Origin of the sequence: Pseudanabaena sp. FACHB-1998, from assembly GCF_014696355.1 — a bacterium.
GTDB lineage: Bacteria > Cyanobacteriota > Cyanobacteriia > Pseudanabaenales > Pseudanabaenaceae > Pseudanabaena.
Window position 1 is genome coordinate 1 of sequence record NZ_JACJQA010000002.1, and the last position, 57,671, is coordinate 57,671.

Genomic DNA, 57,671 nt, shown 5'->3' on the forward strand with positions numbered 1-57,671 from the left:
AAACTACTGATTAGGTAATCTGAGTATAGGTCTAAGAACTTTCTGTCCATACCTTTCAACCTCTGTCGGAGTCTATCTTTACTCTACTCTGTTTTCCTTCCACGTAACATCAGTTAGTAACAAAGACCAATATTAGAAAAATACGAGCTTCTCATATTAAACATGGAAAAATGGTAAGGATTTGTGCGTTCAAATGGAATATCTTTAAAGTAGTTTTTTGATAATTCGCCAGAAAGCTCATGGAATTTCATAGCTTCATGGATATTACCGAGTTGATTTTGTGCATATCCTAATATTCGGTATAGTCCCGCGCGAAAATAAATATTATTAATCATATTTTCGTGTTCTAATATTTTAGAGATTACTAGAATGATTTGTTGAGAAAACCCTAGTCTCCAACAAGCGAATCCAAAGTTAGCAAATTCATCTTCATCATTATCTTTTAGCTCGAAAATTACTGAAGCAGATAATTCATAATCGTTTACTTCAAAATAATGATGAATTACTTCAAATCCGAGTACAGCATCTTCTACGGTTGTAATTCGTGCAATTTTATGCATAAAGAACTGAGCAGCTTTTCGGTTAGTAGTTTCCCAATCTATTTTATTTTTTATCAAGCGTAATTTTGCACACTCTCGAACAGCAGGATGTAAATAATATTCACCTTTAACTTCAATTAGAGAACTTTTAATTAAATAATCTACAACACAAGCTCGTCGAGACTCAGGGACATCCCATAACAAACAAATCAACCCCTCAAAAGGAACAGTTTTTACATCCTGATAGCGATAGCAACCCATTCGACAGAGCAATTTATAAGCATCAGGTTGATTGTCTCGCAACCAATCCATTTCCACCGAAATCAAAGTTTCTAATTCCGAATCCGCCAACAAAGCATCCTTGTATCGACTCCAATAAGCTCCAATATTGCCATCAAAACGGTTCTTAATCGCACCATGCAGAATATCCATTACCTTCGCATTCCCATTATAGGCATCACGCATCTGCACTAGCGCATCAGAATCCGCCCCATTCTCGTAATCATGGAAATATTGCCGCCATGCCGTAATGTCTAGCCCCTCTAGTGAATACTCATGTACTTTCGCTCTTGTAGCAATCAGCGATCGCCGACTGGTGATCAGCGTAAACGAAAAGACATCGCGATCGCCCAACACTGCTAACAAAGCATCATAGCCGCGCAATTTCTCCCGAAAGCGATAATTCTCATCTAGCGCAGGTTCGAGATTATCGATTAGCACTCCGATAGGATTTGCCCGATCCGCTAACTTCTCTCCCAAAATACCCAAGTTAATCCCAAAGTCCCGACTAGGCTCCTCATCAAAATCCTTCCGCAAAATTTGCGATACCTTCTCTTCCGCAGGCGTAACGTTCCCTGACTCCAATCCCATCTCTATCCGAATCACTTTTTTAAAGTTCGTCTGCAAAAATTCCCGCGCTAATGTTGACTTACCAACGCCTGCGCCTGACTTTACTAAAACGAGCTTGTATTGCTTTCTCAGGTTTGTGAGATTAGTTAGATCGCGATCGCGTCCAATAAATTCAAGTGGTGTTAGTTCTTGGGTGCGATCGAGGATAGGGATATTTTGAGGATTAGGTGGGGTTGAGGGGCGATCGCTTACATGAACAGTACTTTTATTGTTGGATAGTAAATCCTCATAAAATTCATCATAAATGTGGGGCTGAGTTACTTCATCAGGGATATACGTCAGACAAAGTTTCAGTAACTTTTGACGATGAACTTTTTTCTCAGGACTATCTTTGCCATTATCGCTTTTTATTTTATTTCGTTTAATTCCAAAGACTGTAGCAATGTTAGTGATATTTCTGTTTATAGATGATCTATCAACATCCCGAAGGGCTGCAATTTCATCGTCATTTTTACTTTTTAGAAAATATTCAAAGTCAACTTTCTGGGTTGGAGTTAAGCCTTTTCGTTTGCTATCAAATTCTTGCTTGTCCATTATGCCCTGTCGCTAAACCTTTAAACCTGACACTACCTATGATACTATGAATAAATGGGAAAGTTAAGCAAACTAATCCAAAAATTTTAGCCAGTCCGCCAGAAGTCAGATTTGAGGAAGTCCGCACCCTGCTTGAAGGGCTAGGCTTTCACGAAGCGCGGTCAAAAGGCAGCCATCATGTTTTTCGAAACGAACTAGGGAGACAGTTAACTATCCCCAAAACAGGCGGTCAGAAAGTCAAGCGCCCATATATACAAAAAATTGTCGAAATGCTCAATTTAGAGGACTGGAAAGATGACAATAACTAAACCCAATAAATCAACTTCTCAACGTCAGTCTTTAGACTATTACCTCAAACTCACCTATCCGATCACTTTCTATCCCGATCCTGATGGTAGTTATGTAGCTGAAATCAAAGACTTAAATGGCTGTCTGACTCAAGGCGAAACTATCGAAGAAGCCGTTACCAATATCAATGAAGCCCGTGAGTTATGGATAGAAACCGCCTACGAATACGGTGATGCAATTCCCTTACCTAGTTCTGAATCTGAGTATAGCGGTAAACTCATGCTGCGGATGCCCAAAGGTCTACATCATCGACTAGCCACTCTAGCCAAAAGCGAAGGTGTAAGCCTCAATCAATACCTCCTCTTCCTACTTAGTTCTGCCACAGGTAAATCTGCATTGCACTAGACAAAATTTATGTGCGTTTTTGTCTGTGCATTTTTGCACAAGTACTTGGACAGTGCATTTTTGCATATTTGTCAAAAATATTGAGTGTTTCTTTTAACCTGAGTTCATCTCACAAAGAGACAAGTAAATCGATTGCAAGTATGTAACTCTGGTAATTCAAACATGAAAGACAAAATAAAAATTCTTCTCGCGTCTTGTTTAAGTGCGGTTTCAAGTATCCCAACCTTTATGGTTATGCCGCAAGAATCTTCAGCCGCACAAAGGCTTGGCGGTCTCAATATTACTCAAGATGTATGTAGATCTCAAACTTATGTTCTCTATGTAAAGCCTGTCGTGCTAAATAGTGGAGATGCCTATTCTTGGCGTTGTCGAGTCTATCCTTTACCTTTTCTTTCGGGACCATATTTGTATCAGACAGGGATTGATCTGACACGAGTTTGTCAACAGCAATATGGAGGACGGGGCGCTTACGCTTCACCTATGAATACCCGAGATGCTTACTCTTGGCAATGCTTTAGGTAGTAGCGTTAGGCAACATTAGGATCTCTTCTTGATTTTAGCGATCGCTATTTCTATCTTTTATTTAGAAAAAGCGATCGCTTTTCCCACGTTAAGGTTGTATCTCATGCGTATTAAATATTCACTAACTTTATCTGTAGGCACTAGTGTTACTTTGCTACTCTATCCAGCAAAAATTCAAGCACAGTTCGATCCAAATCTTATTAATCAACAAATCCCTCAAAGCCTAGTAGATAGTCCAAACAATTCTCCAAACATTAATATTCCTACATCAAATTTTCCTTTAGGAGATATCAATCAACAGGGAGGAATAATTAACAATAACGGATTATCAGGACAACAAATCAATTGTGGACGAGCTTGCCTGTATTTCTATTCTGATTTTTCTAAAAATGATGCTCGATTTGGTGCAGGAATTAATATTCCACTTTTCGCCCCCGAAAATGAATTAACTACCGCCCAATCAAAAAAGACTCTTTATGACGTAGAAAGTGGTTATATCAAATCTATTTCAGAAGCTTGTCAAACTAAAGATATTGTACGAGCAGAACTTAGCGCAAAAGGATTAGCACGAATTTGGCAGGTAGATTACAAGACCTTACTTCGCCCTAGCTGCGGCTAGTAAATCAATGTTTAAATTCACGATCGCACTTTTAAAATATTTTGCATTTTTCATCATTGGCATATTCCTCGCATTTCCCATATCAGCCATGTTTGGCGCGATCGCCATCCTCCTCTCCTATCTCCCCCTCATCTGGCAAATCCTTTGGCGGACAGGGCTAGGACTAATGATGCTGACAGCGATCGCCTTATTCTTTCAAGCATTGAAAAACTGAACAGGCGATCGCTTAAAACATTCAAACTATGGATTAGTTTTTGCCGACGATAAAATTGGACTGGAGGGATTGAGTATATTTTGCACCGCTTTTGGTGGTTTGGATAATGGATATTTGCAAAGCTGCGTCATTATCGGCTCGGAGCCAAGGTGAACAGTAGCGACCCACAGGCAAAGTGTAATTACTTCCATTGACGATCGCCCCATCACTAGGAGCTAGCTTTGGCGGAATCTTGAAGGTGATGCTACGACGCTTTACATAATCGCTCGCCACCACACCTGTTGCTGATTGCTTGCTCAAACATTGCACTTCAATTTGCGAATCCTTCAGCAATTCACGAACATTACCGCGATCGCTTAGGAAGAGTTGATTGTCAGTACCAACACCTGAAACTTTTTGCAATTGGAAAGCACTTACGCGATCAGGATTAAAGCCGCCCGTAATCTTGACTACTTGTAGATTCTCAGAATTAATAGGAAGTACTTGATATTCCAAGGTTCCCGCCAGTTGATATTGAATCTCAGCATTTTCATTACGGACTGCAACTGTGCCGCCAATTTCTACGCGATCGATTCCTAAAGCTGCGGGGGGTTCTGTAGCAGCCCATTCAAAGCGATAGAAGAGTCGAGCCGTATCTTTGAGATAGGTGTAAGTATCGGCGACATCAGAACTAGGACTGAGCAAACGTGCTAAGCCTCGACGTTCTACCCAGATATTTTTAATTAGAGGTACTTTTTTGCCGATCGCCGTAGTTAAGATGTCGCGATCGTTAATGATTTCCGCAGGAATATCGAGGCGTGGAACGAGTGTAACTCTACCGTAATTACCTGTTTCTCCATTTTTACCATTGCCACTAGATTCACCATCTATTCCATTTTGGCAAGAATAGTACTCAGTGCGAGAAATGCCTTTATTGGTGCGACGATAGAGCCAATCGCCTTGACGGTATTCGGAGGTTCGAGAAAAAGAACGATTGAAATCTAGATCAAATCCATCATTAGAACGACCACAAAGTTTAGTCTCATTGGAATGATATGTCCATGCTGCCTTCGCATCATTAAAAGGACGACGCTCAGTTTCGATGGTGCAGTACTTAATCCGCCAATCTCTTTCTTGACAATTACAGCCTTTGCCACCCACAGCACCACGTCCATTTCGTCCGCCCCTACCGCCAGAGTTGCGAATTTCTAACTGTTTTAGCGCGGCAATATCGGTATAAAAGACAGTAGCATTACCGCCATTACCGCCACGTCCTCCATTTCCTGCATTACCACCACGTCCTCCCGTTGCGCCAATGAGGGAATATTCAGGTCGATAGGGCTGTTCGCAACTACTAGCCGATCGCCCTGCGGTTCCGTCTTCTCCATCTTCGCCATTGGTTCCCGATAGGTCATAGGCAGCAGGTTTACCCTCAACGACAACTTTGATGTTTTGCCCATCTTTGCCTTCGCGTCCATCACGTCCATTGGTTCCATCCTGTCCAGATTGCCCAAAAATGTTCTGGGCGATCGCATTGCCACTGGATAAACTAAGTATCAAGAGGGTGATTGGGAATGATGAAGTTGATTTAGCAATTAATTGAGTAATTAATAATTGTGGCGATCGATTTTTTCGCATAGGTAAAAACCTTTGAGATCAATTGAAAGGGTTTAGAGTATCAGAATAAATTGAAATTTCCTATGTTCCCACATAAGTATAAGCGCATGATTTTTTAGCACGGGTTTAAAGAAGTTATATCGCATTTTGATTATTAAAAATCAAACCCATCCCTATCCAAAAATTAGTGGTGCAGCGCTTTGCACCGCACCACTAATTCTTAGTAAGACTGCTAGAATATGGCAACTTAGCTAGGCGAAAACACAACATCATGTTAACCCTCAGTTATCCGCACATCGAAAAAAATGACCACCAGTCTGCACACTTGCAACGCTTGCCACGCATTAGAATTGCCCAAATTGTTATGGACTATATTGCCTATGGCTGGTCAGTAGAGGAAATCTGTCGTCAACACCTATACTTAACCCTAGCCGAAGCTCACGCAGTAATGGGCTACTATTTTGACCATCAAGAAGAAATTGACCAAGAAATCAGGCAAGAATGGCAGCAAGTTCAAGAAAATATGACTCAATCCTCAAAGTCACCCTTCTACATTCGTATGAAAGCCAAAGGATTGCTGTAGATGGCTATTGTGTTGTACATGGATGTTCATGTTCCTCAAGCGATTACTGATCAGTTGCGTCGTCGAAGCATCGATGTATTAACGGCATTTGAGGACGCAACTATAGAACTTCCTGATGATCAGCTTTTATTAAGAGTGACAGAACTTAAGCGTGTTCTCTTTACTCAAGATATCCGCTTTAGAGTATTAGCCGAAACTTGGCAGATAGAAGGAAAACATTTTTCAGGATTAATCTTTGGTCATCAACTTGGTGGCACGATTGGTCAGTTTGTTAAAGATTTAGAATTGATTGCTAAGGCTTCGGAGCCTGATGAATGGATCAATGCAGTTGAATATATTCCCTTCAAGTGATATTGAGCGCCAATCTTATACCAAAACTAAAAATGGCTAAGTGATTTTTAGTTTAAAAAACTTTACTGAGTATGGTTTTCAATTCACAAAAGTGTATCTACACTTTTGTGAATCGGTATTATAGGGTGCGTTAATGAAATGCTTTGTCAGCCCTCAAAAGAAAAAAGCAGTGCTTTGCACTAGCTTTTTCTTTTGAGGGCTACAGCGATAAAATATGGTGTTGAGAATTTTGCCTACGGCAAAATTCTCAACCTGATTAACTTTTGGAAAATTAAAAATTTATGTCTCTTAATCAAAATCAAGGTCAAAAACTTGAAACCTATAGCAGTAAACATCCCCAAGAAGTTTTACTTGTGAAATTAGAAATTGATGGCGAATTTGATGAAGTGATGATTTTTAAAGGATTTTCTAGCTCCTTGATGCGTTCTACTGCTTTTGATCCTGATGTGCCTGTAATAAGCGATCGCGCCGAAATTATAACTATTGATCGCCTCCAAGCTCCCTATAAACCAAATCAACCTACTTATATCCAGCAAGGGATGACAGGGGCGCAGTTTCAAGCTATGTATGAGATGGGAGAAGCTTGACTTAACTTAATATGCTTGCGGGAATATGCTGGAAGAGACGCGCCAATCAATCTATGCCAAGCAGGTGAGGATCGCCTCATTACTGCTTTATCAGAATGTCCTCAATCAAGAAGCTTGGGGGGCTTATAACAGGCTATTGCAATGCCTCGCCAATTATGCGCTCGATGGTCATGAAAATAGTTCACGAAGGTTAAGTTATTTATTTGCCTATGGCAAGTGGTTTCGGGCGATCGCGGCAACGGGCTATAACTGGCGAGATTATGTAATTGCTCAGATTCTTAGTTCAAATAATCCTTTTAGTCAGCAAGCGCAAACTACGGATCTAGATAAATTACCAATGGCTCTCATAGCGGCCGTCAAGCAAGATCTGCTCGTTTTAGAGGAATTAAGTTTGTGGGGAGGCGACAAATTAGTTGATTTTATTGAAGCTTTTGGCGATCGCTCGGTATCTTGGCAATTAAATAATAGTGATTTGTCCCGTTTATCAGTCCCTAAGCGCGAAATGATGATTAAATTTCAGTCAACGGACAACTGGACACAACTTGTGCCAGATTTAATAGATTATTACAGGCATTCGGGTACAGGAATATTTACAGAATACGAAGCATTTCGCTGGCATAAGGGGCATTTGGAGGGGATTGCCTATCCTGACTTGGTGCAGTTGTCTGACTTAATTGGCTACGAGTCGCAACGTCAAGCTCTTTACAAAAATACAGAGGCATTTCTGGCGGGCTACCATTCTTTGCATGTGCTGCTCTATGGCAGTCGTGGCACAGGCAAATCATCAATGGTCAAATCTTTGATGTATGCCTATCGCGATCGCGGTTTGCGTTTAGTGGAAGTCGCCAAAAATGATTTGAAGGATTTGCCCTTGATCGCTGAGACTTTGCGAAGCATACCGCAGAAATTCATTATTTTTGTGGATGATCTCTCCTTTGAAGAAGAAGGCGAGGACTATAAGGCACTCAAGGTGATTTTAGAAGGTAATCTGTCCGCACAGCCCAATAATCTCTTGGTTTACGCCACTTCTAACCGTCGGCATTTATTGCGCGAATATTTTAGCGATCGCCCAACGTTGAAAGATCTTAGTGAAAGAAAGGAAGTTAATCCTTGGGACACAGTGCAGGAAAAGCTATCCCTCAGCGATCGCTTTGGCTTAACGCTGACCTTTCTCAAGGCTGACCAAGAGATTTATCTCAAAATTGTGTATCATCTCGCTAAGCGTGCGGGTGTGGAATTGGCGATCGAAGATCTTAATTTTCGGGCTTTGCAATGGGCGACGCGTAATAATGGTCAATCAGGACGCACTGCTCAGCAATTTATCGACTTTTTAAAAGCCGATTTAGAAATCAAGAGTTAAGTAAAGGCTAAAAGATTTGTGCTGCAACTCTTTTGGCTAATTCAAAAAATAATTTTGCTTATTTTGCGCTTTATGTTGTAACATAAATATTCGCAACGGGATGTAGCGCAGCTTGGTAGCGCGCCTGCTTTGGGAGCAGGATGCCGTAGGTTCGAATCCTATCATCCCGATAATAAAAAAAAGAACTCGGCAAAGCCGAGTTCTTTTTTTTGCATAATTTTAAGTGCTTTTGCAAAATAAATTACCAAAACCCATAAAGTTGCGCCCCGTAGGGGCGCAACTTTATGGGTTTTGGTTTGTAATTAATTATGCCTAGCTACTTAAAAGCGTTACTTGGTAACGCTTTTATTATTTGAGAAAAGTAATTTGCAAGTCTTGCGATCGCTGAACTTGCTTGCGCCATGCGGTAATGCCACCAGTTAAAGTTAAAACCTGATAGCCGCGATCGCTGAGAGTTGCTAAATATTTATTGGCTTTAATTGATCGCTGACCTGATGTGCAGTACAAAACGATTGTCGGTTTCGTGGGATTGGCAAGATTTTGCTTCTCGTAATTTTTAATGATTGCTTGCAACTGTGACAGCCCTAACCCCGCCTCAATATCCGTAAAAGGCACAAGGGGACTGTTGCCAATGTGATCCTCTTGGTATTCGTCGGGCGATCGCACATCAATTAAAATTACTGGCTTAAATTTACCGCTAGTCAGTTCCGCAACCGTAATTTGGGGCGTGCTGAAGCTTTGCAAGTATACGGGCAAGCTCATTTGCTGTTGATAAGCCATGATCGTCAAAGTGCCAGCCGTAGCGAATACCAATGCTCCCGCGATCGCGAGGGGCAACCAATATTTCCGTTGAGCAAAGCGTCTAATCAAACTATTACCCATTTACTTGTTAGTTTGGTAGTCCTAGATTAATTTTAAGAATGGGCGGCGCGAAGCGCCGCCCATTCTTAAAATTAATCTTCTTCGATACGGCTTGCGCCTCTCTCGTAGAGCTTACAGATGCCCCGACGGCTAGATTTGATGAAATTGCAGAAGAGTTGAATATCAGGATTATCAGCAAATTGTGGATCGGCTCCTAGAAACTCGATCGCCTGTGTACGGTTGCGATCGGATTTATAGAGAATTTCGTAGGCAGCTAAAATGGTGCGGCGGCGTTCATGGCTGAATCCATTGCGGCGCAAACCGAGCCGATTTAGTCCAAATACCATATTTGTATCTACTGCCATGCAGTAAGGCGGCACATCCATGCCAAGGCGAGTCTGTCCACGAATCATGGCAAAAGCACCAATGCGCGTAAATTGATGCACCACCGAATCACCGCCCATAAAGGCATTGTTATGGACTTCGACATGTCCCGCCAGTAGGACATTATTTACGATAATTACGCGATCGCTAATGGTGCAGTTATGCGCCACATGAGCGCCCGTAAACAACATATTGTCATTGCCGATTTTGGTAAACGAGCCTTCCTTTGTGCCGCGATTGACGGTGACATATTCCCGCAACACATTGCGATCGCCAATCTCCACAAAACTAATCGCCCCTTTATAGGAAGTATCCTGCGGCTCCGAGCCAATAATCGCTCCATAGCCAATTTGATTGTCATTACCAATTTTGGTATGCCCAGTGACGATCGCCCTCGCCCTAATCTCACAGCGATCGCCAATCTCCACAAATTCGTCCACAATGGCATCGGCTCCGATGGTTGTGCCTTCACCAATTTTAGCGTTGGGGTGAACGATCGCCCGAGGATGAATCGTAATATTACGATCTGGCGCAGGATTTTGCTGAGGATTTTGCTGCATGTTTGGCATGGAAATAGCGGTCTAGAGGCTGAGCTAGGAAATAAATCAAGTGATGGGAATAGTTTATCGCAATCGATAGTCTAAGTAGCTGGGCATAATTAAAAAACCAGAACCCCAACCTGTAGCGCAGCGTGCGCTACAGGTTGGGGATTTTATATTTAATTTCGCCTAGCTATTTAGAAATTCTATTTTCTAGCGGTCAAAACCCCAAACTTCTCAAGGCGAACCATAATCTCTTCCAATAACTGCCCATAACTAAAATTAGTTTTTTGCAAAATCTTCTGCACAGAACCACTCAAGCGATTGTAATCAGTATCGGTTAAATCCCTAGCAGTAATGATAATGATGGGGATTGAAGGTGTATTGTAGCGTAATCTTAGTAAATGGATAAATTCAAAGCCATCGATATTCGGCATCATTAAATCCAGCAAAATTAGTTGTGGCATACTTGTATTAATATGTTCCAAAGCTTCTTGTCCATCTTGAGCCTCAAAAACAATACAGTTCTCTTTTTCCAGCATTCGCTTAAGCATCGATCGCACAGGAATGTCATCTTCAATAATCAGTACCGATAGGGGTAAGTTATGAATATTGTATTCTTGGATTTTATCTATTAGATTGAAATAAATAGACCGATATTTCTCAATTGTCAGAATTAAGCGATCGCGATCAATCGGTTTAAATAAATAATCATTTGCACCAATCTCATAGCTTCCATATTGATGATCTTCATTAATAGTCAGCAAGATAATCGGAATACTGGAAGTCAAGAGTTGGGACTTTAGCTCTTTGAGAACTTCCCAACCACTCATAGAAGGCATTTGCACATCTAAAACAATCGCACTAGGTAAAACTTCATGGGCAAGGTTAATCCCGTCTTTTCCAGAAAAAGCCGAATGAATCACAATCCCATGATGCTGAAGATGAGCTTTAGTGTACTGATGCACCATCGGATCGTCATCAATCACTAAAATGGATGGAGCAGCTATTTTCTCATTGTCCCCATTGATTGGCGACTGAGGATCTATAGAAAGTTGCGATTTTAAGTTCGATGATTTTTTAGCCGCAATTTCACAATTAACTGGTAAGTAAATAGTAAATTGAGATCCTGTACCCAATTCACTCTGGACGATAATTTCACCGCCCATCATTTGACACAACCGTTGACTGATCGCCAGCCCTAAGCCAGTCCCCCCATATTGTCTAGTAGTTGAACTATCTACTTGGCTAAAGGGGTGAAACAGCTTTTGGAGATTTTCGGGGCTAATTCCAATCCCCGTATCACTGATCGTAAAGCAGAAATATTCTTCTTGCTCCAAGAATTGGCGACTGATTTTCATCGTAATCACCCCTGCTTTGGTAAATTTACAGGCGTTGCTGAGAATATTTAAGAGAATTTGGCGTACACGGGTTAGATCGGCACGAATTGCTCCTATTTGATCTTCACAATCGATGGTAAGGAGATTACTATTCTTGTTCAATAATGGCTGAATTGTGGTGGTAGCTTCCCAAATTACATTTTCCACTTCAAAATCATCGTAATAAATTTCTAACTTACTCGCTTCAATTTTGGTCATGTCCAAAATATCGTTGATGAGATCGAGTAAATGCTTACCAGATTGATAGATTTTCTTGAGATCTTCGACAAAATCATCTATTCCCAATAGAGCCGCATCTTCCTGTAGCATTTCGCTATAGCCAATAATTGCATTTAAGGGAGTTCGCAATTCATGGCTCATATTTGCCACAAAAGTACTTTTAGTGCGATTGGATTCTAAGGCGCGATCGCGGGCTAGGGCGAGTTCTTCATTCATAATCCTGAGAGCCTCTTCATCCCGTTTGCGGCGCATCAAAGCACCGAGCTGCATAGCGATCGCCCCTATCAATCCCACCAATTGCTGATCGCCATCATTGGGCGACATCGTAAAAAATGCCATAATCGCTACGACCTTCGTATCGGCACTCACAGGAATTGCTAAGCCTGAGCGCAGATTGCATTCCATAGCAGGATATTTCCGTAGAAAATGAGATTCAGTTTCCAAGGAAATATCCCAAATCCATTCTGGACGTTGATGCTCCCAGACTCGTCCCGGAAAACCAATGCCACAGGGGAAAGAAATCTTTTCGCTCAATTTCCGAAATTCCTCTAATCCTTCAACGCTGCTGTACCATGCGGGACTACATACCAAGGATTGATTGTCAGGCGCAGGAATCCATGCTTCTCCATAATCCCATCCTGTAAATTGACAGATCTTACTAAGAACCACTTTTAAGGCGGCATTAAAGTCTCTAGCTGCACCAATTTCCAAAGTTAGAATTTGGAGTAGTTGCGATTCCTCCTCGGCGCGTTTGCGTTGGGTAATATCCTGCACCGTCCCTTCAAATCCAATCAGATGGCGATCGCGATCGCGTACTGCTCTCACATTTTCCGAAATCCAGATTTTAGAACCATCCCGCCGATAAACTTGGGATTCAAAATTAGAAACAGTGTCATGAGTACGCAAAATATCAATAAATTCTTGCCGACGATTAGGGCTAACGTAAATCTGGTGAGCGATATTCGTGACGTTGTTAATTAGTTCTTCGGCAGAATTATAGCCATAGATTTTAGCTAGCATCGGATTAGCGATGATATAGCGTCCATCAATAGTTGTCTGAAAAATTCCCTCCACCGCATTTTCAAAAATACTCTGATACTTGGCTTCGGCATTCTCTAAGTCATCCCGAAGCTTAGATGTTCTGGATTTGAGGAGTTTATAGGTCTCAGTCGCTTGCTTGACAACCTGTCTTAATTCTTCGACTTGATAGGGTTTGGTAATGTATTTGAAAACTTTTGATTCGTTAATTGCATCTACCAATCCCCGAATATCCGTATGAGCCGTTAAGATAATCCGCAAAGTATCGGGATATTTCTCAGCAACTTGACTTAAAAACTCTGTACCAGACATCATTGGCATCCTTTGATCGGAAACAATTACGCCAATATCTGGCTCCTGTTCCAAAATTTCCAATCCCTCAAACCCATTTTTAGCTTTTAAAATCTGATATTCGCGATGAAAGATGCGATGGAGTAGATCTAAATTGTCTACTTCATCATCAACAATTAGTAACTTGTTCTTTTTAGCGCTATCCATGGGTTTGGTTGCGAACTGACTTTCGCCTTAAAATATGAGGAAATTGACTTTTCTAAAGTTAGCAAAGTTAATTACTAAGATATGGTTTACTGTGCGACATATCTGGCAATAATTCAACAGCAATTTAATTTAAAAATCAGCAAAAATATATTATGAAAATTGTCGTGACGGGTGCTACGGGATTTGTTGGTGTGAAATTAGTAGAACGTTTACATGCGCTAGGCGATCGCATTGTGGTTCTGGCTCGCAATTCACAAAAAGCAAACCGTCAATTTCCGCAGGAGTCTTTTCCTAATGTTGAAGTCATTGGCTATAACCCTTTGGAGTTAGGCGATTGGACAAAGGTGGTTTCGGGTTGTGAAGCCGTGATTAATCTCGCAGGCGAACCTTTAGCGGGTGTGCGTTGGACAGATAAACGTAAGCAGGAAATTCGCGATAGTCGGATTTTGACCACGAAGGTATTGGTGGAGGCGATCGCTAAGGCAGATGTGAAGCCGCAAGTGTTAATCAGTGGATCGGCGATCGGTTATTACGGCACAAGTCTCACTAAGGACTTTGATGAATATAGCTATGCAGGCAGTGACTTTTTGGCGAATGTCTGCAAGGACTGGGAAGCGGCGGCTGAAGGCGTAAGTAATTTGGGTGTGCGCTTAGTTAAGCTCAGAACGGGAATTGTTTTGGGTATGGGCGGCGCATTAGCCAAAATGCTCCCGATTTTTCAAGTAGGCGGCGGCGGCAAAATTGGCTCTGGGAAGCAATGGTTTTCATGGGTTCATCGGGATGATCTGGTGGAGCTAATCATTTTTGCAGTAAAAAATAACCAAATAATTGGCGCAGTCAATGCTACGGCTCCCCAACCTGTCACAAATGAAGATTTCACCGTTGCTTTTTCTAAAGCGATTAAACGTCCTGCCTTTCTCCCTGTCCCTGCGGCAGCTTTAATTTTGGTATTTGGTGAAGGTGCAACAGTTTTGCTGGATGGTCAAAAGGTATTACCTAAAAAAGCGGAGATCAATCAATTTGCCTTCAAGTATCCCCAGATTGAGGCAGCCCTAGGTCAAATATTTAGTTAAAAGAGCAATAAAAAAGAACCAATTAAGTTGGTTCTTTTTTATTGTTTTATTTAGATGGGCCGAGCTGGATTTGAACCAGCGTAGGCGTAGCCAGCGGATTTACAGTCCGCCCCCATTAACCACTCGGGCATCGACCCTTTGCTCAGTCACAGGTTATCTGTGTTCCAAGCGAATCTAATCATATACACTTATTGCACTCCTTGCAATAGCAATTTCCAAATTAATTCTAAGTTTAGGGACTAAGGCTTCGCCTTAGTCCCTAAACTTAGAATTTGCGAAACCCGATCGCGATCGCACTCAAGAAAATAATCCCCATCACTCCAGCGATCGGATTGCCACCAATACCCGTAATCCACTCAGGCACAACCCCAGTCGCTCTAATCAAATGCGTAGTATTCACAATGTAGTAGCACCAAATCAAGCCGCCATGTAAACCGATCGCTACTCCTAGTCTGCCACCACATCTGCGCCTTGCGATGACTAAAGCCACGCTCAGCATCACCAAACCTAAAAACTGGCTCCATGTTGCCAAAATTACGTTTAGGGGTTTGATAAAGTGCAGAATTGCAAATACCAAACTGGCAGCTAGGAGGGCAGTTTTCTTGGAATAATCCCGCTCTAGCTCCGATAGCAACCACCCCCGAAAGAGCATTTCTTCAGCAAAGGCAACACCTACGGATGTGAGTAATCCGGGGGCGATCGCCCCTTGCCAGTCTACAAAATATACCCCAATCATCGGTAATAGACGTGCGGGCAAAGGATTTTGCCAATCACTAGTTTGTAAGGTGAGCCAGCCAAGTCCCACTTGCAAAAATACAAATAGCAATAGAGCGAAACTGCCTAAACCTAAGCCAAATAGGAAATCACGTCCATTTTTGCCGTTAAAAAATAGTCCGTAATAACGAAAGGGGTGGGGATATTTAGCAATTTTGCGTCCCCAAAACCAGATTAAGCCTAAAAATTCGCTGTATAGCAAGATGGTTAAGCCTACTCCCACCGATTGCCCAAAAATGAGGTGCATTGGCGCAGCGATCGGCAGCCAGATCACTAGTAGGGTTAACAAAAAAAGAATGATGCGGATTGGTGCGGGATAGGTATTCAGGCGATCGAGATTCACAAAAAATCCACAAAAAACAAAAATAGGATGATTAGCACCAATCCTACCTTTAATACCAAAGCTAAAAATGGCGTTGCCATTTTTAGCTTTTATAGCTGTTGTCATTCTTGAACCCCAGAAGACGAGTGGCGGCGCAAAGCGCCGCCACTCGTCTTCTGATTTTGCAAGTACCCAAATTTGTACACTTGCCTAAAAGAAAGGCAGTGCGACGCACTGCCTTTCTTTTAAGATTCGGGTTCAATCGTGCTAGTTAAGCCTTTACTTTGGAGTCCATCACAATAAAATTCTGCATGTTCTTGAACGCAGGTAATTACTAACGCACAACCATTCGCATGGGCTGCCATCATAATATCTACCGCTTGAGGCTGGGTTAGTCCATTAACTACTTGCATTAAAGTCTGGACGACATATTCCATCGAGTTGTAATCATCGTTATGCAGCAAAACTCGATATCTAGGGGCAATTTTGCGTATGGTTGCGGGGCGAGTAATAGTTTCAGTAGACATAGATAGGATTGTCTCCAGTCAGATTAAGGTGGGTTTAAGTGGGATTGGTGTATGAATATGAATAATTGCGGTCTTTGTGGCTCGACCTAGCTCTTGACTTTCATGTTCTATTTGAAAGATGAACTAGTAATAATACTTAGTACGTCCAACTCCATTATAAATAGGATTTATAAAAATGTGAAGCTTGACTGTCCCAAAAACAAAATGAGGTAGCGCTTGACGCTACCTCATTTTGTTTTATACAAAACCCAATAAGATAATGGCGGCGCAAAAGCCGCCATTATCTTATTGGGTTTTGAGAGCTATAAAATCTGCTCTTAGTCCGCTTGAGGAGATTGATAATATACGCCACTGCCCTGATCAGGAACATATATGCAATCTTTTTGGGAAGTAAAAAATGATTTCCAAATCGGAACATTGGAAACTCGGTAATACTTACCTAGAACTGGCTTGATGGCTTCAGTTGCAGTTTTGAGATGATAGTGAGGAATACCAATAAAGATGTGATGGGCAACGTGAGTGCCAATATTGTGATGAATATTGTTAAAAATGCCATAGTCGCGATCGATAGTGGAAAGCGCTCCCTTCAGGAAGTACCAATCCTTGCCCCGATACCAAGGAATATCCGCTTCGGTGTGATGCAAATAGGTAACTAGATCGAGCCATACTACGAAAACAAGGTAAGGAACGATATAGAACTTAAATAGAAAGAGAAATCCATAGGTGAAACCAAGCCATCCTAAGAAGCCAACCATTGCTAACCAAAGACTGGTGCTGGTGATGATATCGGTAGTTTCTGATTCGCGGAACAAATCGTTATTAGGAACGAAGTGGGAAGCAGTAGGACGAGCAGGCGATCGCTTAAATAGATAGAGAGGATAGGCAAACAACAGGGCATTAAAGCGAATTAGCTTACCGAGCCAATCCATCTCTTTATATTGGGTTTCGGTGACAGGATACCAACTTTCATCGGTGTCAATATTGCCTGTATTTTGGTGGTGAGTGCGGTGACTGATCCGCCAACCATGATAGGGGACAAGAATGGGAATATGGGTCAGATGTCCAATGAGGTTATTTAGCCACTTGCTTCGAGAAAAGGAACCATGCCCACAGTCATGCCCAACTACAAAATAAGCCCAAAACATAGTGCCTGCGGCAAACCAAAAAATTGGATAAAACCACCATGCATCCAAGTATGCAGCAGTGGCGTACAGCCCCACAATAATTGCGGTATCGGCAAAATAATAGGCGAGCGATCGCCATGGATTAGGAGCAAAACATTCAGTAGGAATAGCGGATTTTACATCTTGGAAGGTAAACGGAAGTTCGGTTTGAGATGTCGAAGATGTATCGGTAAGCGGATTTTCGAGATTGATCCGATGAATAGTCGTAGACGACACGTATATTTCCCTGTTGTTAAGAAAAATTAAGTTAATTTCTTGATTCTAGCAGTAACTTGGCTTCTTCCTCAAATCCAAAGTTATTCAGTAAAAAAGCCCAACGATCGCCTTTTACTCGAATATAAGCTTGCATTTGCGCGATTGCTCTTTGATCCCCATTTTGTAGTTTTAGTTTTTGGGAGTCCTTTGGTGAATCCTTTAAATTGCAAATTTCATAATCAAAGGGTGTCCGCCAAACTAGATTTCCTGCACGATGCAGTAGTCCTAGGGCGATCGCTGCATCAGGGTACATCTTCGCCACATCAGCAAAATTTCCTTGGCGCGGTAACTTAGGTAATAGGGCTAGCGCTTGCTGCCGCAGCTTTTGCTGCTGTTGCAAGAAAAAATTTGCCCTTTGGCGATCGCCATCATCTAATAAACCCGTTGGCTCACTCACCAACATCAACGCCTCCGCAGGTTGATCATCCCGTCCCGCTCGTCCTATTTCTTGGATATATTCAGAGAGGGTTAAAGGCGGATGAAAATGTAGAACCCAACGGGTATCAGGCTTGTTAATGCCGAGTCCAAAGGCGGAAGTGCAGATCACGAAAGGGAATTGATTAGTTAGCCACATCTGCTCAATTTGGCGGCGCTCTTGGGGCGGCAGTCCCGCATGATAGGCAGCAGTTTTGAGAGACTTTTGCCGTAACCATGTGGCTAATTCTTCGGCATCACGACGGCTACGCACATAAATTAAGCCCGATTTGCCTTGGCGATCGCTAATAAATTTTAAGGTTTTGGCTTTGCGTCCTGCGGGAGTCCAAGCAATTTCCACATTCAGACTGAGGTGGGGACGGTAGGGGCTAGTGCGGACAAGTTTGGGATTTTGCAGATCTAAGCAACTTTGTAATTCGGCAGTCGCTTCGCGATCGGCGGTTGCGGTAAATGCAGCGATCGCAATGGGGGGATGATGATCGGGCTTATGCGATCGCAAAGCCTGACGGACTGCACCTAAGCGGCGATAGCTAGGACGAAAAGTATCGCCCCACTGCACTAAACAATGAGCCTCATCGAGCATTATTCCTGTGATTTTGAGTTGGCGATCGCATAGCTTTTCCCACACTGGCTGACTGAGCAAAGTTTCAGGAGAAATATAAAGCAACCGAGTATGCGCTAGATTTTTGAATACTTCCCGTCGTGCTATTTGCGATAAATTACTATGTAAGCAAGCGGCTGGCAAATTCCGAGACTGCAAGTCCCTCACTTGATCTTCCATTAATGCGAGTAATGGCGAAATAACCAGAGTCAAACCCTCCTTTAAGATGGCTGGTAGCTGAAAACAAATAGACTTTCCCCCACCTGTAGCCATAATTGCCAAACTATCTTGTCCCTGCAAAAGGCTAGTTACAATTTCCCGTTGAGTTGTCCTTAAATCTTCGTATCCCCATACCTTTTGGAATATCTGTTTAACGTTTTCCCATTCTGAAAATGTCTCGCCCATCTGAAATAACCATATTTTCTTTACATTAAGATATATCACTTGCTGGCAAAGTGATATATCTTAAAACACAAATTGGCTAAGCCATTTTGTGTTTTTAAAACCCTGACTGGGAAGGGAGTAGTAAAAGCAACTATAACTCTAATAGACAATGCTTGATGTATTATCTATTTCATGTATTTTCTAGTATTAAGAGTTTAGAGACTAGTAATCCGAATTAATCTGCAAGATTTATTAAGAGAGATTGGTACTAGTTAAAATGAGTTGGCTGACAAGGAAAGATCATCTTAAGCTATTTATATTTTATTGTTAGGCTTGCTAGGTAAAAGAGCGTAAGCCCTTTATCAAGACAATGTGCTAGCCTGAAGTGCTATCTACAACTAATTTAGTATAGCAATCCTAAAGGATTTAAGAGAGTGCGCTTCTTCTTCGCGCCCCCCTCAAATCCTTTAATTTCACAAACAAAATAGAATTGCTATATTGCTATATGTATTGTTAATTACCAATATTTATTTAGAGATTTTAAAATCAAGAAAAACAAGAAAAATCCTTATTTATCTTGATTCTGAAGCTAAATATTGCCACATTAGAGATAATTGGGATAAGGTAGTTAACGGAGTCAGAATTTAGACATATCAGAGCCACACTTACATAATAAATTTATATACAGCTTCGGACAACGCTTTTTTAACTGCGTCTGGCAAATTATCGCCACGCAAAAACAATCTCAATGGGGTTTTAGGCTTTCGCATTGTGGCAGTCAGCGTAAAAAGTGTGGTAATTATGTTATTTATCTTAAAAAGCAAACCCATTGGATTATCAAGATTAAGTGCTTAAATCTCGTTTTAAAGGAAATCTGTTCAGGTGAGATCAAAAGAGTCATCCACTCTTGCTATGAAAGAGATGCTTCATCACGTACTAACGGTTGAAGATCCTAAGGGATTTCGTAATTTTCTGCTTCATAACATGACCTATTCGATGGGGCGTAGTTTAAATAACTCGATTATTCTTCGCTCTAATCTTGTATCTCGACAACATGCAACTCTTCTGGCAGTCGCACATCCGAGCAATGGCTCATATTTCTTTCGTCTTATTGATGGAAATCTCAATGGCGATCGCAGTACCAATGGGATTCTTATTAATGGGAAAAAGCGGTTTTCTCATATCTTGTCCCACGGCGATGAAATCATCTTTAGTAAAGACACTAAGGTTGTTTATCAAGTTATTAGTACAATTTCTAGCGCCCGCAAAAATAAAAACCTCAAAAATAATGCTTTTGATAATAGTAATTACCTAACAAACAATCAACAATCTAACCAAGGTTTACCAGCAGAAAATTTAGTTAAGATATCAAGCTTACAAACTATTTTAGAAGCAGATTTACCTGCACATGTGCGGGAAACGATTAATCAATTTACAACTACTCCAGAGTTAAATCCTCAACCAATTCTGGAATTAAACCTTGTAGGAAGATTACTATATCTAAATCCTGCGGCTCTCAATAAGTTTCCTGATCTTGATGAAAAAGGAATTAATCATCCTCTATTACAGGAACTATTAATTCAATTAGTTCCCCTAGTTAATCCTGTATGCAATTTTTTTGTCAGGGAAATTGAGTTTGAAGATAAAGTATTTGAAGAAATTATTCACTTCATGCCCAATGAAGTAATTCGCCTACACATATCAGATATTACGAAACAAAAGAATGCTGAAGCTGTTATTTCCTATCAAATTCATCACGATTTATTGACAGGATTACCAAATCGCAAGTACTTGCATGACTATTTGATGGAAACCGTTAAAAGCTCAGAAGATCCGCAGCAAAGATTTGCAATTTTATTTCTTGATATTGATCGCTTTAAATTGATTAATGATTCTCTAGGTCATCATATTGGCGACTTGTTATTAAAAGCTGTAAGCGATCGCCTGAAAAATTTAATCCAAAGTAATGATTTATTAGTGCGTTGGGGAGCCGATGAATTTGCGATGGTCATCAAGTTAGTGCAATCCCTTGATGCCGTTACCCAAATAGCGGAAGCGATGATTCAATCATTGAATCTGCCCTTTGTCTGTGATGGAAATGAGTTGCATATTACCACCAGTATAGGCGCGAGTATTTATCCCGATCATAATACTGAGGTGGAAGGACTGATTCATAATGCGGATATGGCGATGTATCGCGCTAAGGAAGAGGGACGCAATAGTTTTCAGTTTTATATTCCCAATATGCAGGAGCAAAGTTTCCAACGATTGGTAATGGAAAACCATTTGCGACGAGCTTTAGAAAATGAAGAGTTGATCGCCTATTACCAACCTCAAGTGGATCTCGCTTCAGGCAAGATTGTGGGATTAGAAGTATTGCTACGGTGGAAACACGTTACTTTAGGTTCGGTATCTCCTAGTAAATTTATTCCTTTAGCCGAAGAAACGGGATTAATAATTGCCATTGGTAATTGGGTATTACGGCATACTTGTTTACAGGCGATCGCTTGGCAAAATATGGGCTTAGCACCCATTCAAATTGGGGTAAATTTATCGATTAAACAACTCCAACAAAAAAACTTTTTAGAATCCTTGCAGCAAATTATCGAAGAAACAAATTTTGATCCTCATTATTTGGAATTAGAAATTACTGAAGGAATAATGATGGACAATATGCAGGAGAAGATTCAAATGCTGAATCAATTCCGCAAGATGGGAATTCAGCTATCGGTCGATGATTTTGGGACTGGCTTTTGTAACCTTAGTTATCTCAAAAATCTACCCCTTGATACGCTCAAAATAGATCGCTCATTTATTGAATACATTACTCATAAAGAACGCGATCGCGCCATTGTCTCCTATCTCATTAGTTTGTCCCATAGTCTTAATTTGAAAGTCATCGCGGAAGGTGTGGAAACCAGAGAGCAAGCGGATTTGTTAAAGTCCCTAGGATGCGATCGCATTCAAGGCTATTTTTTCCATAAAGCCTTGCCAGCCGATGAGATTGAGGCTTTATTAAGAGCGCAGGCTGTTACTCAACCTAATGAATAATTCAGCGCTTCGCGCTTGCTGGAAATCTCATAAATAAAAAAAGATTGCGAAGCAATCTTTTTTTATGAATAGTTGCAGCGCTTTGTGCTGCAACTATTCATTAGGTTAACCATAGTCTCAGGTTTAGCTCTTGACTGGGGGAAGCATTGGGTATTTGAGCAATCTCAAAATGACTCACCATCGGTTCTTGTAAAGTCACTTTCACAGTGCGTAAGAGATCTTGTTGAAAAATAGTTACCTCGATCGCCTCGCCTATGGCAAAATCTCGCAACCTTTCGTTAAGCCCCTCGGCGGTAACCCGAATACCTGCGATCGCTAATAAAATATCCCCTGCACTAATACCTGCTTTTTGAGCAGGGGAACCGAACTCGACCTTCTCAACTTCCGTAACTCCACTTTTAGACTTAGGAGTAATTCCCATAAAGGGAATATCATGACGAGAGGCGCGTAGCTCTAGCCCAAAGGGTTCCAGATAATAGTTATAGTCAAGATCCTTAGTGCCATAAAGATAATCCTTCCAGAAGCCCGAAAGATCTACTCCTGCTACATTTTCGATAACTTCATGGAGTTCATCTTCGCTAAAACCAATTTCTGGCTTACCAAAGCGTTCCCACATAATTTGCATCACCCGATCTAGCGATCGCAAATTGTTAGACTTATCGCGAATAATCAAATCTAACAGCATTGACACTAGCTCACCCTTAAGATAATAGGAAATCTGGCTGTTGTGGGTATTTGCATCAGGACGATAGAGCTTAATCCATGTATCAAAGCTAGATTCATAAAGAGGTTGCACATTGCGTCCAAAGGTAGTTTGGAGTCTCGTAATACTCTTGCTAACAAGTTTGAGATAATGCTTAGCATCATAAAGCTTTGCCCGAAGCGGAAAAATTTGATCGTAATAGCTAGTCGTTCCTTCGCTAAACCAAAGGGAACTTGTATAGTTCTCATGGTCATAATCAAAGGTTTCTAGAGCCTTAGGTCGAATCCTTTTTACATTCCAAGTATGGAAAAACTCATGAGCCACGAGATTAATAAATTGTAGATAGCTTTCTTCTTTACGGAATCCGAGACGATTGTATAAAAGTACGGTGCAGTCTTTATGCTCTAAGCCACCAAAGCCATTGCTCGCATGGAGAATAAAGTCATAGTGGTCATAGGGCAGTCCTCCAAATATTTCTGCTTCTACCGCCACGATTGCCGCCGTATCTCGGATAACCCGTTGCATATCCGCATTATGTTGCCCCCAAACCACAAAGCTATGGGGTTTATCGAGAACTTGAAACTCATGGCGATCGTGAATTCCCATCTCAAAGGGACTATCTACGAGGGTATCAAAATCCTTAGCATAGAAGCAATGTGGATTAGGCGTAGCTGGTAAAGCTGTTGCGATTTTCCATTGGGCGTTAGGTAAGGTAACTTCCACTTGATATCCCTGATGCAGATATTCAGGAACATACATAAACACAGCCGCACCTGTAAAAAAGGCATGGGTACGATCAATGTGATTAGTCCGCACCGTGAGTTCATTACAAAAAATGCGATAGCGAATTTTGATCGGCGAATTAATGGTTGAACTAGTTGAATTATTTGGGCGATCGCCACACTTCACCCGCCAATGATTTTTACTAATTTTTTGCCATGGTAGAGATTCCCCTTGATCAGCGATCGCTGTAAAGTCTTGCAAATTTTTGGCATATTCCCTTACTAAATAAGACCCAGGAGTCCAAACGGGCAGTTTCAGATCAAGAGAATCCGCGCACCAATCAGCGATCGTTAGTTCGACTTGTAACAAATGATTTTCTGGCTCAGGAATTGATAGGCGATAGGTAAATTGGTTTTGAGAAATATTACCTACTTTTTGTGAATCCATCATTTTTTGCTTAACCCTGCTCAGCAATGCTTATATAGTGGTTTTCAAATAAATGTATATTCATCTGAAAATCGCTATAGCTAATATATCAGCAGATCCCTACGATCTCCATCATTCACACGCCCAGTCAAATAAATAACCGATTTTGTAGAGCCTGACAAAGTCAGGCTCTACAAAATCGGTTATTTACTCCCTTCCCAGTATAAAAAACCCAAGAAGTGAGTGGCGGCGCGAAGCGCCGCCACTCACTTCTTGGGTTTTGTTTTTTCTTAATGCAAGTGACAACAGTTATAAGAGCGTGTTTGAGAAGTCTCCTATCTAGCATAAATTTCTGCTTTTACCCCCCTTAATCCCCCCTTTGAAAGGGGGGAAACTTGAATCCTCCCCCTTTCAAGGGGGAGTTAGAGGGGGTAAAAAACTTCTCAAACACGCTCTAACTTTAAATCTTCAGCAAGCATTGCTTTTAAAAGATTGAAAGCAAACAAGGGGCTTAAGCCCCTTGCCTCGCGATTATTAATGAGTTCCTGCCTTCTGGGCTGTGTCTTTGAGATTGGCATTAAAGAACATGGGAATGAACTTCTCCACAAAAGAAGAAGGATCTTTGTCCCATGCTTTCTTGAATATATCGATCCGAGTCTTTTGTAACTCAGAAGAGAATAAAGTCTCAGGGAGTTGATTGAGCAAATATTGAGGACGTTCCCATAGAGGAAGGGTTTCAGAAATCTTCAATAAATTCTCAAGGCGGCGCACTTCTGCACCAGCGAGAACATCCATTCCTGACTCAAACGCAGCATGTTCGATCGCTACATATTTACGCTTCGCAGCATCAACCTTGGCATAATGCGCTTCACTCTTTTTCGCAATCTCTCCAAGCTTGCGATTACCCCAACGCACATGAGCCGCTTCTTCAGGAAGAATCTTCTCAATGGTTTCGCGAATCTTGACGTTTTCGGGAGTTTGCTCAACTTTCTTGAGAGAGCGAATATGGGCGGCGAAATATTCACAACCACGCTTTTCGGCGACATTGATTCCCGCCAAGGCATCAATCACAAAATCCTCAGGATTGGAAGAGACTTCGTACTTGCTCAAGCGGTTAAATTCATCAATATATAAATTGCCATCGGGTGTACCGATCTCTTCGCCAAGCTCATACAGCAAATCAGTTAACCAAGCTGCATGACGGGCTTCATCCGAAACATGATGTGATAGATCTTGAATTAGCTCACGAGGCTTGCCATTGAGAAATTCCATCAGTCCAGTCAAATCTTTGCAACTACGCTGTTCGCTAAAGCGATAGCGATTTAAGGTGGTCATGTGGACTTCGCGCTGACGCACTACATTATCGAGAATGTCTTCAGCACTGAGTTGACCGCGAAATTTACGGGGATATGCAACAGTCATTTTATAAACCTAGATAATAAATACCTAAGCCAATTTTAGTCCTAATTTGTAAAGAAGTGTGAAGCCTGAACCCGTTACGCCTTTATCTACTCCCTATGACTGGCTCGATCGCTCCTTAGACTCGATCCACAAAGCCAATTGGTATCGCTCTACGCAAACCGTTACCAGCAAAGCAGGGGCGATCGCCATGATCGATGGACGCGAGATGTTGATGTTTGCTAGCAATAATTATTTGGGACTGGCAGGCGATCGCCGTTTGATTGATGCTGCCATTAACGCGACAGAACTTTATGGCACTGGCTCCACAGGATCGCGTCTGGTGACAGGGCATCTGGCTCTGCATGAAGAACTAGAAACGGCGATCGCTGATCTTAAAAATACCGATGCAGCCCTAGTGTTTAGCTCTGGCTATTTAGCAAATTTGGGGACAATTGCCGCGATCGTGGGAGCGCGAGATTTGATTTTAGGTGATGAATATAATCACTCTTGTTTAAAAAAGGGGGGCTTGCTCAGTGGTGCAACGGCGATCGATTATCAGCATTTGGACTTAGGGGATCTCACTGCCAAATTGCAAGAGCATCGGGCGAAATATCGGCGCTGCCTGATTACGACTGACAGCGTATTTAGTATGGATGGCGACCTTGCACCATTGCGGGAAATTATGGAATTAGCCAACCAATATGGCTGCATGGTGTTAGTGGATGAGGCGCATGGCACAGGCGTATTTGGCGATCGCGGCGGTGGTTTGACTCAGGCTTTAGGAATTCAGGAAAACTTAATCCAAGTAGGAACCCTCAGCAAAGCTTTGGGCAGTTTGGGCGGCTATGTGACAGGATCTGCGAAATTAATCGACTATTTACGCAATCGCGCCGCAACTTGGATTTATACAACAGGGCTATCGCCTGCGGATACGGGCGCAGCGATCGCCGCCATTAGGATCGTCAAAACTGAGAATGCTCTGCGTGAGCAGCTTTGGCAAAATGTGGCGCTATTTAAACAGGGTTTACAAAATTTGGGCATTCAGGCGATCGCCTTGGACTCGCCAATTATGGCGATCGTGGTGGGCGATATTCCGCAAACGCTCCAAATAGCACAATCTTTAAAAGAAAATGGCATTTTTGCCCCCGCCATTCGTCCGCCTACAGTGCGATCGGCGAGGCTTCGCATCACCTTAATGGCTACGCATACCCCCAGCCAAATTCAAAAATTATTAGACTGCCTCTCAAAATAAAGAAGGGTCGCGATGCGACCCTTCTTTATTTTGACCTCAAATAAAAGTGGCGTTGCTTCGCGCCGCCACTTTTATTTGGGAAATTATTTAAGCTTCTGGGGTTGCTTCTTCAGTAACTTCAGCAACTTCAGCGATTTCTTCGGTAATTTCTGGCTCAGCTACCTCTGGTAGTGGTTTGGTGGGTTTAGGCCCCCTCACTAAAGCGAGATTTACAGGAGCTTTGACTTCCTCTTCCTTACCGCCTCTTTTATCTCGCTTGCCTTTACCACCATCACGGCCAGAACGCTTTTTGTCGGAATCATCACCCCGTTTTGCATTAGTCGTATTTTCGCTACCCTCTGGCTTAGGTTGACGATCTGCTTTTTTGATAGGACGTTCTACCATTATTAAATTCCTGATTACTTGATGTATTTGTATCCTAGCCTGTTTAGGGTGATGCGATTTAATAAAGGGGCAAAAATTTTACAGCATGGCAAAGACATGATGCAAAATTTTTGCCTCTTTATTTTGCGAAGGATTTGTAAAACAAAAAATGGCGTAGTCATTTTTTGTTTCGGGATAGGACACTATTGATTTAGATAAAATCTAGAATTACAAATAGCTTCCCTAGAGAGAGAGAATTCCAATCCCTAGCATTATCACTAGACTTATAAATTCCGTAGTTAGGAATACAAAATTACACTTTCCCTACCACTTAATCTCAGCTTAATTCCAAATACCTACTAAGCCAAGAGTGAGAAGCAAACCAATGACAAATCACTATTCCGTTGCAATTGTTGGTGGTGGTCAAGCAGGTTTATCCATGAGCTATTGCTTAAAGGAAAGAGACTTAGACCATATTATTTTTGAGAAAAATCAAATCGCCAATGCATGGCGATCGCAACGTTGGGATTCCTTTTGCTTAGTAACTCCTAACTGGCAATGCCAACTTCCCGGATTTCCCTATAAAGGCGAAGAACCAGAAGGATTCATCAAAAAAGATGAAATAGTTAAATATATTGAAAGTTATGCCCAATCCTTTAATCCTCCCATTAAGGAAGGCGTAGAGGTCTTAAGTGTTAGACGTGGCGATCGCGGTATTTTTGAACTACAAACTAGCATTGGTGATTACACCGCCGATCAAGTCGTCATCGCCGCAGGAGCCTATCATCAGCCCAAAATCCCCCCAATTGCCGAGCGATTACCATCGGCGATCGTGCAATTACATTCCTCTAAATATAAAAACCCCGAATCCTTACCCACAGGCGCAGTCTTAGTCATCGGCACAGGTCAATCGGGCTGTCAGATTGCCGAAGACCTGCACCTCGCAGGACGAAAAGTTCATTTATGCGTCGGTAGTGCGCCGCGATCGCCCCGTCGCTATCGGGGCAAAGATGCCGTTGAATGGCTAGACCTCATGGGTTATTACGACCTATCGATCGATCAACATCCTCAAAAAGAGAAGGTTCGTGCTAAGGCTAATCACTATCTCACAGGACGGGATGGCGGTAGAGAGATTGATTTGCGGCGCTTTGCCCTCGAAGGAATGCAACTACATGGGCGTTTAAAAGCCATTATCCGTGAGCTAGATCATACGAAATTAGAATTTTTCAACGATCTTCAGCAAAATCTTGATGGTGCTGATGCTGTTGCCGAAAGTATTAAGAAAACCATTGATAACTTTATCGAAAAGAATCATATTGAAGCACCGATAGAACCTCCCTACCAACCCGTCTGGCAACCAGATATGGGTAAGCTCGATCTCGATCTAAATACCGCAGAAATTAATACGGTGATTTGGTGTACAGGGTTTAAATCGGACTTTAACTGGATTGAGGTTCCTGTCTTTGACGGCAAGGGCTATCCCGGACACGATCGCGGCGTAACTGAGGTTAAAGGCTTATATTTCTTAGGATTACCTTGGCTCTATACATGGGGTTCGGGCAGATTCTCAGGTATTGCCAGAGATGCAACTTATCTGGCTGATTACATCATGGCTCGCCGCAAGGTCGCCCATGTTAGTGACTGGACAGTAGTTAATGAGTTTTTACTCGGTTCGTAAACGCGAAAAATTAGACATGCGCGGCTTTGCCGCGCATGTCTAATTTCTTACCTGTCGATTTCGATAGGTAGGCGATCGCCTTTTGACTCATTTTCCCAACAAAAGTATGGTTTCCTATCGATAGTGATAGAGTTCTCTTTTTCGTAACTAGGTATACAAAATAGAAGTGGAACTAGAAACTAATCTGACACTTAGTCATTGGCTATTAGCTATTGGCTTTTAAAGAGCATTTAGGGATTTGTAAGCAAAAGTTCCCAACTATATAACTGTCCGCAATTATCTTTCTCAAAACCATTTAACCTTACGGAAAAAACAATGCCTGAAGTAACTACTCCTGCTCATCAGACTGGCGATTTCTTTGTGAACTATGAAGAGAAAGTATTTGAAGATGTCAAAGCCGAACCAGGGGAGAAAGCGCTTGTCACCTTCCATACAGTTGCCTTTGAAGGTTCGATTGGATTTGTCAACTTACTCCAAGCGACTCGCTTACTTCGCAAAGGTTTTGAGACTTCAATTCTCCTTTATGGGCCGGGTGTAACTCTGGGCGTACAGCGTGGCTTTCCTAAACTAGGCGATGCTGCTTTCCCCGGACATCAAAACTTTAATGATCAAATCTCAAAATTTATGTCAGAAGGCGGAAAAGTATACGCCTGTCGCTTTGCCCTTCAAGCTCTCTACGGACATGGCGAACCTTCTCTAATCCCCGGTATTCGCCCAATTAGTCCCCTTGATGTTTTAGATATTATTCTTTTACATCGCAAAGATAATGCCTTCATTTTGGATACTTGGACTCTTTAGGTTTTTACGACTTATCCCAAATCAAGAAATGGCTACGCCATTTCTTGATTTAAAAACCTTTTCTTAGATGTAGATAGGTTGCGGACAAAGTTCGCAACCTATCTACACAAACACAGTAAATTGGGAACTTTTAAGGAACTTGATCAATCGTGGATTACTCACGCAAAGTTAGAGCCGCCGCCGTTCAAATCAGTCCTGTTTTGTTTAGCCGTGATGGAACAACAGAAAAGGTCTTGCAAGCGATCGCTAAAGCCGCCAAGGAAGGCGCACAGATCGTCGTCTTTCCTGAAACCTTCGTTCCCTACTATCCCTACTTTTCCTTCATTCAGCCACCTGTGATGATGGGTAAAGACCATATGCGGCTCTACGAAGAAGCCGTCGTTGTTCCTAGTCCTGTCACCGATGCCGTCAGCCAAGCCGCGCGATCGCATAGTATTGTTGTCGTTTTAGGAGTGAATGAGCGTGATGCAGGTTCTCTCTATAACACTCAACTAATTTTTGATGCCGATGGTTCTCTATTGCTGAAGCGGCGTAAAATCACCCCGACTTATCACGAACGGATGGTTTGGGGACAGGGTGACGGTGCAGGGTTAAAGGTAGTGGATAGTGCAGTGGGCAAAGTTAGTGCTCTTGCTTGTTGGGAACATTACAATCCCTTAGCCCGATTTGCACTGATGTCCCAACATGAGCAAATCCATTGCGCTCAATTTCCGGGTTCGCTAGTTGGTCAAATCTTTGCGGATCAAATTGAAGTAACTATTCGCCATCATGCTCTGGAATCGGGATGTTTTGTGATTAATGCGACGGGTTGGCTCTCAGCGGAGCAAGTGAGTCAAATCACCAACGATGAGAAGTTACAAAAGGCGCTCAGTGGTGGTTGCAATACCGCCATTATCAGCCCCGAAGGAACCCATCTCTGTCCACCGATTACCGATGGTGAAGGCATGGCGATCGCTGATCTCGATTTTTCGCTAATTACAAAACGAAAGCGAATGATGGATTCCGTCGGTCATTATGCCCGTCCTGACTTGTTACAAGCCCATTTGAATACGGAACCCTTTGCAGGTTTTCAAATCAAAAATGGCGGTGAAGCAATCCCCGCTATTTCTGAAATTGGACTCAATGGATTAAAAGATTACGCCGAATCTCAAATATAAGTACAAGGGGTTGAAGCCTTTTGTCTGTAAAGAATATGAATATAAATAAACAGCAATTAATTACGGAATTACAGACTAAGGGTTTGCAGCTAGTCGATCGCCCCAGTGAGCAAATAGGAACCAATGGACGCAAAGGCGGCGCAGGGCCCTCAGATCATAAGGCGATCGCCATTGATGGCACAACAGTCATGGTTCCTGTGTTCAATAGCGTTGCATCGCAATCCCCCTATTCGATAAATATCGATCAAGATGATTTGATTTTGCAATTAGACGAGAAAGCGATCGCGCCCATTTCTTTCCCCAAGTCCCCTAACTTCTATAATCTCACCACCAGCGATGGCATTCCCTATTGGAAAATAGCGCTATTACATAGCCATGATGTCCTCGCCACAACGGTTTTACAAACCTGTATGCGCTACAACCATACAGAAACCTCTTGCCAATTTTGCGCGATCGGGCAGTCCCTCGAAGCAGATCGCACAATCGCTCGTAAAACTCCTACGCAACTAGCCGAAGTTGCGGAAGCTGCCGTGCGCTTGGATGGAGTTAAAAATATGGTGATGACCACAGGTACACCGAATATTAGCGATCGCGGGGCGGCTTATTTAACGGAATGTGCGAAGGCGATTAAAGCTAAGGTCGATATTCCGATTCAGGCTCAATGCGAACCGCCCGATGATTTTATCTGGTTTGAACGGATGAAAGCGGCTGGGATTGATACTTTAGGAATGCATCTGGAAGCCGCCGATCCACAGGTTCGCGCCAAAATTATGGCAGGAAAAGCGAGTGTCCCCCTTGAATATTATTTTGAAGCCTTTGCGGAGGCAGTTAAAGTCTTTGGCTGGGGACAGGTCAGCACCTATCTCTTAGCAGGACTAGGCGATAGTCTAGAAACTCTGGTAACAACCTGCGATCGCCTTATTAGTATTGGCGTTTATCCCTTTGTCGTTCCCTTTGTACCCATTAGTGGAACTCCCTTAGCCAACCATCCTGCGCCATCAACGGAATTTATGTTCTCGGTATATGAACAGGTGGGAGCTTTGCTAAAGCGATCGCAAATGTCCTCCGCCGATATCAAAGCAGGTTGTGCTAAATGTGGTGCTTGTTCCGCACTTTCTCTATTTGAATAAAGAATCGCAAGAAACTTTTAAAAGGTTTGTTTAGCAAACCTTTTAAAAGTTTCTTGAATAAGTTAGATAAATAATTAAATGAATAATTACACTTTTAAACTCGCCTCTACACCTCAAGAAATTGCCGCTTATTTTGAACTTCGCAAAGCCATCTTTGTTGAAGAACAATATGTATTTGAAGAAAATGATGTCGATGATATTGATGCGATCGCCTATCCTATCGTTGCCATCAATCCCGAAAATGAACAAGTCGTGGGCGTAGTCCGCATTTACGAAACCGAAAAAGGTATTTGGTACGGCGGCAGGTTAGGAACCCATCGCGATTATCGACGGGGTTGGCAAATTGGCAAGGGCTTAATTTATAAGGCAGTTACCACCGCTAATACATGGGGTTGCGATCGCTTTTATGCCACCGTTCAAATTCAGAATGTGCGCTTTTTCCAAAGGCTGCATTGGCAATCACTTAAGGAAATGACCATTTGCGATCGTCCTCATCACTTTATGGAAGCAGATTTAAACTTCTATCCACCCCATAACGAAATTCGTCCTGCATTCCCACCCCAACTGCGTGAGGCTTCCTAATGCTGGGGACACTAGCAGAAAAATTGCGCCAATCTCTAGGCATCTTGCATAAACAGGATATCCAGATTGCCGCTAAGGGGCTGGGGGAAGCATGGAACGAAGCGATTCTGTTAGGCGATGATTGTGCAGCCATACCCGATGGCGATGGCTTTTTACTATTGGCTGCCGAAGGAATGCTACCTCAGTTAATCGCCACCGATCCTTGGTTTGCGGGTTGGTGCGCGATCATGGTCAACGTGAGCGATATTTACTCCATGGGCGGGAAGCCGATCGCCGTTGTTGATACGCTCTGGAGTGAGTCTCCTGACTCTATTTCTGAGTTACTCGCAGGTATGAAAGCCGCCTCTAGCGCCTATCAAGTACCCATCGTTGGCGGGCATACCAATTGTCGAAGTTCCTACAATGCTCTATCCGTAGCCATTCTCGGACGCGCCCAGAAATTACTCACCAGTTTTAATGCTCAGCCCGATGATTTGCTACTAGTGGCGATCGATTTGCGTGGTCAGTTCCATCCTGACTATCCCTTTTGGAATACCGCAACTAATGCCGATCCTTCCCAATTACAGAAAAATCTAGCGATTTTGCCCCAATTAGCGGAAGCAGAACTCTGTGACACGGCAAAAGATATCAGTATGGGCGGAATCATTGGCACATTATTAATGCTGACCGAAACTTCTAATTGTGGCGCAGTCCTAGATTTAGATAAGATTCCCTTACCAGTGCATACATCTTTAGAGCGTTGGCTAATTTCGTTCCCCAGTTACGGATTTCTCTTAAGCGTGCGTCCTGTACATGTCCAAGCAGTACAATCCCTATTTCAATCTCAAGATCTAGCCTGCGCCGTAGTCGGCACAATCCAAACTGGTACAAAAATAATCCTTAAATCACAAAATGAATCAGTTGTATTTTGGGACTTTGCTCAAGATCTCTTAACAGGATTTTCAAAATAGATTTCTGTGAGAATTGCTTCGCAATTCTTACAGAAATCTAAGTATTATCGACACGTAGATCTAGGAATTTTTGCATGGCTGCGCCACTAGTAACAACTTCCTTGGCATAGACGATCGCCTCAGGGATATCTTCACACAATCCATAGAGCCAGAGATGAAATCCACAATTCCATAGCACTGAATTGAGATATTCCGAAGGTTCAGCCTTGAGGGCAGAGAGAATTTTATTCGCAACTTCCGCCGCATCGGCGATCACAGGATCTTCGGTGCTAAAGCCAAATTGACGCGCCGACATGGTTAGACGTTCAAAGCGATCGCCATGATTAATACCGATAATCGCAGTACGCGATCGCGGCAAATCTACACTACCTTCCCAACCTTTAACGGTGGCAAATTCGGTAATCCCATGCTGGGCAAAGGCTTCGCGAATATTTGCTTCCGTGGGCGGATGAACAAAGCCCGATACAATCAATTGCTTCCCTTGATAGGGTGACCACATCAGTTCTAGGGTGGCAAAGGGAGGTCGCTTGCCAATTTGTTCGCGATAGGGAACTAAACCTTGAGCAAGGGGAAAGTGTCTCGGCAAATATACAAATCCCAAATTGTGGGTTTCCAGATTTTGATGTACTTGAGAAAGGGTCAAATCTTGCCAATCTAAGCCCAATGCTTTCCAAATTTCTATAAAGGGCAATCCTTCCTTGGTCGGCATCCGATCGCCACCATGCATCAAAACAGGAATTCCCGCCGCCGCCAATATTATCGCCATCACAGGGCTAACTGGTGCAGTTTTCGATCTGCCATCGTAGGGAGAACCAAGGACTAAGACCTGTTTATCAGAGGCGATCGCTGCCACCTTTGCTCCCAGTAACTTATAAGCATCGAGCATTCCTGCTAACTCCTCACTGGTCGGACGCTTAATCCGATGGGCGATCATAAATGCTCCAATTTGGGCAGGAGTTGCTTCCCCCTGCAACATCAAAATTGTGGCTCTCTCTGCTTCTTGGCGCGTCAAGCTTTTGCTGGTATGGGGACCACTTCCAACTTTACGCAAAAATTCACGAAATTCTTGGCTCATTACTTTTTGTTTGAATTTAATGCAAAAGTCGGCTAGACGTTGAATTATAGCGGTAAATCCCCAAGATAGTTACAAGGCGACGCACCGTAACTATCTTGGGGATTTATTCCAGAATTAGATGATGCGTGACTTTGCCAATTCTGGACTGGGAAAGAAGTAGGCGATCGCCAGTTGACTAGCTCTCTCTAGATTTATCTAGATTGCCAGAGGGCTAAGCCGCCGATGAGTCCTAGGTCATTGGAAACGATCGCGACTTTGTCCGATAAATTTAGTGATAATTTTACTGACAAATCGACATTCACTAAGCGCGAATTGCCGCCACCAATATAGAGTTTGTCAAAATTAAATAACTTGTAAAGTGAAGCGAGCGCCGCCGCTAATTTGACATTCCATAATTCCACACCCATCTGATCTAAAGCTGCTTGTCCCAAACAATCCTCATAGGTATGCTCACCTTGGAAAATATGTTGTCCTAATTCTAAATTGGGTAAGAGGTTGCCATTGAGGAAAAGAGATGATCCAAAGCCTGTGCCTAGAGTGATTACTAGTTCCACGCCATGCCCTACGATCGCGCCGCAACCTTGCACATCGGCATCATTGGCAATGCGTAAAGGTTTACCTAATTTATCTTGCAATACTTTAGCTAAGGGAAACCCATCCCAATCAGGATGTAAATTAATCGCGCCCCTCGTGACTCCATACTCCACCACACTCGGAAAGCCAATCGTCAGGCGATCGCAATTCCCTTGATTCGCAATCAAGTCCAGCAAGGCGGCGATCACTGCCTCAGGTGTCGCAGGGTGTGGTGTGGCTATTTGCGATCGCGTCGAAGCAAATGTCCGATCTTCTCGTAATAAGATCGCTTTAATACTACTTCCGCCGACATCAATGGCTAATGTTAATAAGCTCACTTAAAATTAACTTCTAATAATAGATAATGGTAGTACAGCAATTACCAACCTAATCTAAGAATTTTTTGGAAAGGGTGGCAAAGCCGCCCTTTCCAAAAAATTCTTAGATTGAGTTTGAGCGCAAAACGCTGTAACTAAAGCAATTCTTAATCGCATTAACTATTAGATTTTAGTGAAATAGCAAATAAATTGCTCCGTCCTTCTTCAAATTAAATTTTATTTTACGAGTCAAGCCTGTGCATAGGCGAGGAATTAGGTATGGTTACTGCATTAATGCTGAGAGCAAGCTCTGAGATTGCCAATAGAGCTAAAGATGAGCTTTCATTGAGAGAGTACAGTCCTTTGCAAATCGCTAACGATTTGGGAATCGCCGTGCAGTTAGTTGAAAATTTTTTGAATGGTGAGATCGTCGATCTTAGTACCTATAATCTAATTTGCGGACATCTAAATATTCCTTTTCAAGAACTAGGCGCAGCCGCTAAGACAGATGCTCCCAAACTGAATATCGCCCCAACAGTTAATGCACGGACTAATAATAATGATAGTAAAACTAATAGTAAAAATAAGCCTATAGATCAGAATGGGGTCGCGAATTCATCTTTAGGTATTAATTCCCCTATCAATGAGATTATCGGTCAAAAGGCAATTAATGATTTAGTAAATTTACTCAGACAAAATTTATCTGAGCCATTAATTCGTCAATGCGATCGCCTCAGAATTATAGATGTAAATTATCCTCTCAAATTATCAGATCTATATGTTGATATCAATGTTTTTAGTGATTTATCCAGTAGTCAATATCTAGATTTTAATGAGATTTTTGCTAATGTTTCCCCCGAACAATACGATCGCTTTTATCTAGAAAAACTCTATCCCCAAACCATAACCGTAACTCAAGCATTAGAAGAGAATCAGAAAATTCTCTTGGTGGGCAGATTGGGTAGTGGAAAAACAACTTTACTGAAATATTGGGCTTTTTCCTGTATTTCGGCTAATATTCTCGCCAATTACTTACCGATATTTTTATCACTCCCATCTTTATATAGTTCACACCACTTTTCGGAGATTAATTCACCAAATTATGTTTGGGATTTGATTAAATCGCAAATTCGTAACTATGGATTAGCGAGTGAATTGGCTGATGAAAAAATCTTAGCGCAATTACTCCAAGATGGTCGATTGTTATTGCTTTGGGATGGCTTAGATGAAATTCCTGAAATACATCGCGCCGCGATCGCCCAGCAGCTTCAAAACTTTAGCGATCGCTATCCCCAAAATCGTCTAGTCATCGCCACACGCAATCCCGTCTACGGACATCTACTGGAATCTTTTCAAGTTTTGGAAATGGCTCCTTTTAAGGATGCTCAAATTGCGGCTTTTGCGACTAAATGGTTTCAAAAGACCTGTCCCCAAAAGCCTAAAAAAATAGACAAATTTCAGCAATTGCTAAATACCAATCAGCCCTTAACGGAAGTGGCTAGCAATCCTCTATTTCTGACCTATCTTTGTAACTTCTTTAACAGTTACGAATATCTCAAGCCTAATTTCTATCAAGAGATTCTCAATCTCCTCTTAACCAAATGGGAACAGACTAAATGCTTATCCCCTAATCATGACCAAGCAGAACACCGATTATCGAATGCTCAAAAACAAGATTTGCTTTCCTATATCGCGATCGTTGCCTTAGATCGTCATGGCTATGTCTGGCAAAACAATGAACTTGAAGATGACTTTCAAGACTGCATTAGGGCTAGTCGCAGTTTAGGAAATCTGACCATCGATCGCGATCATCTCTTCCAAACGCTGAAGTGGCAACATAGTCTACTAGTTGAATGCTCTAAGGGAGTGCATTGTTTAACTCACACGACCTTGCATGACTATCTCGCCGCTTATCGCATTGCGAATAGCAATCCTAATGCCGCCCAAAAGTATCTATTAGAACGGATGTATCTCAAGCGCTGGCATGGAGTGATTGTGATGACAGTGAGCATCTCTCGCCAAGCCGATCGCGTGTTGCAGCAGATGAAGCGGAAAATTGACGAACTTGTGGTTAAAGATCCGCACCTCCAGTCCTTTTTGACATGGGTAAATCAACAATCCATTCAGATGAAAACTCCCTACAAGGCGGCGACAATTCGGGCTTTGTACTTGGATATTGATCTAGAAAATACGCGATCGCTAGATCGGGCTAGGGCTTTAGATATCGCCCATTCGCGATCGCTAGAAAGAGCCAGAATGCGAGCAATGGGTATTGATAACACGATGGAAACAGAAGTGGATATTGATTACACGATTAATCTCGCACTTAACCTTGACCTCGCGCTCTACTTTGCCAATCATCCTGTTTTAGAACTCGCTTGTACCCTAGAGCCAGATCTGCATAAGGGTTTACAGTTGTTGCGTCAGAAGTTTCCTGATCCCTATAAAGATCGCGAAAAGTTTGCTAAGTGGTGGCAAGCGAAGGGTTTAGATTGGTCAAAAAAACTTCGCAGCTTAATCGTGCAGCATCGTAAAGGTTCTCAAGAATGGCAATTTAGTGAGAACCAACTTAAAATTTTGCGAACTTATCACGAGGCAAATAAATTGCTGATCGAATGTCTGAATAATGCCGAATATGTAACCCCACTAGTCAAGAGTCAAATTGAATCTACGTTGCTCTTGCCCCAAGGCGAATACACCATATTGCAGTATTAAAGATAGTGACAGTCCGAAGGGCTGTCCCCATCTTTAATACTGCAAACCAAAACCCAAAAAGCGAGTTGCGGCGCTTCGCGCCGCAACTCGCTTTTTGGGTTTTATGTCCTAAGCAAAACTTACACTGCTATACAAAAACTAGTGAGGATTTGCAAAACACAAAATGGCGTAGTCATTTTGTGTTTTGGTATTCGCTACTTAATATGGCAATGACGATTGGTATACTTTAGAAACTAAAAGTAATTAAATCCAAGAGATCAATATATCTGTGTTAGAGGTAAGCAAAGTCTGTAAATCCTATGGGAAAAAGCAAGTTTTACAAGACTTGAGCTTTGCGATCCAATCAGGGGAAGTTTATGGTTTACTGGGCCCTAACGGTGCTGGCAAAACCACTACTATCAGTATTCTATGCGGTTTGATTAAAGCCGATCGCGGCACAATTACCATCAACGGGCAAAGCTCCTTGAACTTAATGCGATCGCTGATTGGGGTAGCGCCACAGGAAAATATTTTCTATAAAAGTCTAACCTGTCTGGAAAATCTCAAGTTCTTTGGTCAGCTTTATGGCTTGAGCAACGAACTTTGTCGTAAGCAAGCCAACTACTGTCTAGAACTCGTTGGGCTGGGCGATCGCGCCAATAGTATTGCCGAAAACCTAAGTGGAGGGATGCAGCGTCGTCTGAGCATGGCGATCGCCTTAGTTCACAATCCGCAATTGGTGGTTCTTGATGAACCCACTACAGGGCTAGATATCGAAGCTCGTTATGAAATTTGGGAAGTAATTCGCAATTTATCCAGCCAAGATACCGCAGTTTTATTGACAACCCATTTACTCGATGAAGCGGAACGCCTCTGTCAGAGAATTGGAATCATTAAGCATGGCAGATTACTCGCGGAGGGTAATCTCGAAGAGTTAAGGAAATACGTGCCTGCCCAAGAAATCGCCTTTGTCTCTACACCCACCGAGGATTTAGCAATTCAACGCGGGATAGAGCTAGGATTTGAATATAGGCGTTATGGGAGTGACCTTGCCTTTTGGTTACCCAAAGCGATGGAATTAAAAGAAATATTGGATTGCTTTAACGGGATTGCGATCAATTCGATCATGCGCCAACCCGTCCGCCTTGAGAATATCTACGTGGAAGTTACCCAAAATGGCAGTCCTAAATAAAAGAAATTCGGCACAAAGTGCCGAATTTCTTTAAAAGCCAAGAAGCATTTGCGCCGACCATGCTTAAGCAATACCTTGGGCATGTTTAAATACTGCCTTCGTAAAAGCTAATAAATTTTGCTGCATTTTTTCCTTGTCTGACGAAACTAAGCGATCGAGGGAAGTGTAATAGGTCGCGGCGAGCTTAGGGCGACTACCAGTTTTCATCATCCATAATCCCTCCGCTAAACTAGCCCTAATTTCCACCAAAATCTCTTCATTATCCGACAAAGTAAATCGTTCGGAAATTCCTTGAAACGCCCGAATATGATCTTTTTCATCCCCCTTTACCCATACGGTGGCAACTAAGTAAGGACTCACCGACTGTAAATTATTATGCTGAATCGATCGCGAAGCATAGATATAAAGCAACTGTAACCAAGGTAAAGGATAAATTATCTCTAAGGCACTGTAGCCACTCTTTTTAGAGGTAATATCCCGCTCTTGTAAATAGGCGATCGTGCTAGCCCATTGCTCGCTAAATCTAGCTGCCACATCAGGATTAAGAAATAATTCTCCCCAAGTACTATGTTGCCAAGGCTGCATATCCATGAAATGCATATACTCAGCAAACTCATGGGCGAGACGATCTTGCTGCTGGGCTACCATTGCGTAGATGTCTTGCCAGCAAAAGTAAGGCATAGCCGCATTTACATCATCACGAGGCTGAAGATAACAGAGCTTTGCGGCTTCGCCAGTTAAAATTTCGGGGTCAATGAGGCAATAACTATTACTAATCAGCACTACATAGGTAGGCTTTTGCTGGGACTTTGCTAATAAGAAAAAAGCGTCGAGTGAATGTTTGTTTAATTCACTTTCTAGCCGATGATCGCAAATAATGTCAAAGTCCTGACATTCTAAGAGAATGTCAGGCTGAATATCAGAAGCAAAGAAGGGATGACTAATCGCTTTAACAAATGTCGAACTAGATTTACCCGATCGCTGGGTCAAAAAATCTACAAACTCCTGTCCTAAATCTGGAATATTTTCTAATAAATATTCCCAAGAGGCCGCAAAACGCTCTCTCTTATTTAGCTCTGGTGGCAGCAAAAAAATATTACTCATAGCTGGGCGCTATCTAGCCTCGTTTCGCTACATTGTATAGTTTATAAGTTGACAAATATTTAGTAGGAAAGCAATAGTTACGATTTCCCCTAATTAACAACATACAGTGCTTTGAGCTAGACACAAACTTTTTTGTGAAATTTCCCAGTAGAAATCTATAAGAAAGTTTTTCTAAAAACTTGCACTTTAATAGCCGTGTTTCCATAAATTAAGCCACTCTCACTTTAACGCAATTCCATAGAAATTTCTTGATTTTACTGTAAGGGTTCTGTAATTTAGTTCTTGGGGGCATAGCTTCGCCCTACTCTCAAAAATCTCTTTTTTTAGATCCCTCCCAGAGCCTTGTTTTTAATTATTCCGAACTGAAGTTAAAATAGTGTCTTAAAGCTTGAACTTTGCCGCTTCGATCGCAACTATGGTAGAAGTATTGACTAACGAATCCCCCAAACAGATTATTCAGAGCAACGCTATTGTGGCGAATGGTTTGAGCAAAACCTATCGCACAGGCTTTTGGTTAAACCAAAAAGTTAGTTCTTTGCAGTCTTTTTCGTTAACTATCCGCAAAGGGGAGACTTTTGGGGTGCTGGGTCCTAATGGGGCAGGCAAGACGACTTTATTAAAGATTTTGCTAGGAATTGTCCAGCCCTCTTCAGGAATGGGAGAGATTTTAGGCTATCCTCTAGGCGATCGTACTGCTAAACAGTTCATCGGCTATTTGCCCGAAAATGCCTACTATTACGACTATTTGACAGGCTGGGAATTACTCGATTTTATCGGTAGTTTATTTGGAGTCCCCCCAGCCCTGCGTCGTCAACGAATTGCCGATTTGCTAGATTTGGTGGGGCTGTCGCAGTCGGTGGCTCGGAAAAAGCAATTGCGGCAATATTCTAAGGGGATGGTGCAAAGAATTGGGGTGGCGCAAGCCCTGATCAATGATCCCGAAGTTGTATTTCTCGATGAGCCGATGTCTGGACTTGATCCTGTAGGGCGTTATCAAGTCCGCGAAATCATTTTGATGCTTAAGAAGCAGGGCAAGACGGTATTTTTTAATAGCCACATTTTGTCAGATGCCGAATTAATCTGCGATCGCATTGGCATTCTCAATAAGGGTGAGCTAGTAGCCATGGGAACTTTAAATGAGTTGTTGGGTATGGAGCAGTCCTATCAGGTGAGTGGGCATGGTGGTACTGAGGAAGAGTTACAGCCTTGGTTGGAGCATTTATTATTTCAAGGTGATACTTGGCATGGTCAGTTAGCTAAGGATTTACCAGAGTTTCTCATTTATCTGGCGAGTATTGGCGCAAAGCCGATCTCCATTGATTTAGCGCGTCAAACTCTCGAAGAATTTTTTATCGAACAAATTAAAGCTTCGCGTCATAAAGACTAATAGCAAAACCCAAAAAGCGAGTTTCGGCGCTTCGCGCCGAAACTCGCTTTTTGGGTTTTGCTCTAATACTGAGTGGGAAGGGAATAGATATTGCGCTGCAATATCTATTCGGGACTGGATTCTTCGATATAGATGCGATCGCCGCCAGACTGTTGGGCTTGGAGAAGGGCTTCGGTAGAGATTTTCAGGAGCGCACTAAAACTATTCTCATCGCTAGTTGTGCGGCTGTCTAAAACTCTTACCACGCCACCAATACTGACCGTTAGCGGAAATAATAACCCTGAAGAGACGGCGATCGGATGCTTCCGAATACTATCTAAAAGATCGTTGGCAACTTGTTTACAGGCTGACGCTTCATGGTGGGGCGTAACGCATACAAACTCATCTAAACCACAACGATAGATCAAACTATTCGCCGCGCAGCTATGACTTAACCTGCCAGCGATCGCCTTAATGGCTTCACTGCCGATTTGTGATCCATAGGACTCAGTAACTTCACTAAAGCGATCGATATCAATATTCAATACACTCAAAAAACCATAGCCTTTGTAATTGCCATATCCTTGAAACTGCTGCATGATTTTGGGTCTCACCGAAGCAAAAGCCTGTTCGCTCAAAAGCTTGGTCAAGGGATCAAAGAGAGACAAAGAATCTAACAAATCATTTTGAGCTAAGAGTCTTTGATTTGTCCATGTCAGAGATTGCATTAAAGCCTTAGTTCTCAGTCCTGAGCGCACTCTTGTTTTGAGTTCTGAGCTATCTATCGGATTTCCTAAAAATTCATCTACCCCCGTATCCAAACCGATTTGGCGCTGTCTGTAGTTAAACGCCTCAACTATCAAAATAAAGTAAGTCGTAATCAGATCAGTATGTTCTAAATTAGCTTTGATCCGATGACATAGCGCCAAACCCGATACATCGGGCAACGTCCAATCCGCAAGTACGATTGCAGGTTTCTTTTGCAGAATCATATCCCAAGCCTGTTCACCATCAGTTGCGGTGATGCAGTTGTATTTTTCTTCTGCTAAGACTTGCTCGATCGCGGATAACAATTTGCGATCGCCACTAGCAACCAGAATGAGGGAATTATGCCGATAGTATTTCAGTCTGCGAAAATCCAAAGTGTTTACCTCGCTATATCTGACATTCCCAAACCACTTTTAAGATTTAAGCTTAAAACCCAAATTTTATCAGCTAGGTAAAATACCGCAAACTATACCAATTCTCAAAATGCCAATAATACTTTTATAGCAATGTAAGTTTTGCTGAGGACATCAGCCTCAAAAGAGAATAGCGGTAAAATCACCATCATTCTCTTTTACCAGTTCCCAAAAGTGTTGTCACCCTTTTAGAAATTAAAGCTAAACCTAGTCATACCAATTCCCGAAAGTATGCCAACACTTTTGGGAATTCAAAGCCAAACCCAGTCAGGGTTTTAAAAGCACAAAATGGCAGAGCCATTTTGTGCTTTGGTGTAAGAGTTTAAATTATTTTTTACCCCAGCCAAATAATCCACCTTTCTTTTCGGCAGGCTTGGCAGCAGCTTGGGCGATAGACGTGCTGACTTGATTGATATATTTAAGCGCCGTTGGTTCTTTCGGATCGAGTTTTAGCGCTTTTTGGAAGCTTGCTTTGGCGATCGCGGCGGCGTTTTGATTCATCTGCACCACCCCTTTAAGGGCATAGATCTTGGCATTATTGGGATCAAGCTTTTCCGCACTAATTAATTCTTTTAGAGCATCAGTCCATTGCTTTTTACCAATAAATAGCTCCGCCATATTTAGGTTACGCAGCGCGGGGGACTGGGTAGGAGGCTTGGTGACTGCTGGTTCATGATTCAAAGTAGCGCTCGATGCGGGAATCGGAGTCGCAGAGGCAGCACTACTCCCCGTGGTAAAGCCGAGGCTCGACTGAGTAAGGACATATACGAGATTTAACTCACTCAAGGCGGCGGTATATTCCAGAATTGACTCTAGATTTTCATATTGCTTAGGTGAAATTTGATCGACAAATTGCTGATAGGTAATTTCATGGGGAAGCCTCTGGAGCTTTTGAGCAATTTCCGAGGTTAAGGTTGGTGTTGTTCCCTTTTGTTTTTGACCTTGGGCAAACATTCGCAAAGTAGCCAAATATTCCCCCCTTTCGCGATCGCTATTGAGGACTTGGTAAGCAGGGCTAACCATTTTAGAAAAATATTTAGTCGCAATTTCCTTTTCTTCGCTAGTGCGACCAAAGACATCAGGATGCAAAATTTTGGCAAGCTTGAGAAATTTTTTGCGAATTTGGGCTGCCTCCGTCGTCATTGATAGACCGAGTATGGCGTAATGATCGCTAATACCGAAACTGGCAAGTCCCTTGTCGATTTTAAAGTTTTCTGGCTTTCCCACAGTTTCCACCTCTTAAGTATCTGTTCGAGTTTACCGTCTTGACGCATTTCTGTTAAAGCCTTATCCACTGCTTTTTTAAGCGAAACGTCATCCTTATTAACGATCGCGACTAGGCGGATAGGAATTAACGGCTCACCAACAATTATAAAATTAGGATTGTTTCGTACTTGCCATACGGCTACAGGTTCATCAAGGATCATGGCATCAAGCTGGCGATCGCGCAGTTGGATAATCATCCGATCAAGATCCCTTGATGAAAATAGACGAATAGCATTGCCCCTATTCTTATTATAGGTTTCAGCGATCGCTGCACCTCCGCTATTTGCCACAACTCCAACCCGTTTACCAATCATGTCGCGCGGCGATTTAATTTGTGTCCCATCAGCACGAATTAGCAATCGCTGAGCGCTGCGATAGTAAGGCAAGGTTTCTATAAATTTACCCTTACTTTCCCCTGTTTCTAACGCACCCTCTTCCCTTGCACTTACCAAAATATCTACCTGACGCGATGCAAGGCTGTCGGGCTGATTTGACCAAGGAATATTAATAGGTCGTGGTTCAATCTTTAACCTAGCGGCGATTTCTTGGATAATCTCCAACTCAAAACCATCATAAAACTGGGTCTGAGGATTCCAAAACATATAGGGTCCGCCGATCGCCGCATCAATTCCCACCCGTACATGCCCCCGACGCATGACGATGCCCAAGCTACTATCTTCGGCAAATACTGGGGCTATGTTTAAGGAGATATTACCGACAAGTCCTAAACTTAGACCCGTAAGAATGGCGAGACTGCTAAGTTTGTGACGGAGTTTAAGCCTGATGGGGGGAGAAAGTTTAGGGACAATGTTGAACATTTTTGTTTAAGCAGGCAATAACTAGGTGATCGCAAATATGCTGTTGCACAAGTGCTGAATATAAAGCCATAATTTCTTTACTAAGTATTTTCATTACTTTTAAAGATGGCGAAAAAGATGGCGAAACTTAAAGTACTTATGTCTAAAAGTACAGCCTTAAAGTCTATAACCTATCTCAGTAGTATACTGTCAATCCTGACAACTACAGATTTGCTGGGAATCGTTATAACCAGTCATTTGCTACCATCTGAGGCGATCGCCCAACCTTGGCTAGTAGCACAGCTAAGTGGGACTAAGTATGGTTTAGGTTTGCCCAAAACTGCAAGTACGGGAGGCGGTACACGCCTTATGAATCCCGATCAAACCGACCCAGTGGAAGAAGGCGATCGAGTGAGAACTATTCCCAATATCCAAAATTCAGATCGCCAGATGATTAGAGGTGGGGTTCCATCTAATCCTATAAATAAGGAACCATCTTCAGTCCGAAAGAAGAAACTACCACAACTGATATTGCTCACGCCTGAAGATGGTGCGCGGACGGCTAGTTCACAACCTACGCTTTATTGGTATTTACACGACCAAAATATTCAAGCTGCTTCCTTAGAAGTTGATAATCTCAAAAAAGATTCATCTACAGTAAATCCACAGGCTCCTGTTATAGGGAAGCTGAGTATCTCCATGTCAGAGGGATCTGAAGCGATCACGATTTTTCAAGCGGATTTAAAAATTTCTGATGGTTTGTCTAGCTTCAAACTACCGATCGCGGCTTCTTTAAACCCATCTAAAACCTACCGTTGGCAAATTACGTTACAAAATCGCCAACAAAAAGAAGTCACGGCAAGCGGTTGGATTGTTTATACGCCACCTGATGACAATCTCCAAAAATCTTTGAGCAGAGCTTTGACTAGTCGCGATCGCGCCAAGATTTATGCTGAAGCGGGATATTGGTTTGAGGCGATCGATGGCTATACCCGTTGGCTAAACTTTAAACCCGAAGATCTCAAAGCTATAAATGCTAGAAATGAAATCTTGAAATTAGGATTTATAACCAATAAAAACTTAGATTTTGATTCTTTTATTGCTTTACTAAATGCCGATGCCACAAAATCACCAGTCAATAAACCTCTCTAGGCAATCATGAAAGAAAAGCGGATTTTATTTGTGAGCTATACCGCAGTCTTAGGTGGTGGAGAGCTTTGTTTACTTGATTTTGCCTATGCTTATCGTGATACTAGCCAAGTAGTGCTGCTAACTGACGGAATCTTAAAAAAGCGGCTTGAGGATTTAGGCATCAAGGTTGAGGTTTTAGAATCTTCGCGATCGCTTGCCGAGGTAAAAGTATCGAGTGGATTAGCTTCGCTTAAATCCATTGGTGAACTTTGGCGATTGGCTCGACAAGTTGCTCAAAAAAGCAAAGATTTTGACCTAATCCATGCCAATAACCAGAAGGGGTTTGTCGTTGCGGCGATCGCGCGATTGCTTGGTGGTGCGCCCGTCGTTTGGCATCTGCACGATATTTTGACTGCAAACATATTTAGTAAACTCAATCGCCTAGTGGCAGTTACGTTAGCCAATTGGTTTGCCACCAGAGTAATTGTTAATTCCCAAGCCACAGGCGAAGCCTTTATCGCATCGGGGGGGAAAGACCGTCTATTACGCACCGTTCACAATGGCTTTGATAGTGAAATATTCGATCGCCTCAAGGATAACCAAGCCACTCTCCGCGAAGAGTTAGGGATTCCCCGCAATCGCCATCTAATTGGGATGTTTAGCCGTCTGTCCTATTGGAAGGGACAACATATTTTATTAGAAGCTGCTAGTCAACTTCCTGATGTCCATGTGTTACTCGTGGGAGATGCGCTCTTTGGTGAGGCAGAATATACCGAAAAACTCAAAAATATTGCCGCTCAAGAAAGCCTCAAGGGGCGAGTCCATTGGCTGGGCTTTCGCCAAGATATTCCTGCCCTAATGAAAGCTTGCGATGCGATCGCCCATTGTTCGACAGCTCCCGAACCCTTTGGGCGAGTGATTGTGGAGGCACAATTAGCTAAACGCCCCGCGATCGCCACTATTGGCGGCGGCACTAGCGAAATTATTACCAATGGAGTTACAGGTTTATTAATTCCCCCTAACGATCCGCAATTACTTGCTGATGCCATGCAACAGATTTTTAGCGATCGCGAAGCAACCCAAAGGATGGTCGAAGTCGCCTATAGCCAAGCAAAAATCAAATTCTCTATTCCCTCTGTCTGCGCTGAATTTGAAATGGCGATCGCTTAATTCTGACTGGCTAATCCTTATAACACCAAAATGATCGACAACATTTGTAAATTCTTAGCAGAAAGCTTTTCCAGTGACTTTGCCAGTTGGATTTGGTACAGAGTAACGTAGCCGCCTCGACCGCTATAATATCTGGCATATCCCTAAGCAAAGAAATCATCCAAAGATTACTCAGGAGCGAAATCATGAAAGAATCAGTAATTTATCAAGAGATCTTACGAGAAGGATTAGCTGAAGGATTAGCTGAAGGATTAGCTGAAGGTTTAGCTAAAGGATTGGCTGAAGGTAAAGCTGAAGGCTTGGCTAAAGGTGAGGCTAAGGGAATGGCTAAAGGGAAGGCTAAAGGTTTAGCGGAAGCAACTAATCAAATAGCGCTGAATATGCTTCGTTCCAACATTTCTACAGATTTAGTTGCTCAGGTTACAGGGTTGACTCTCAAGCAAATCGAAAAATTGCAAAAAATTGCGTCAAAGCAATCCCAAGCACCCAAATCGTCAGGCACAAAGCCCCCATCAAAGCCTTAGCCTTTACCAGAAAAGCGATCGCCAATAAGTTTAGAGAATGATTAAGGGTGATAGGTTTTGCCTATCACCCTTAATCATTAGAACAGATCTTCGTAAAAGTCATCAAATACTAATATGTAGCCTAACTCGCTTATCTATTGGTGTATTTGAGGTTGTAAGGTTAATCAAAGTATTTTTCAGAGTAGTCGAGAGGCGTTAAATGATAACAGACAGCGATCGCGTTCAGATTCTAAGTGAAGCTCTGCCCTACATGCAGCAATTTTCGGGGCGTACTATTGTCGTCAAATATGGGGGAGCAGCCATGAAAGAAGAAAACCTGCGACAGGACGTGATCCGTGATGTCGTTACCATGTCATTTATGGGACTGCGCCCTGTGCTAGTACATGGCGGCGGACCTGAAATCAATACATGGCTGACTAAGCTCAACATTGAGCCACAGTTTATTAATGGATTGCGCGTCACTGATGCCGCCACAATGGAAGTTGTGGAAATGGTGCTAGTTGGGCGCGTCAACAAACAAATCGTAGAAATGATTAATCTTGCGGGCGGCTCTGGCGTTGGATTGTGTGGTAAGGATGGTAACTTGATCCGTGCGCGTCCTCAGGGTAATGATGAGATCGGTTTTGTCGGTGAAGTCAGTGGTATTAATATCGGGCTGCTTTCGACTTTGCTAGAAGCAGGGCATATTCCCGTCGTGTCCAGTGTCGCAACCGATGAAACAGGTCAGTCCTATAACATCAATGCCGATACGGTGGCAGGGGAACTCGCGGCTGCCCTCGGAGCCGAGAAGCTAATTTTGCTTACCGATATTGCAGGTATTCTCCACAATTACAAAGATCCCAGTACCCTCTACCGCAGCTTGACGATCAGCAAGGCAAGAGAACTGATGACCGAAAATGTGGTTAGTGGTGGCATGATTCCTAAAGTGCAATGTTGTGTGCGATCGCTTGCTCAAGGGGTAAAAGCAGCCCATATTGTCGATGGACGTGTACCGCATTCTCTATTACTCGAAATCTTTACCAACAGCGGTGTTGGCTCGATGATCGTAGCCTCTGAAACTGCGCTTTAACCCCAATTTACAAAAAGTATTAATGGGGTTGCGGGGCAAAGCCCCGCAACCCCATTAATAAAACCAGCATAAGCAACTATGGCTGATGAACTTCAAAAGTCCGAGCAACCTCAAGATCAAAATGCTCTCTCCAAACCTCATGATGCTTCGGCAAAGGGAAAGGAGTCTGATAAACCTGCGGATAAATCTGCGGATAAGCCAAAATCTGAGAATGGAGACAAATCAACAGGGAAGAAAAAAGAAAATTTATCTCCCAAAAAACGTTTTATTCCTTTACCCAAGCTTGTCTTTTTAGAAAGACTTCCGAGACTAAGTTTTCCTAAGCCTAAAGTCTCTATCAATTTATTTAAGTTTGGGAAATCTCCAGAGGCTAAGGCTAGACAAAAACTTAATTTATTATGGTTTTGGTTGCTAACAATTTTAGTTAGCTATACGTTAATGGGCTATTTTCTGTCAGTTTTGTTGACTATGCGATCGCAAAAAAACTTAGCGATCGCGGGTTTTATAACTATGGGATTACTACCAGTTATCACCGCATTTGCTGACTATGGACTAATGAAATGGGGATATTTAATTAGTGGATTTTTAATTGTTGGGGGGCTAATTTTTTTAATTAAAATTAAGTTTTATTTTCTCGTCTTAGCAATCATGACATGGATAGGAATTACGATGATTGCTTTTGTAGGAGAGTATTTAATCAAACAAAATCGCAAATTTTTTGTAGCCATTATTATCCTAACTTTTCCTTGCTTAATAGGGTTAGGACTGGGGTGGCAAGTATGGCGACTAGTCGCCACAAATCTTAGTTAGTAATGTCAAAACAACAGGGGCAGCGCTTTACGCCGCCCCTGTTGTTTTGACATTATATAGCAAAGCAAGAGTTAGCCAGTACAAACCAAAACCCCAAAAGCGAGTAGAGGCGCGAAGCGCCTCTACTCGCTTTTGGGGTTTTATATTCTAAGCAAAACTTACATAGCTATACCTAATTAATAAATGACTGCGCCATTTATTAATTAGGTATTACAGGGATTTCGCTGGTGAGCTAAACTGAGAATACCTATATAACTTTATTAAGAAAATAATATGAAAAGATTTGAATGGAGTGATTCTTTGAGTACGGGTGTTCCCATGATTGACACTCAACACAAAGAGCTAATTGCTGCCACAAATGAGATTGGTGAAGCGATCGAAAAGGGCAACGGGGCAAATGCGATTAAAAAGTTATTAGTATTTCTAAAATTCTATGCTGAATGGCACTTTGGCAATGAAGAAACCTGTGCCGCTAAGCATCAATGTCCCATGGCTGGAGTTAATCAAGAAGCCCACAAAAAGTTTATTACTACCTTTGGTAAACTCCACGATGAATATCGCCAAAGTGATGCTAGTGAAGATGTGGCTCGTAAAATCTATGATGAACTCTGTGAATGGCTGGTCAGCCATATTTTACGCATAGACACCCAGATTGGGGCTTGTATCAAAGAAGGAATTGCGAAGCAAGCATAAAAACTACTACGCAAAAAAGCAAGTACTAAAAAAGGCGGTCAACGTCCGCCTTTTAAGATTACTCTTCTTCTTCAGCCTCTTCAGCCAATGGATAGACAAAACCATCATTTTTGCCTGTGAGGATGGACTTACCTAAGGAGATTGCTTTTTGGGCGTGAACTGCGGCTTTGCGCTTCCAAACTGCTTTGCGGCTATCTCGCTTAGATTTAGAAGTGCGTTTCTTGGGTACTGCCATGATGTTATCCCTGTACTAACTTATGATAATTCTCTGATTTTGAATTAGAAAATTTTTGACAACCTTTCTATGATACAGCAAGTTGATTAGCATATTATGCCTAAGTAAAAAACAAAATCCAATTGAGGGTTGCCTCGCAACCCTCAATTGGATTTTGCTTCCTGACTTGAGTGACTACAGGTAGAGAAAAAAGTGAAGCTTTGGGCGACTTTCTTGGGAAGTCTTGCCAATTACTGTAAGAATCGGTATAGCCAAAAATTTATTAACATTCTATTGAGAGGGTAAAAAGAATGCTCAGCATTCTTTTTACCCTCTCATATCTGCCTTTATTAGCAAAGCTATGCCTGAAGCCAAACTCTCCTTCGCTGAACATTATCACGAACGTACTAAGTATGCCCCTAAAACCCTTGCGAGCAAGAGTCAAGGCTTAGATTGGAGTACACAGCCCTCGCCCTATAAGGATTACAAAATAGGCACGGTTTATGATCTGAAGCCCTATCTCACGGAAGAGGTGCAGTCCGATCGCGATGGGTTGTTGGCAAGTCGATGGCGGCGGCTATCGCGTTTGCTCTTTTGTAGTTATGGATTGACGGCAAGAGTCCCGACAATTTCGGGGGAGGCTTTTTATTTGCGATCGGCTCCTTCGGCAGGGGGGCTTTATCCTGCGGAGGTGTATTTAATTTCGGCAGGAACACCGCTTTTATCGGCAGGGATTTATAACTATCAGGTACGCAGTCATAGCTTGATTCATTTTTGGCAAGATAACCATGTGTGGAGTGGATTGCAAAAGGCTTGTTTTGGACATCCCGCTTTACAGGATAGTCGCCTAGCGATCGCCATTACTTCGGTTTTCTATCGCTCGGCATGGCGCTATCAAGATCGTGCCTATCGCCGTATTTTTTTAGATACAGGGCATTTGCTTGGCAATATTGAACTGTCTAGTTCGATTGAGGATTATCAGGCTTCTTTGATCGGTGGCTTTGCAGATGAGGCGATAAATGAGCTTTTGTTTTTAGATAAGCAGGTGGAAGGGGCGATCGCAATCGTGCCAATTGTCGATCTGCAAGATGAAGAAAGGATTGGTCGTGGTCAGGAATCCAGATCGCCATTGCAGCGATCGGCAAATCTGGCTAAGGGACTGATGACGGCTTTGCCATCGACTACTGTGACGAGCTATCCGAAGCTAGCGGACGGAGAATTATTAGGATTTTTGCATCAGTCTACGCAAATCTCCGAACAACCGAATATGCCGAATATGTGGCAACAGCTTAAGGATAATCAGCCAGAAACTCAGAATCCCAATGCTGAACAGGATCTAGATAAATATAATTTCCCATTCTGCACCAAAGTCAGTACGGTAACGGACAGTATTCATTGGGGTGATGAGTTGGAAATGTTGGAGAATACAATTCTCCAAAGGCGATCGACTCGCGAATATAGCGGCGGGAAATTGGAATTAGCAGAACTGAAAGCAATTCTGGATTTTACCTATCAGCCCCAACACTATACTGACCAAGGGATTGATGGTCATCCCGATTATTTTGACCTGAGCTTAATTGAAACCTTTGTAGCAGTTACGGGTGTGGTTGGTTTAGAGGTAGGTTGTTACTACTATGCGCCTAAATCCCAAGAATTGCGCCAAATTCGTTTTAAAAATTTCCGTGATGAATTGCATTATCTTTGTCTTGGTCAAGAGTTGGGACGGGATGCAGGTGCAGTGGTTTTTCATACTGCGGATCTGCAAAAAGCGGTGGAGAAGTATGGCGATCGCGTATATCGCTATTTGCACATGGATGCGGGACACCTCGGACAGAGGATAAACTTGGCGGCGATCGGCTTGGGTGTGGGCGTGAGTGGGATTGCGGGTTTCTTTGATGATTTGGTGAATGAGGTACTAGGCATCCCCAATGATGAAGCAGTTTTATACATCACTACATTAGGTAGACCACGTTAAAAATCCTTAGATTGATACCGTCTACTGAAGAGAAATTTGACCCAAGGCTTGCAAAGCAAGCCTTGGGTCAAATTTCTTAGTTTCGCGTAAGGGTTTCTAGCTATTGCTATTTTTGTTAGTACCCCAAACCAGAAGGGAGTTGCGGCGCAAAGCGCCGCAACTCCCTTCTGGTTTTGATTTGTCCTAATACAAGCTATAAAAGGACAAAATGGCGTAGCCATTTTGTCCTTTGGTATTACTCTGTAACAAGTCGAGAAACAGAAAGGGTGTCACACATTTTTTTGATTTGATTGCAAACGCGATCAAATTGGTTGCGATCGCTAATATCAATACTTAAATCAATAATGGCTGCCTTACCTTTTTTGGTCTGGACATTGGCGCGACGGACATTAATTTTGTTGTCGGATAGACGAGTCAAAATATCTCGCAACACACCAACTCGATCAATGGTTTCTACCCGAATATCGATGGGATAGGTTTGAGCATGATCGTTTTCTTTCTGTTGATTCCAAGCTACATGGAGCAAGCGATCGCTAGGAATATTCGCTAAATTATTGCAATCATTGCGATGAATCGTAATGCCGCGATTGCTGCCTAAAGCCACCACGCCGATGATCGATTCTCCCGGTAATGGCGCACAACAACCAGCGATCGAATAAACCATTCCTTCTAATCCCAAAATTGGAGATTTAGAAGAATGACTATGGGAATGTTCGTGGCGGGCTTCAAACTTCTGCGGATTGATATAGCGATCGCTATGTTGATGTTCTCGCAGTTTATTGACCACGGCATTAACCGAAGTTTCACCATAGCCGATACCAGCGATGAGATCCTCAACGGAGTGATAGTTGCAGCGATCGGCGAGCTTCAGCATCTGGTCAGACTTCAGCAAAGCTTCTAAACCACTCTTACCCAATTCTCGCTCTAAGGCACTACGACCAAGGGCAAGATTTTCGTCGCGGCGCGATCGCTTAAACCATTGACGAATTCTGGATTTTGCGGAACTCGTCGCCACAAAATTGATCCAATCAGTACTGGGATGAGCATTATTTTGAGTGAGAATCGTGACAATATCGCCATGCTTAAGGGGACGCTGAAGCGGAACCATCACACTATTTACCAAAGCCCCAGAACAGTGATTCCCCACTTCCGTATGCACGCGATAGGCAAAATCTACAGGTGTAGCCCCCCTTGGCAAACAGTAAACATCCCCCTTTGGACTAAAGACATAAACTTCGCTATCAAATAAATCCTCTTTGACGCTATCTAGATATTCCTGAGGATCTTTTAATTCTCTTTGCCATTCCACCAACTGACGTAACCAAGTAAACTTCTGATCGTCCCCCTTAAGTGGCTTACTCGCAGAATTACTCTCTTTATATTTCCAGTGCGCCGCAATTCCATAATCAGCAATGTGATGCATTTCCCATGTGCGAATCTGCACCTCTACGGGCTGTCCCTTGGGGCCAATTACCGCCGTATGTAGGGATTGATAACGATTGGGCTTTGGTAAGCCAATGTAGTCTTTAAAGCGTCCGGGGATTGGGCAGAAATAATCATGGACTACGGCGAGAACTCGATAACATTCTTCCTTAGTATTAACGATGACTCTAACAGCCTGAATATCATATATCTCGTTATACTGCTTCTGCTGGCGTTCCATCTTGCGATAAATGCCATAGAGATGTTTGGGTCTACCGCTAATCTCAAAATCCTCTATTTCCATCGCTACTAGGCGATCGCGTAATACTCTTGTTACCTCTACTAATTGCTCTTGACGACTTTCATGGGTTTCCGCCACCAAAGATTCCATCATCTGATATTGCTCAGGTTCAATATATTTAAAAGCAATATCTTCTAGTTCCCACTTTAATTGTCCTAAGCCTAAGCGATTGGCTAAGGGGGCAAAAATTTCTCTCGTTTCCCTAGAAATCAGCACTTGTTTTTCGGGGCGCAGATGTTGCAGCGTCCGCATATTGTGGAGGCGATCGGCTAGCTTGACAATAATCACCCGAATGTCTTGAGCCATAGCCAGAAACATTCTCCGAAAGTTTTCCGCTTGGCTTTCGGTTTTACTTTCAAAGCTCAGTTTTGATAGCTTAGTGACCCCCTCAACCAGTTGCCTAACTTCTTTGCCAAATTTCTCTTCAATTTGATCGCAAGACACGTCCGTATCTTCCACTACGTCATGCAAAAATCCTGCGGCAATCATGGCACTGCTGCCCCCCAAATCCTTTAAAATCGAAGCCACGGAAATCGGATGCAAAATATATGGCTCACCCGAAGCCCGACATTGTCCATCATGCAATCGGTAGGCAAAATCTAAGGCTCGACAAATAATATCTTCCTCATTTTCACCTTCTCCCCTCTGTGACTTTTCCCAACTACTTCTAAGCCAGTCAGGAATCCATGAATCTACCAACGCATTGCATTCCTGCGCTTTTTCATAATCTAGAGACTGACCTAGACGTTCTACTGGAGCTTCAGCTAATAATGTCGTCGGAGCCATATTTTCAGTTCGCCTTAGCAGAGAGAGAAATTTAATCGATATTTCGATAACCTTATTTTAAACTTTATGTCAACTATGTTGTTTTGTCTTCATATTTGACCGTAACTCGTAAAATCATTAAAAATCCCTAAACAAATCAAAAAAATAAGTGACTGTGTTTTAAACAGCCACTTATTTTTTTTGATTTAATCCCTTCAAACCCAAGAATTAGCTGTGCGGCGCGAAGCGCCGCACAGCTAATTCTTGGGTTTTGCTTGCTGTCTATTTTTAGGCTGGGAAGAGAGTATTTAGATAATTAACGGCTTGCTGGAGCGATCGATCTTTTTGCACAGCGTGAGGCGATGAATATCGCTATCCCAATTCACATGGTCAAAAATCTTGCGAAGTATGTAAAAACCTCGACCACATTCCAAGTCATGACATGGAGTTGGCTCATCTCTGCCAACTTCCGAGGATTGTGGCTCAATCCCTTGATCCGTAATCACCCACCAATACATTTGAGAAACGATCGAAAACTTAACAGTAATTTGTTTGCAAGGATCGAGAGAGTTACCATGCTTAACCGCATTTACCAGCGCTTCCTGTAAGCCCAAGCGAATCTCTGCCTGCCATTCGGACGGTACTTCATCTAGCAACAAGTCCAGTACTGGAGCAAGGTAGAGGGTCGAAGTAAAACTAAGGTTACTCCACTTTCGCCCTACAGGACGGACAGGGGTCACAATCACGCCTTTTAACTCCTCTGATTAACTGCTATAGCCCCCATTGGTGTTGGTTGAAAAATACAGCTAATGGCTAAATCATCAACTAGGCACGCAATGGAATCAATTAAATTCACGATCGCCATACAATAGACTTAGTTTCTATTCTAGCGAAAAAATCTTTCCTCAGAAGTATGACCTTTACGCAAAGACAAAGTTCACCCTTTAATCCCACTGAAAACACGCGCACAATGGGCAAGGGGATACGAGCCGCTATCTTATTTTTGTTGGGCGTATTGGTGCTAATCGGCATTTTAGGGGGACGGCTTTTTTATTTACAATTAATTGAGGGCGATCGCAATCAGCAGTTAGCCGAAAATAATCGTATTCGCCTCATTGCCAAGCCTCCAGAGCGGGGAAGATTATTTGATCGCAAAGGCAATATTCTCGCCTCAAGTCGTTTGGCTCATGTGGTTTATCTCTGGCCGATCGCCCAGCCTAAGGATAAATGGCAACCAATTATTAATCGATTGGCTGAGTTAATCGGCGTATCTGCCCAAACGATTACAGACAAACTAGAACAAGAGGGCTATAACTCTCCTAATCTGGTCAGGGTGTCATCGGCAATCAGCCCGAAGTTGGTCACCGTCCTTTCAGAGCATAGTCTGGAGTTACCGGGGGTCAAGGTCGAGCCTGAAGCCGTGCGTTATTATCCCAATGGCGATGTCGCCGCCCACGTCCTAGGCTACACAGGCGAACTAACTGCCGAAGAATTGCCAAAATTACGCGAAAAAGGCTATCGCCCGGGGGATGTAATTGGGAAATCGGGCGTGGAATATTCCTTTGAAAACATGCTGCGCGGCGAGTGGGGTGGACAGCAGGTAGAAGTGGATGCCTTTGGCAAAGTCTTACGGATTTTAGGTCAGAAGCCTCCTAAGGCGGGTAATGCCGTCAAATTAACCGTTGATCTCGATCTGGAAAAAGCTGTAGAAAAGATTTTAGGCGATCGCCAAGGCGGGATTGTCGCCATAAATCCTAATAACGGTGAGGTCTTAGCGATGGTTAGCCATCCTGCCTTTGATCCCAACCTTTTTTCTGGCAAAATCTCGGAAGCAACATGGAAGCGACTACAGGAAAAAGATCACCCCTTTGTGAATCGCACCTTACAGGTCTATCCTCCCGCTAGCACCTTTAAAGTCGTAACGATGACAGCAGCGCTAGAAAGCAAAGCTTTTTCACCCAATGACATGTTACCGACCTATCCTTATCTGGATGTTGGCGGATTTCAATTTTGGGATCACAACAAAGCAGGATTCGGCACGATTGGCTTTTACGAAGCGATGGCGTATAGCAGCAATACCTTCTTTGGACAGGTGGGAATGCGGGTAGGCGAACGCCCCATCGCGGAATGGTCGCGCAAGTATGGCTACGGTGAATATTCGGGCATCGAAATCAAAGAAGAAGAAACAAAAGGGACAGTGCCAGATCCCGAATGGAAACAGAAAGTAATTGGAGAGCCTTGGTATGTGGGCAACACCTTAAATATGTCCATTGGGCAGGGTGATGTGCAAGCTAATCTGGTGCAGGTGTCGATGATGACTTCTGCTGTAGCCAACGGTGGCTTTAAAATCAAACCGCATTTTCTCCTAGAAGATAATGACGCTAAAGAATGGCGACAGTCTTTAAACATTGCGCCTGTCAATTTAGAGGCGTTGCGAAAAGCGCTGCGATCGGTATTTGATTTTGGTACGGCTGCGGCTTTGAATTCTCCAGACATTGCTATGGCGGGTAAATCTGGCACGGCTCAAGATCCCCCTCGTCCTAACCATGCTTGGTTCACGGTCTATGCTCCCTATGAAAAGCCTGAAATTGTGGTCACCGTGTTTGCCGAAAATGCTGGTGGTGGTGGTGGTAGTGCGATCGCTGCCCCCTTAGCTGTTCAGACCATCGAAGCCTATATGCAAATCAAAAAACAACCCAATTCGCCAAATAATCCTCCAGTGCCTCTCCAAGTTTCCAATTAAAAGAAAAGAGGCGATGCTTTGCATCGCCTCTTTTCTTTTAATACGAATCAAGATAGTTTTTGAACACAAAACGC

General features: G+C 42.7%; 50 protein-coding genes and 2 tRNA genes. 30 read left to right on the forward strand and 22 right to left on the reverse strand.

The features are described from left to right. Positions 1–113: 113 nt before the first annotated feature. The gene (locus H6F42_RS00135) at positions 114–1,982 is read right to left on the reverse strand and encodes an ATP-binding protein (protein ID WP_190397324.1); all 1,869 of its coding nucleotides are present in this window, start codon (positions 1,980–1,982) and stop codon (positions 114–116) included. A 128-nt stretch (positions 1,983–2,110) separates the two neighbouring features. On the opposite strand from H6F42_RS00135, the gene H6F42_RS22230 reads away from it, so the two are divergent. The 5 genes from H6F42_RS22230 (at position 2,111) to H6F42_RS00160 (ending at position 4,030) form a co-directional block, all read left to right on the forward strand. Continuing rightward, positions 2,111–2,290 carry a type II toxin-antitoxin system HicA family toxin gene (locus tag H6F42_RS22230; protein WP_347272276.1) on the forward strand — a complete coding sequence of 60 codons (180 nt, stop codon included), beginning with the start codon at positions 2,111–2,113 and terminating at the stop codon, positions 2,288–2,290. Next, positions 2,277–2,675 carry a type II toxin-antitoxin system HicB family antitoxin gene (locus tag H6F42_RS00145; protein ID WP_190397325.1) on the forward strand — a complete coding sequence of 133 codons (399 nt, stop codon included), beginning with the start codon at positions 2,277–2,279 and terminating at the stop codon, positions 2,673–2,675. Before H6F42_RS22230 ends, H6F42_RS00145 begins: the two co-directional genes overlap by 14 nt. A 162-nt stretch (positions 2,676–2,837) precedes the next feature. Further along, positions 2,838–3,197, forward strand: coding sequence for a hypothetical protein (locus H6F42_RS00150; RefSeq protein ID WP_190397326.1), 360 nt, complete (start codon positions 2,838–2,840; stop codon positions 3,195–3,197). A 28-nt stretch (positions 3,198–3,225) separates the two neighbouring features. Then, positions 3,226–3,816, forward strand: coding sequence for a hypothetical protein (locus H6F42_RS00155; protein ID WP_190397327.1), 591 nt, complete (start codon positions 3,226–3,228; stop codon positions 3,814–3,816). Between the two features lie 7 nt (positions 3,817–3,823). Then, a complete protein-coding gene (locus H6F42_RS00160; protein WP_190397328.1) occupies positions 3,824–4,030 on the forward strand; it encodes a hypothetical protein in 207 nt (68 codons plus the stop codon). A 33-nt stretch (positions 4,031–4,063) separates the two neighbouring features. On the opposite strand, the gene H6F42_RS00165 is transcribed toward H6F42_RS00160, so the two are convergent. Then, positions 4,064–5,647 carry a hypothetical protein gene (locus tag H6F42_RS00165; RefSeq protein WP_190397329.1) on the reverse strand — a complete coding sequence of 528 codons (1,584 nt, stop codon included), beginning with the start codon at positions 5,645–5,647 and terminating at the stop codon, positions 4,064–4,066. Positions 5,648–5,897: 250 nt separating this feature from the next. Here H6F42_RS00165 and H6F42_RS00170 point away from each other — a divergent pair, with 250 nt between their 5' ends. The 5 genes from H6F42_RS00170 (at position 5,898) to H6F42_RS00190 (ending at position 8,677) form a co-directional block, all read left to right on the forward strand. After that, complete coding sequence (locus H6F42_RS00170) at positions 5,898–6,209, forward strand: DUF433 domain-containing protein (RefSeq protein WP_190397330.1); 312 nt, start codon at positions 5,898–5,900, stop codon at positions 6,207–6,209. Next, positions 6,210–6,560: a DUF5615 family PIN-like protein gene (locus tag H6F42_RS00175; protein ID WP_190397331.1), complete on the forward strand. Its 351-nt coding sequence runs from the start codon at positions 6,210–6,212 to the stop codon at positions 6,558–6,560. Positions 6,561–6,841: 281 nt separating this feature from the next. After that, the gene (locus tag H6F42_RS00180) at positions 6,842–7,147 is read left to right on the forward strand and encodes a hypothetical protein (protein WP_190397332.1); all 306 of its coding nucleotides are present in this window, start codon (positions 6,842–6,844) and stop codon (positions 7,145–7,147) included. 25 nt (positions 7,148–7,172) lie between these two features. Next, positions 7,173–8,507: an ATP-binding protein gene (locus H6F42_RS00185; protein ID WP_190397333.1), complete on the forward strand. Its 1,335-nt coding sequence runs from the start codon at positions 7,173–7,175 to the stop codon at positions 8,505–8,507. A gap of 96 nt (positions 8,508–8,603) precedes the next feature. Then, positions 8,604–8,677, forward strand: a tRNA-Pro gene (locus H6F42_RS00190). Between the two features lie 178 nt (positions 8,678–8,855). On the opposite strand, the gene H6F42_RS00195 is transcribed toward H6F42_RS00190, so the two are convergent. The 3 genes from H6F42_RS00195 to H6F42_RS00205 all read right to left on the reverse strand — a co-directional run bounded on the left by H6F42_RS00195 (position 8,856) and on the right by H6F42_RS00205 (position 13,446). Then, positions 8,856–9,389: a rhodanese-like domain-containing protein gene (locus H6F42_RS00195; protein WP_190397334.1), complete on the reverse strand. Its 534-nt coding sequence runs from the start codon at positions 9,387–9,389 to the stop codon at positions 8,856–8,858. Positions 9,390–9,460: 71 nt separating this feature from the next. Beyond that, positions 9,461–10,312: an acyl-ACP--UDP-N-acetylglucosamine O-acyltransferase gene (gene lpxA / locus H6F42_RS00200; RefSeq protein ID WP_242018280.1), complete on the reverse strand. Its 852-nt coding sequence runs from the start codon at positions 10,310–10,312 to the stop codon at positions 9,461–9,463. A 185-nt stretch (positions 10,313–10,497) separates the two neighbouring features. Continuing rightward, positions 10,498–13,446: a response regulator gene (locus tag H6F42_RS00205; protein ID WP_190397336.1), complete on the reverse strand. Its 2,949-nt coding sequence runs from the start codon at positions 13,444–13,446 to the stop codon at positions 10,498–10,500. 152 nt (positions 13,447–13,598) lie between these two features. Between H6F42_RS00205 and H6F42_RS00210 the strand changes: the two genes are divergently transcribed. Next, complete coding sequence (locus H6F42_RS00210; protein ID WP_190397337.1) at positions 13,599–14,519, forward strand: TIGR01777 family oxidoreductase; 921 nt, start codon at positions 13,599–13,601, stop codon at positions 14,517–14,519. Between the two features lie 55 nt (positions 14,520–14,574). Here H6F42_RS00210 and H6F42_RS00215 read toward each other — a convergent pair. From H6F42_RS00215 to H6F42_RS00235, 5 genes are all read right to left on the reverse strand, one after another. Continuing rightward, a tRNA-Tyr gene (locus H6F42_RS00215) sits at positions 14,575–14,656 on the reverse strand. 128 nt (positions 14,657–14,784) lie between these two features. Further along, positions 14,785–15,741: a type II CAAX endopeptidase family protein gene (locus H6F42_RS00220; protein WP_242018281.1), complete on the reverse strand. Its 957-nt coding sequence runs from the start codon at positions 15,739–15,741 to the stop codon at positions 14,785–14,787. Between the two features lie 119 nt (positions 15,742–15,860). Next, positions 15,861–16,142, reverse strand: coding sequence for an ATP-dependent Clp protease adapter ClpS (gene clpS, locus H6F42_RS00225; RefSeq protein WP_190397338.1), 282 nt, complete (start codon positions 16,140–16,142; stop codon positions 15,861–15,863). A 317-nt stretch (positions 16,143–16,459) separates the two neighbouring features. Continuing rightward, positions 16,460–17,542, reverse strand: a complete 1,083-nt coding sequence (locus H6F42_RS00230) for a DUF3474 domain-containing protein (protein ID WP_190397339.1) — start codon at positions 17,540–17,542, stop codon at positions 16,460–16,462. A 31-nt stretch (positions 17,543–17,573) separates the two neighbouring features. After that, entirely contained in the window at positions 17,574–19,022 is a 1,449-nt protein-coding gene (locus H6F42_RS00235; RefSeq protein WP_190397340.1) for a RecQ family ATP-dependent DNA helicase, read from the reverse strand. A gap of 900 nt (positions 19,023–19,922) precedes the next feature. On the opposite strand from H6F42_RS00235, the gene H6F42_RS00240 reads away from it, so the two are divergent. After that, the gene (locus H6F42_RS00240) at positions 19,923–22,052 is read left to right on the forward strand and encodes an EAL domain-containing protein (RefSeq protein ID WP_190397341.1); all 2,130 of its coding nucleotides are present in this window, start codon (positions 19,923–19,925) and stop codon (positions 22,050–22,052) included. Between the two features lie 100 nt (positions 22,053–22,152). Here H6F42_RS00240 and H6F42_RS00245 read toward each other — a convergent pair whose 3' ends face one another. Further along, a complete protein-coding gene (locus H6F42_RS00245; protein WP_190397342.1) occupies positions 22,153–23,928 on the reverse strand; it encodes a M61 family metallopeptidase in 1,776 nt (591 codons plus the stop codon). A gap of 510 nt (positions 23,929–24,438) precedes the next feature. Further along, positions 24,439–25,326, reverse strand: a complete 888-nt coding sequence (locus H6F42_RS00250; protein ID WP_190397343.1) for a ferritin-like domain-containing protein — start codon at positions 25,324–25,326, stop codon at positions 24,439–24,441. A 58-nt stretch (positions 25,327–25,384) separates the two neighbouring features. Between H6F42_RS00250 and bioF the strand changes: the two genes are divergently transcribed. Further along, complete coding sequence (bioF, locus tag H6F42_RS00255) at positions 25,385–26,557, forward strand: 8-amino-7-oxononanoate synthase (RefSeq protein WP_190397344.1); 1,173 nt, start codon at positions 25,385–25,387, stop codon at positions 26,555–26,557. A gap of 87 nt (positions 26,558–26,644) precedes the next feature. Here bioF and H6F42_RS00260 read toward each other — a convergent pair whose 3' ends face one another. Beyond that, complete coding sequence (locus H6F42_RS00260; protein WP_190397345.1) at positions 26,645–26,941, reverse strand: hypothetical protein; 297 nt, start codon at positions 26,939–26,941, stop codon at positions 26,645–26,647. Between the two features lie 364 nt (positions 26,942–27,305). On the opposite strand from H6F42_RS00260, the gene H6F42_RS00265 reads away from it, so the two are divergent. From H6F42_RS00265 to H6F42_RS00290, 6 genes are all read left to right on the forward strand, one after another. Continuing rightward, the gene (locus tag H6F42_RS00265) at positions 27,306–28,598 is read left to right on the forward strand and encodes an MSMEG_0569 family flavin-dependent oxidoreductase (protein ID WP_190397346.1); all 1,293 of its coding nucleotides are present in this window, start codon (positions 27,306–27,308) and stop codon (positions 28,596–28,598) included. 315 nt (positions 28,599–28,913) lie between these two features. Continuing rightward, complete coding sequence (locus H6F42_RS00270; RefSeq protein WP_009628267.1) at positions 28,914–29,396, forward strand: MSMEG_0572/Sll0783 family nitrogen starvation response protein; 483 nt, start codon at positions 28,914–28,916, stop codon at positions 29,394–29,396. A 149-nt stretch (positions 29,397–29,545) separates the two neighbouring features. Then, positions 29,546–30,553, forward strand: a complete 1,008-nt coding sequence (locus H6F42_RS00275; protein ID WP_190397347.1) for a Nit6803 family nitrilase — start codon at positions 29,546–29,548, stop codon at positions 30,551–30,553. 41 nt (positions 30,554–30,594) lie between these two features. Continuing rightward, positions 30,595–31,683: an MSMEG_0568 family radical SAM protein gene (locus tag H6F42_RS00280; RefSeq protein ID WP_190397373.1), complete on the forward strand. Its 1,089-nt coding sequence runs from the start codon at positions 30,595–30,597 to the stop codon at positions 31,681–31,683. Positions 31,684–31,761: 78 nt separating this feature from the next. Next, the gene (locus H6F42_RS00285) at positions 31,762–32,265 is read left to right on the forward strand and encodes an MSMEG_0567/Sll0786 family nitrogen starvation N-acetyltransferase (protein ID WP_190397348.1); all 504 of its coding nucleotides are present in this window, start codon (positions 31,762–31,764) and stop codon (positions 32,263–32,265) included. Then, positions 32,265–33,215 (forward strand): sll0787 family AIR synthase-like protein, encoded by a 951-nt coding sequence (locus H6F42_RS00290; RefSeq protein WP_190397349.1) that lies wholly within the window; start codon positions 32,265–32,267, stop codon positions 33,213–33,215. Before H6F42_RS00285 ends, H6F42_RS00290 begins: the two co-directional genes overlap by 1 nt. A gap of 37 nt (positions 33,216–33,252) precedes the next feature. Here H6F42_RS00290 and H6F42_RS00295 read toward each other — a convergent pair whose 3' ends face one another. Continuing rightward, positions 33,253–34,290: an anthranilate phosphoribosyltransferase family protein gene (locus tag H6F42_RS00295; protein ID WP_190397350.1), complete on the reverse strand. Its 1,038-nt coding sequence runs from the start codon at positions 34,288–34,290 to the stop codon at positions 33,253–33,255. A gap of 191 nt (positions 34,291–34,481) precedes the next feature. Beyond that, positions 34,482–35,201, reverse strand: a complete 720-nt coding sequence (locus H6F42_RS00300) for an ROK family protein (RefSeq protein WP_190397351.1) — start codon at positions 35,199–35,201, stop codon at positions 34,482–34,484. 258 nt (positions 35,202–35,459) lie between these two features. Here H6F42_RS00300 and H6F42_RS00305 point away from each other — a divergent pair, with 258 nt between their 5' ends. Together H6F42_RS00305 and H6F42_RS00310 are read left to right on the forward strand one after the other, a co-directional pair. Continuing rightward, a complete protein-coding gene (locus H6F42_RS00305) occupies positions 35,460–37,895 on the forward strand; it encodes an NACHT domain-containing protein (protein WP_190397352.1) in 2,436 nt (811 codons plus the stop codon). 268 nt (positions 37,896–38,163) lie between these two features. Then, positions 38,164–39,066 (forward strand): ATP-binding cassette domain-containing protein, encoded by a 903-nt coding sequence (locus H6F42_RS00310; protein WP_190397353.1) that lies wholly within the window; start codon positions 38,164–38,166, stop codon positions 39,064–39,066. A 63-nt stretch (positions 39,067–39,129) separates the two neighbouring features. Here the strand turns inward: H6F42_RS00310 and H6F42_RS00315 are convergent, their stop codons facing one another. Continuing rightward, entirely contained in the window at positions 39,130–40,170 is a 1,041-nt protein-coding gene (locus H6F42_RS00315) for a hypothetical protein (protein WP_190397354.1), read from the reverse strand. A 415-nt stretch (positions 40,171–40,585) separates the two neighbouring features. On the opposite strand from H6F42_RS00315, the gene H6F42_RS00320 reads away from it, so the two are divergent. Continuing rightward, positions 40,586–41,557: an ABC transporter ATP-binding protein gene (locus H6F42_RS00320; RefSeq protein ID WP_190397355.1), complete on the forward strand. Its 972-nt coding sequence runs from the start codon at positions 40,586–40,588 to the stop codon at positions 41,555–41,557. A 104-nt stretch (positions 41,558–41,661) separates the two neighbouring features. Here the strand turns inward: H6F42_RS00320 and H6F42_RS00325 are convergent, their stop codons facing one another. The 3 genes from H6F42_RS00325 to H6F42_RS00335 all read right to left on the reverse strand — a co-directional run bounded on the left by H6F42_RS00325 (position 41,662) and on the right by H6F42_RS00335 (position 44,801). Then, entirely contained in the window at positions 41,662–42,678 is a 1,017-nt protein-coding gene (locus H6F42_RS00325) for a diguanylate cyclase (protein WP_190397356.1), read from the reverse strand. Between the two features lie 366 nt (positions 42,679–43,044). Continuing rightward, positions 43,045–43,944 (reverse strand): DnaJ domain-containing protein, encoded by a 900-nt coding sequence (locus H6F42_RS00330; protein ID WP_347272274.1) that lies wholly within the window; start codon positions 43,942–43,944, stop codon positions 43,045–43,047. Further along, complete coding sequence (locus H6F42_RS00335) at positions 43,857–44,801, reverse strand: ABC transporter substrate-binding protein (protein ID WP_190397357.1); 945 nt, start codon at positions 44,799–44,801, stop codon at positions 43,857–43,859. Before H6F42_RS00335 ends, H6F42_RS00330 begins: the two co-directional genes overlap by 88 nt. A gap of 138 nt (positions 44,802–44,939) precedes the next feature. Between H6F42_RS00335 and H6F42_RS00340 the strand changes: the two genes are divergently transcribed. The 6 genes from H6F42_RS00340 to H6F42_RS00365 all read left to right on the forward strand — a co-directional run bounded on the left by H6F42_RS00340 (position 44,940) and on the right by H6F42_RS00365 (position 50,177). Continuing rightward, on the forward strand, positions 44,940–45,932 hold the full coding sequence (locus tag H6F42_RS00340; protein ID WP_190397358.1) for a DUF928 domain-containing protein: 993 nt from the start codon (positions 44,940–44,942) through the stop codon (positions 45,930–45,932). Between the two features lie 6 nt (positions 45,933–45,938). Beyond that, positions 45,939–47,081, forward strand: coding sequence for a glycosyltransferase family 4 protein (locus H6F42_RS00345; RefSeq protein WP_190397359.1), 1,143 nt, complete (start codon positions 45,939–45,941; stop codon positions 47,079–47,081). 185 nt (positions 47,082–47,266) lie between these two features. Further along, complete coding sequence (locus H6F42_RS21765) at positions 47,267–47,605, forward strand: hypothetical protein (RefSeq protein ID WP_242018282.1); 339 nt, start codon at positions 47,267–47,269, stop codon at positions 47,603–47,605. Positions 47,606–47,804: 199 nt separating this feature from the next. After that, complete coding sequence (gene argB, locus H6F42_RS00355) at positions 47,805–48,674, forward strand: acetylglutamate kinase (protein ID WP_190397360.1); 870 nt, start codon at positions 47,805–47,807, stop codon at positions 48,672–48,674. Between the two features lie 78 nt (positions 48,675–48,752). Further along, positions 48,753–49,484 carry a hypothetical protein gene (locus tag H6F42_RS00360; protein WP_190397361.1) on the forward strand — a complete coding sequence of 244 codons (732 nt, stop codon included), beginning with the start codon at positions 48,753–48,755 and terminating at the stop codon, positions 49,482–49,484. A 273-nt stretch (positions 49,485–49,757) separates the two neighbouring features. Continuing rightward, the gene (locus tag H6F42_RS00365) at positions 49,758–50,177 is read left to right on the forward strand and encodes a hemerythrin family protein (protein WP_190397362.1); all 420 of its coding nucleotides are present in this window, start codon (positions 49,758–49,760) and stop codon (positions 50,175–50,177) included. A gap of 58 nt (positions 50,178–50,235) precedes the next feature. Here the strand turns inward: H6F42_RS00365 and rpmF are convergent, their stop codons facing one another. After that, a complete protein-coding gene (gene rpmF / locus H6F42_RS00370; RefSeq protein WP_190397363.1) occupies positions 50,236–50,412 on the reverse strand; it encodes a 50S ribosomal protein L32 in 177 nt (58 codons plus the stop codon). 340 nt (positions 50,413–50,752) lie between these two features. Between rpmF and H6F42_RS00375 the strand changes: the two genes are divergently transcribed. Next, on the forward strand, positions 50,753–52,366 hold the full coding sequence (locus H6F42_RS00375; protein WP_190397364.1) for a SagB/ThcOx family dehydrogenase: 1,614 nt from the start codon (positions 50,753–50,755) through the stop codon (positions 52,364–52,366). A 235-nt stretch (positions 52,367–52,601) separates the two neighbouring features. On the opposite strand, the gene H6F42_RS00380 is transcribed toward H6F42_RS00375, so the two are convergent. Together H6F42_RS00380 and H6F42_RS00385 are read right to left on the reverse strand one after the other, a co-directional pair. After that, positions 52,602–54,875 (reverse strand): bifunctional (p)ppGpp synthetase/guanosine-3',5'-bis(diphosphate) 3'-pyrophosphohydrolase, encoded by a 2,274-nt coding sequence (locus H6F42_RS00380; protein WP_190397365.1) that lies wholly within the window; start codon positions 54,873–54,875, stop codon positions 52,602–52,604. Between the two features lie 287 nt (positions 54,876–55,162). Then, positions 55,163–55,600: an ATP-binding protein gene (locus tag H6F42_RS00385; RefSeq protein WP_190397366.1), complete on the reverse strand. Its 438-nt coding sequence runs from the start codon at positions 55,598–55,600 to the stop codon at positions 55,163–55,165. 167 nt (positions 55,601–55,767) lie between these two features. Between H6F42_RS00385 and mrdA the strand changes: the two genes are divergently transcribed. Continuing rightward, positions 55,768–57,597 (forward strand): penicillin-binding protein 2, encoded by a 1,830-nt coding sequence (gene mrdA, locus H6F42_RS00390; protein WP_190397367.1) that lies wholly within the window; start codon positions 55,768–55,770, stop codon positions 57,595–57,597. Positions 57,598–57,671: the final 74 nt, after the last annotated feature.

What these genes read in the sequence shown, in the direction of transcription:
- H6F42_RS00345 (WP_190397359.1), top strand. Translation starts at nt 45,939, where the DNA reads ATGAAAGAAAAGCGGATTTTATTTGTGAGCTATACCGCAGTCTTAGGT.
- H6F42_RS00270 (WP_009628267.1), top strand. Translation starts at nt 28,914, where the DNA reads ATGCCTGAAGTAACTACTCCTGCTCATCAGACTGGCGATTTCTTTGTG.
- H6F42_RS00135 (WP_190397324.1), bottom strand. Translation starts at nt 1,982, where the DNA reads ATGGACAAGCAAGAATTTGATAGCAAACGAAAAGGCTTAACTCCAACC.
- H6F42_RS00265 (WP_190397346.1), top strand. Translation starts at nt 27,306, where the DNA reads ATGACAAATCACTATTCCGTTGCAATTGTTGGTGGTGGTCAAGCAGGT.
- H6F42_RS21765 (WP_242018282.1), top strand. Translation starts at nt 47,267, where the DNA reads ATGAAAGAATCAGTAATTTATCAAGAGATCTTACGAGAAGGATTAGCT.
- H6F42_RS00260 (WP_190397345.1), bottom strand. Translation starts at nt 26,941, where the DNA reads ATGGTAGAACGTCCTATCAAAAAAGCAGATCGTCAACCTAAGCCAGAG.
- H6F42_RS00320 (WP_190397355.1), top strand. Translation starts at nt 40,586, where the DNA reads ATGGTAGAAGTATTGACTAACGAATCCCCCAAACAGATTATTCAGAGC.
- H6F42_RS00210 (WP_190397337.1), top strand. Translation starts at nt 13,599, where the DNA reads ATGAAAATTGTCGTGACGGGTGCTACGGGATTTGTTGGTGTGAAATTA.
- H6F42_RS00240 (WP_190397341.1), top strand. Translation starts at nt 19,923, where the DNA reads ATGCTTCATCACGTACTAACGGTTGAAGATCCTAAGGGATTTCGTAAT.
- H6F42_RS00285 (WP_190397348.1), top strand. Translation starts at nt 31,762, where the DNA reads ATGAATAATTACACTTTTAAACTCGCCTCTACACCTCAAGAAATTGCC.
- H6F42_RS00150 (WP_190397326.1), top strand. Translation starts at nt 2,838, where the DNA reads ATGAAAGACAAAATAAAAATTCTTCTCGCGTCTTGTTTAAGTGCGGTT.
- H6F42_RS00205 (WP_190397336.1), bottom strand. Translation starts at nt 13,446, where the DNA reads ATGGATAGCGCTAAAAAGAACAAGTTACTAATTGTTGATGATGAAGTA.
- H6F42_RS00290 (WP_190397349.1), top strand. Translation starts at nt 32,265, where the DNA reads ATGCTGGGGACACTAGCAGAAAAATTGCGCCAATCTCTAGGCATCTTG.
- H6F42_RS00315 (WP_190397354.1), bottom strand. Translation starts at nt 40,170, where the DNA reads ATGAGTAATATTTTTTTGCTGCCACCAGAGCTAAATAAGAGAGAGCGT.
- H6F42_RS00180 (WP_190397332.1), top strand. Translation starts at nt 6,842, where the DNA reads ATGTCTCTTAATCAAAATCAAGGTCAAAAACTTGAAACCTATAGCAGT.
- H6F42_RS00235 (WP_190397340.1), bottom strand. Translation starts at nt 19,022, where the DNA reads ATGGGCGAGACATTTTCAGAATGGGAAAACGTTAAACAGATATTCCAA.
- H6F42_RS00170 (WP_190397330.1), top strand. Translation starts at nt 5,898, where the DNA reads ATGTTAACCCTCAGTTATCCGCACATCGAAAAAAATGACCACCAGTCT.
- H6F42_RS00360 (WP_190397361.1), top strand. Translation starts at nt 48,753, where the DNA reads ATGGCTGATGAACTTCAAAAGTCCGAGCAACCTCAAGATCAAAATGCT.
- H6F42_RS00295 (WP_190397350.1), bottom strand. Translation starts at nt 34,290, where the DNA reads ATGAGCCAAGAATTTCGTGAATTTTTGCGTAAAGTTGGAAGTGGTCCC.
- H6F42_RS00340 (WP_190397358.1), top strand. Translation starts at nt 44,940, where the DNA reads ATGTCTAAAAGTACAGCCTTAAAGTCTATAACCTATCTCAGTAGTATA.
- H6F42_RS00220 (WP_242018281.1), bottom strand. Translation starts at nt 15,741, where the DNA reads ATGACAACAGCTATAAAAGCTAAAAATGGCAACGCCATTTTTAGCTTT.
- H6F42_RS00165 (WP_190397329.1), bottom strand. Translation starts at nt 5,647, where the DNA reads ATGCGAAAAAATCGATCGCCACAATTATTAATTACTCAATTAATTGCT.
- H6F42_RS00335 (WP_190397357.1), bottom strand. Translation starts at nt 44,801, where the DNA reads ATGTTCAACATTGTCCCTAAACTTTCTCCCCCCATCAGGCTTAAACTC.
- H6F42_RS00185 (WP_190397333.1), top strand. Translation starts at nt 7,173, where the DNA reads ATGCTGGAAGAGACGCGCCAATCAATCTATGCCAAGCAGGTGAGGATC.
- H6F42_RS00175 (WP_190397331.1), top strand. Translation starts at nt 6,210, where the DNA reads ATGGCTATTGTGTTGTACATGGATGTTCATGTTCCTCAAGCGATTACT.
- lpxA (WP_242018280.1), bottom strand. Translation starts at nt 10,312, where the DNA reads ATGCAGCAAAATCCTCAGCAAAATCCTGCGCCAGATCGTAATATTACG.
- rpmF (WP_190397363.1), bottom strand. Translation starts at nt 50,412, where the DNA reads ATGGCAGTACCCAAGAAACGCACTTCTAAATCTAAGCGAGATAGCCGC.
- H6F42_RS00365 (WP_190397362.1), top strand. Translation starts at nt 49,758, where the DNA reads ATGAAAAGATTTGAATGGAGTGATTCTTTGAGTACGGGTGTTCCCATG.
- H6F42_RS00380 (WP_190397365.1), bottom strand. Translation starts at nt 54,875, where the DNA reads ATGGCTCCGACGACATTATTAGCTGAAGCTCCAGTAGAACGTCTAGGT.
- argB (WP_190397360.1), top strand. Translation starts at nt 47,805, where the DNA reads ATGATAACAGACAGCGATCGCGTTCAGATTCTAAGTGAAGCTCTGCCC.
- H6F42_RS00195 (WP_190397334.1), bottom strand. Translation starts at nt 9,389, where the DNA reads ATGGGTAATAGTTTGATTAGACGCTTTGCTCAACGGAAATATTGGTTG.
- H6F42_RS00305 (WP_190397352.1), top strand. Translation starts at nt 35,460, where the DNA reads ATGGTTACTGCATTAATGCTGAGAGCAAGCTCTGAGATTGCCAATAGA.
- H6F42_RS00250 (WP_190397343.1), bottom strand. Translation starts at nt 25,326, where the DNA reads ATGACTGTTGCATATCCCCGTAAATTTCGCGGTCAACTCAGTGCTGAA.
- H6F42_RS00245 (WP_190397342.1), bottom strand. Translation starts at nt 23,928, where the DNA reads ATGATGGATTCACAAAAAGTAGGTAATATTTCTCAAAACCAATTTACC.
- H6F42_RS00375 (WP_190397364.1), top strand. Translation starts at nt 50,753, where the DNA reads ATGCCTGAAGCCAAACTCTCCTTCGCTGAACATTATCACGAACGTACT.
- mrdA (WP_190397367.1), top strand. Translation starts at nt 55,768, where the DNA reads ATGACCTTTACGCAAAGACAAAGTTCACCCTTTAATCCCACTGAAAAC.
- H6F42_RS00160 (WP_190397328.1), top strand. Translation starts at nt 3,824, where the DNA reads ATGTTTAAATTCACGATCGCACTTTTAAAATATTTTGCATTTTTCATC.
- clpS (WP_190397338.1), bottom strand. Translation starts at nt 16,142, where the DNA reads ATGTCTACTGAAACTATTACTCGCCCCGCAACCATACGCAAAATTGCC.
- H6F42_RS00145 (WP_190397325.1), top strand. Translation starts at nt 2,277, where the DNA reads ATGACAATAACTAAACCCAATAAATCAACTTCTCAACGTCAGTCTTTA.